Genomic DNA, 53858 nt, shown 5'->3' on the forward strand with positions numbered 1-53858 from the left:
GACTTCGAAGGAAAAGGGCAGCGTGCCGGCTGAGTTCGACGTGCCCTTCGCGCACACGCCGGCCTTCGTCGGCAGCCATGTGACCGGCTATGACAACGCGTTGCTGGGCATCCTGCAGCATTTCTGGGACGGCAAGTCCGGCGCGGCCGAGCCGCTCAAGCGCGAGCCGGGCGAGAGCATCAACTTCATCGGTGGCTTCGACGGCTTCGTCGTCGGCAACATGAAGGAGATCCGGCGCATCTTCGACCTCTTCGGCGTGGACGCGACCATCCTCTGCGACCCCTCCGAAGTCTGGAACACGCCGACCGACGGCGAGTTCCGCATGTTCGAAGGCGGCACGACCAAGGCCGACATCGAGAAGGCGCTCAACGCCAAGGCGACCATCGTCTTCCAGCAGTACAGCTGCGAGAAGACGGCCAAGTACATCGCCGAGAAGGGCCAGGAAGTCGTGGTGCTGAACAGCCCCATCGGCGTGAGCGGCACCGACGAGTTCGTCATGGCCATCTCGCGCCTGACCGGCAAGCCGGTGCCCGCCCAGCTGGAAAAGGAGCGAGGCCAGCTGGTGGACGCCATGGCCGACAGCCAGGCCCACCTGCACGGCAAGAAGTACGCGCTCTACGGCGACCCCGACATGATGCTGGGCCTGACCCAGTTCCTGCTGGAGCTGGGCGCCGAACCCACCCACATCCTCGCAACCAACGGCACCGAGGACTGGGCCACCAAGGTCCGTGCCGTGCTGGAGGCCTCGCCCTACGGCAAGGACGGCAAGGTCTACCCCAAGCGCGACCTCTGGCATATGCGCAGCCTTCTCTACACGGAGCCGGTGGACTTCCTGATCGGCAACACCTACGGCAAATACCTGGAGCGCGACACCGGCACACCGCTGATCCGCATGGTGTTCCCGATCTTCGACCGCCACCACTACCACCGCTACCCCATCTGGGGCTATGAGGGCGCCATGCGCACGCTCGTGATGCTGCTGGACGAGTTCTTCGAGACGCTGGACGCCAACACCATCGTGCCGGCCAAGACCGACTACTCCTACGACATCATCAGGTGATGGGCGACGGCTGCCGTCAGCACGACGGCAGCAGCGCCACCGCAGGCGCTGGGGTCTGGCCCCAGCGCCTCAGTCCATCGCGGACGCCGTCCACGCGGCGTGCGCCATGGGTTGAACGGAGACTCGCATGACGGAAGCCGTGTTCGTGAAGTGCACCCTTGATGACCGCCGCGTGGAGGTCATCGACGGCTGGGTCTGCCTGGCGGGGCGGCCCGAGGCCAGCGAGTTGACGCCGCTGGACGAGCACCCCAACCGGCAGGCCATCCTGAAGGCCGTGCCGGGCGCCACCCACATGGCCGGGCGCCTGCCGCTGACGCTGCCCGAAGCCTCGGTGGCGCAGGCGGCGCTGCGCCGCGCGAACGACAGCTTCGACGGCTCGCCCCGCGCCGTGCAGGAGCGCCTGCAGCGTGCGGTCTGGCAGAAGGCCATGGCCGAAGGCACGGACTGATGATCTACGTCATCCATCAACCTGCAGCCGGCGAGGCGAGCGCCTGGTTCGCCTTCGATGCGGACGACTTGCTGCGCAAGGTGGCCGCCGGCGACGCGCTGCCCGCCCATGCCATCTGGGACCGTGCCAGCGCGCGCGAGTTGCTCGCACTGTTCGACGAGAGCCCGGCCGCGGGCGGCGTGCGCGAGCGCTTCCCCGGCATCTGCGCACTGGGCGACGCGGACGGCTGGGACACCCTGCTGCACCGCGCCGACTATCTGCACGAAGCCGGCCTCTACGCCCCGCAGCCCACGCGCTGCGAGGAGGCCTGCTTCGCGGCGCTGCGCGCGCGCGGCGGACAGTGGAAGTTCTACGAGAACGAGCCGCATGCGTTGGCGGCAGTGGACCTACCCGACCCGCTGTACGACGCGCCGGGCGGCTGGCGCGCGCGCTGGGCGTTGCGCCAGCAGCTGATCGCCGTCGAGGCTCTGGCCGATGACCTCTGAGCCGACCGCCTCGCTGGCCGACGACGACTTCAGCCTGTTCGGCCTGCCACGCCGCCAAGCCCTGGATCGCACCGAGGTCGACGCCCGCTGGCGCGCGCTGCAGGCCCAGGTCCACCCCGACCGCTTCGCCAGTCAGGGCGGCGCCACGCAGCAGTTGGCCCTGCAATGGGCCATGCGGGTGAACGAGGCCTACCAGCGACTGAAGGAGCCCGTCGGCCGCGCGGCCTACCTCTGCGGACTGAACGGCATCGACGTGAGCGCCGGACGCAACCTGCTGCCCCGTAGCTTCCTGATGCAGCAGATGGAGTGGCGCGAGGCGCTGGAGGCCGCGGGCGCCCGGGACGCCGTGCAAGCCCTGGCCGACGTCGTGCGGACGAACCGCGAGACCCTGCTGCGTGAGCTCGCCGAGCACATCGACGGCCGGCAGGACTGGCCGGCCGCGGCTGGCTCCGTGCAGGCGCTGATGTTCATCGCCCGCTTCGCGACGGACCTGGACGCGCGGCTCGACGGCTGAGGCGGCCTGCGGTGCCTTGTCGTAAACCCGCCAATCGCCACCGCGCAGGCTGGCACCGAAGCTGCTTTGAACAGGCCATGTCCTGCAACGGAGGGTCGCCATGTCCGCCAGCCTGAATGCCAAGATCGCCGATGTCTTCGACGAGCCCGGGTGCGACAAAAATCAGGCCAAGAGCGCCAAGGAGCGTAAGAAGGGCTGCACCAAGCAGCTGACGCCGGGCGCTGCGGCTGGGGGCTGTGCCTTCGACGGCGCCAAGATCGCGCTGCAGCCCATCGTCGACGTGGCCCACCTCGTGCACGGCCCCATCGCCTGCGAAGGCAACAGCTGGGACAACCGCCACAGTGCCTCGTCCAGCGTCATGACCTACCGCACCGGCTTCACGACCGACATCAACGAGCTCGACGTCATCTACGGTGCTGAGAAGCGCCTCTTCAAGAGCATTCGCGAGATATGCGAACGGCACGACCCGCCGGCCATCTTCGTCTACCAGACCTGCGTGACCGGCCTGATCGGCGACGACATCGAAGCCGTCTGCAAGCGGGCCAGCGAGAAGTTCGGCAAGCCCGTCATCCCCGTCAACGCGCCGGGCTTTGCTGGCCCCAAGAACCTGGGCAACAAGCTCGGCGCGGAGGCCCTGCTGGACTACGTCGTCGGGACCCTGGAACCCGAGCGCACCACACCCTACGACATCAACATCATCGGTGAGTACAACCTCTCGGGCGAGCTCTGGCAGGTCAAGCCGCTGCTGGACGCTCTAGGCGTGCGCGTGCTGTCGTGCATCTCGGGCGACGGCCGCTACGCCGAGGTGGCCAGCGCCCACCGGGCACGCGCCAACATGATGGTCTGCAGCAAGTCGATGATCAACATCGCGACCAAGATGCAGCAACGCTGGGGTATCCCGTACTTCGAAGGCAGCTTCTACGGCATCAGCGACATGAGCACCACGTTGCGCGAGATCGCGCGGCTGCTGGTGGAGCGCGGCGCCCACCCTGAGCTCAACGACCGAACCGAAGCCCTCATCGAGATCGAGGAGGCGCGCGCCTGGGAGCGCATCCGCGGCTACCGCGACCGCCTCGCGGGCAAGAAAGTGCTGCTGATCACGGGCGGCGTGAAGAGCTGGTCGGTCGTCTCGGCGCTGCAGGAAGCCGGCCTGGAGGTCGTCGGCACCTCGATCAAGAAGAGCACTCGGGAGGACAAGGAGAAGATCAAGGAGATCATGGGTGATGACGCCCACATGATCGACGACATGACGCCGCGCCAGATGTACGCCATGCTGCGCGACGCCAAGGCCGACATCATGCTCAGCGGCGGCCGCAGCCAGTTCGTGGCCCTCAAGGCCCGCATGCCCTGGATGGACATCAACCAGGAGCGCCACCACGCCTTTGCCGGCTACGAGGGCATGGTCACCATGGTCGAGGAGATCGCCAAGGCGCTGTTCAACCCGGTGTGGACCCAGGTGCGCACGCCAGCGCCCTGGGACGCGGTCGACGCGCTGCTGCAAGCCCCCAGCGCCAAGCAACTGGCGGCCGAAGCGGCGCCGCCTTGACGTCGGCTTTGTCGCGTTCGCTGCAAGCGGTCCGTCGCCGGCCTCGATGAATCAAGCACTTGGCGCTGGCACCAAACCTGCAATAGGTCCGTCATCCCCTGGAGAGCAGTCCCATGGCCCTCGTCACCGAAAGCAGGAAAGCCTGCGCTGTCAACCCGCTGAAGATGAGCCAGCCGCTCGGCGCGAGCTTCGCCTTCATGGGGCTGGCGTCGTGCATGCCGGTGATGCACGGCAGCCAGGGTTGCACGTCCTTCGGCCTCGTGCTGCTGGTGCGCCATTTCAAGGAAGCCATCCCGCTGCAGACCACGGCAATGAACGAGGCCACCACCATCATGGGCGGCTACGACAACGTCGAGAAAGCCCTGCTCAACATCCGCGCCCGAGCCAAGCCGGCACTGATCGCGATGTGCTCGACCGGTCTGACCGAGACCAAGGGCGATGACGTCGAGGCCTATGTACGCCTGGCACGACAGAAGCACCCGGAGCTCGCCGACACGGCAGTCGTCTACGTCTCCACGCCTGACTACGTCGGCGCGCTGCAGGACGGCTGGGCCAAGGCCGTCGAGGCCCTCGTCGGGCAACTGCCAGAAGTGAACGATACGCCCAAGGACGCGCGCCGCATCAACGTGCTGGCCGGCTGCCACCTCAGCCCCGGCGACATCGAGGAGCTACGCGAGCTGGTCGAAGCCTTCGGCCTGGCACCGACCTTCGTGCCCGACCTGTCGGGCTCGCTGGACGGCCACATCCCCGACGACTGGCTGGGCACGACGCTGGGGGGCACCACGCTGGCGGAGCTGCGGGCGCTGGGCGGCGCCACCCACACGCTGGCCATCGGTGAGCAGATGCGCGCGGCCGCGCAGGCGCTGCAGGCGCGCTGCGGCGTGCCCTTCACCGTCGTCGACCGCGTCACCGGCCTGCTGGCGGTGGACCGCTTCGTGCAGACCTTGAGCGAGCTCTCCGGCCGGCCCGTGCCGCGGCGTCTGCGCCGCCAGCGCAGCCAACTCGTCGACGCCATGCTGGACGGCCACTTCCATTTCGGTGGCAAGAAGATCGCGCTGGGCGCCGAACCCGACTTGCTGTTCGCGGTCGGCAGCCTGCTACTGGAGATGGGCGCCGAGCTGCCCGTGTGCGTGACCACCACGCCATCGCCGCTGCTGGCGAAACTGCCCGTGGAGCGCGTGCTGATCGGTGACCTGGAGGACTTCGAGCAGGGCGCCCGCGAGGCCGGCTGCGACCTGCTGATGACGCACTCGCACGGCCGCCAGGCCGCCGAGCGCCTGAGCAGGCCACTGTTCCGCCTCGGTTTCCCAATCTTCGACCGCATCGGCAACGCGCACATCTGCCACGCTGGCTACCGCGGCACGCGGCGGCTGGTCTACGAGGTGGGCAACGTGTTCATCGATCAGATCCCTCACCACGGTCCCGCGGACTGGCCGCTGCCGCCGACGGCCATCGCCGCCGCCCAGGGTCTGCCCGAAGTAGCCCACCTCGGCACCGACATCCCGCGCCTGCCGCGCCGCGACGCGGCGGCGGCGCTGACCGCAACCTCATGATCGAAAGGCCCACCATGAAGATCGCCTTTGCCACCCAGGACCAGCAGCGCGTCGATGCGCACTTCGGCTGGGCCAAGTTCCTGGCCGTCTACGAGCTCGACGCCAGCGGCCACCGCCACCTGCAGACCTTCCCCTTCGGTGAGGATCTCGCCGAGGACGGCAACGAGGACAAGCTCGGGCCCAAGCTCGCCGCCATCGCCGACTGCGCCATCGTCTATGTGGCTGCCATCGGCGGCAGTGCCGCGGCGCGCGTGGTCGCGCAAAAGATCCACCCCATCAAGGTGGCGCAGCCGGAGTCCATCGCCGAGCTGCTCGACAGGATGAAGGAGGTGCTCAAAGGCACCCCGCCCCCGTGGCTGCGCAAGGCCCTGATGAAGGACCAGCAACGCGCCGCCGAATTCGAAGACGACGACGAAAAGGTGAAGGCATGACGGACACCGCCACCGTGGACGCCCCCGACAACGCGACGCTGCTGCAGGACGGCTTCATTCGCGAGCTGGTCAAGCAACTCCGAGCCCAGGACACGCACGGCACCTGGGAGGGCAAGAGCGACGCCCAGTTGCTCGCGCCCTTCGTGCTCACCGCCGAGCAGCGCAAGGCACTGCCCATGATGGGCGACCCCGACCCCGACACGCTGTGGCGGTTGGAGCTCTTCCACAACGCCATCGGCCTGTGCATCGAACGCGCGACGGGCTGCATGGTCAGCCCCATGACCAAGATGAGTCACGAAGGCTTTGGCCGCACCGTGCTCACCACTGGTCGGCTGATCGTCGTCAACCGCTATCTGCGCGATGTCCACCGTTTCGGCTACGCCAGCCTCACCAAGCTCGCCGAGGCCGGCAACAAGCTAGTGGCCGAAGGCGTGCAGATGGTGCAGAACCACCGGGAGGTCGCAACCTATGGCTGACCTCGACACGCTGAGGGCCGAGGCCAAGCGGCTCAACGCCAAGGCCACGCAGGCCAAGATGGACTTGCACGACCTCTCCGAGGAGCTGCCGACGAACTGGGAACGCATCCTCGACGTGGCGCAAGCGGCTCATGACGCGCACGCGGCACTGATGACCGCCCGCGAACGCTTGGCCGACGCCCAGGCTTCCTGAAGGAGCCCAACATGAGCAGCTTCACCGTCACCCTGCCCAGCGGCGCTGTCTGGGAACCCAAGTTCGTCCAGAACATCAACGAAGCCACCTGCATCGGCTGCGGCCGATGCTTCAAGGTCTGCCCGCGCGGCGTGTTGGCGATGGTCGGCCTGGACGAGGATGGCGAGCGCGTGCAGGTCTCGCTCGACGATGACGACGACGAGGAGTACGAGAAGAAGGTGATGACCATCGCCCACGGCGAGCTGTGCATCGGCTGCACCGCCTGCTCCAAGATCTGCCCGAAGAAGTGCTATACGCACGCCGCGCTGGCGGCGTGACAGGCGCGACCCGAGGGAGGTTTGCCGCATGGATGACCGCCCCACCGACCCATCCTTGCTGCAGGTCCGGCGCGAACTGCCGGCGCCTACGCCGCTGGCGCTGCAGCGCCGGGCGCGACGCGACGACGAGGTGGACGACGTGCGCGAGTTGCTGCTCGCACACGCCGAGCCCGATCCGCCCGGTATGCCCGCTGGCCTCGCCCGCGCCGTGGCGGAGGTGATCGCTCTCGCCTGCCTCGGCGACAACCACCTCTGGCAGGACCTGCAGCTGGCGTCCCGCGCCGAGCTCACGGCGCTCATCGAACGGCACTTCCCGCGCCTGGCGGCGCGCAACCAACAGAACATGAAATGGAAGAAGTTCCTCTACAAGCAGCTCTGCGAGCGCGAGGAAATCTCCATCTGCAAGTCACCGAGCTGCGCCGTGTGCACCGACCACGCGCAGTGCTTCGGTCCTGAACTGTCCTGAGGCCCCATGTCCGACACCGACGCCCCCGACCTCCCGCTCGTCTTCCAGATCCATGCCTTCGGCTGCATGCAGTCCCGGCCGCCCGGCCACCCCCGCGGCTCCTGCGCCGAGGGCGGCGCCAAGGCCCTGGTGGAGCGGCTGCAAATGCGGGTGGACCGTGAGCGCCTGGGCGGCATCGCCGTCACAATGACCGGCTGCATGGGCTTCTGTCAGGCGGGGCCGCTGATGGTGGTCTACCCGCAGGGCCTCTGGTATGCGCCTCGCAGTGAAGCCGACATCGACGAAATCGTCGATTGCCACTTCAAGGGTGGCACGCCCGTCGAGAGGCTCGTCGTCCTGCCCAGGGTCTGAGCGACCGAAGTCTGCCGGCTCATCATGCTCCAAGCTGCCATGCTCGAGGTCATCCAGGAGGCAAGCGAGGGCGTACTCGTGCTGATCGACAACGTCGAGGCTGCCGAGTTCCGGCGCTCCCGCCTGACTCGCCACGAAGTGCGCCGCCTGCTCTGCTTGGTGGCCGACACCCTGCTCGCCCTGCCCTGCTCCACCCGGCAAGCGATGCCGGAGATCGACTGGGGAAGCTGGCGTAGCGTGCAATACGGCTTTAGCTCGGCGGCCATCGACGGCGATGAACTCGGCTGGGACGCCGCACACGGCCCTGTGCCCGTAACGCTGTCTTGGCTGCGGGTGTACCGGCACAACGAGCCGGTGCTCTTCGACTTCAGGCCATGACAGCAGTGCAGCCCATTTCCTGGACCATCCCTGGAGCCCGCCATGCCTCTTTTTGACTTCCAATGCGACGCCTGCAAGGCCGGATTCGAGCGGTTGGTGCGCAATGGCGAGATGCCCACTTGCCCGCAATGCGGCAGCCCAACCCTCACCAGGTTGCTCGTTTCACGTTTGGCGCCTGCCGGCAAGATCGAGGCGATCCGCCAGTCCAACCGGCGCGCCGCTCATGCCCAGGGCCTATTCAACAACTACAGCACGACCGATCAGGCGCGGCTACTCAAGGGTAAGCCTGTCTGACTGAATCACCATCCGCAGCTTGACGACGCGACCTGCCGGCCAGATCGCTGGACCAGACGACGCCTGACTGCGAAGCGGCCGTCGGCCCGCGAGCACTTTTCCACAACGCCAGATATGCAGTAACTTTCGCAGCAGATGAGGACGGACTAGAAGCGCCATATGTTGCTTGGTGCGGCCTGCTGAGGCGTTTGCGATCCTCCTCTCCACCACCATTCAAGGCCGACTGTTCTCAGTCGGCCTTTTCATTTCCAGAGCCCCCTGCAACCAGCTCTGCTACCGCAGCGGGCGGCCTGGCCCCTGGGTGCCTTCGGCGCGTGCGGACAGATAGGCGTAGAGGTCGATGATGTGGGCCGTCACGGCGGGGTCACCCTGCCAGGCCGGCATCACCAGCGTCCCTTCCCTGCCTTGCACGATCTTCTCGACCATCGTGTCCTGCGCGGCACTGTCGGGGCTGGACTCGGCGGCGGCGAGTATCCAGTCGTAGCGCCTGAGCACCAGGCCCACGAACTGGTGTGCGCCCATTTCACGAATCCTCGGCAGCAGGTCGGGGCCATTGGCCGTGCCGGTGGCGGGAGCGCCGTGACAGCTGGCGCATTTCTGCTGGAACACGCGCCAGCCGGCCTGGACATCGCCGGCCGGCAAGGCGTTGCGCGCCAGATCCCGCGCCGGCCTGGTGTTCTGCACCTCCACCGCGCAGCCCGTGGCCAGAGCCGCCAGGGCCGCCAGGGCCAGCGCACAGGACGCAGCCCGCCGGCGATGCCGCCCCATGACTGCCGGGATGAAGCTCCCCGGCGCCCTCTGCTGTCCTGCGTTCATGAGCTGTTCTCCCAGCGTGTAGAAAAGTCCATGCCACCGCGCATCAACCCGACAGCCCGGCGTCGTCGCTCAATTCGTTGCCTGCATCACGGCAAGCCAGCAATGCCCCGCCGGACACCCTGCCTGGCAACAAGCGCATCTGGAGCCTCCATGGCAGTTCCGCCCCCTTGCCCGTCAACTGTAGGAGGCACAGCGCAGCACGGCTTGCGCTAGCTCAAGGCCGGAGCCCGCAGGCCCGCTAAGGTCCGCACACCGAGAGTGAGCGGGCCACGAGGCCCGGCCAGGCAACGCGGCAAGCGAGGGCAAGATGACGGGGACGACGAAGCTGACGGTCGACGGGCAGCCGCAACAGGCCCGCTCCGGCGACACCATCCTCAGCCTGCTGCAGGGCCTGGGGATCGCACCGCCGGCGCTGTGCTCCGACCCGCGCATACAACCCGGCGCGCATTGCCGCCTGTGTTGCGTCGAGCTGCAGGGGCAGGAGCACCCGGTGACCAGCTGCAACACCCGCGTCGCCGAGGGCATGCGCATCGTCACGAGCAGCCCGGCGCTGGAGCGCTACCGCCACCAGCTGCTCGAGTGGATGGCCCAGAGCTGCAGCAGCGCCGACCTGCAAGGCCATCCGGACAAGGCCCTGCATCGCGAGCTGCGGCGCCACGGGCTGGCGCCCGGCGACGCAGAGCCGGCGCCGCGGGGCGCGGTGGACGAATCCCATCCGCTGATCCGCTTCAACCCTTCGCGCTGCATCACCTGCTATCGCTGCGTGCGCATCTGCGAAGAGCTGCAGGGCCAGTCGGTCTGGCATGTCCTCGGCCATGGCGCCGGCATCCACATCGTGCCGGACTCCGGCGGCACGCTGGCCGCGAGTTCCTGCGTCGCCTGCGGCGCCTGTGTCGACACCTGCCCGACAACCGCCCTGCTCGACCGCCCCGGCCTCGGCCAGCCGCCGGCCGAGCGCTGGACGCACAGCGTCTGCGCCTACTGCGGGGTCGGCTGCGAGATCGAGGTGGGCACGGCCGCCGACGCCATCGTCTCGGTCCGGCCGGTGCTGGACGCGCCGGTCAACAAGGGGCATCTGTGCGCCAAGGGCCGCAACGGGCATGCCTACGAGCGCTCGCCCGAGCGCGTCCGTCAGCCCCTGCTCAGGCAGGAAGACGGCCAATGGCAGGCATCCGGCTGGTCCCAGGCCCTGGACGCCGTGGCGCAGCGCCTGCGCCGCGTCATCGACACCCACGGCCCGGACGCGGTCGGCGTGCTGGGCTCGGCGCGCGCCACCAACGAAGACAACTACCTGGTGCAGAAGTTCGCCCGGCTGGTCATCGGCACCCACAACGTCGACTGCTGCGCGCGGGTCTGCCATACCCCCAGCGCCGCGGCAATGAAGATGATGCTGGGCACCGGCGCCGCCACCAACAGCTTCGACGACATCGAGCTGGCGCGCTGCTTCCTGATCGTCGGCGCCAACCCGAGCGAAAGCCATCCGGTCGTCGGCGCGCGCATCAAGCAGCGCCTGCTGCGCGGCGCGGCCCAGGCCATCGTCATCGACCCGCGCCGCACCGAGCTGGCCCGGCAGGCGCGCCTGCATCTGGCGCTGCGCCCGGGCACCAACGTGCCCCTGCTCAACGCAATGGCGCATGTCATCGTCGAAGAGGGTCTGTTCGATGCGGGATTCGTCGCGGCGCGTGTCGAGGGCCTCGAGGCCCTGCGCAGCTTCCTGCAGGCCTGGACGCCGGAGCGCGCCGCGGCGATCTGCGGCGTGCCGGCCGCACAGATACGCGAGGCCGCGCGCCTGTATGCCGGCAGCGGCCCGGCCATGTGCCTGCATGGCCTGGGCGTGACCGAACACAGCCAGGGCACTGAGGGCGTGATGTGCCTGATCAACCTCGCCTTGCTCACCGGCAACCTCGGCAGGCGCGGCGCGGGCATCAATCCGCTGCGCGGCCAGAACAATGTGCAGGGCGCGGCGCTGATGGGCTGCGAACCCGGCACCCTGACCGGGTCGCAGTCGCTGGAGGCGAGCCGCGCCCGCTTCGAGGCCGCCTGGCAAGCGCCGTTGCCGCACAACCGCGGCCTGAATCTGCTGGAGATGATGGATGCGGCCGAGGCCGGGCGCTTGAAGGCGCTCTACGTCGTGGGCTTCGACATCGACCTCAGCCTCGCCCACCAGGCGGCGACGCGCAGCGCGCTGCGCAAGCTGGACCTGCTGGTCGTGCAGGACTTGTTCCTCAACGAAACCGCCCGCCAGGCCGACGTCTTCCTGCCGGCGGCCAGCAGCTTCGAGAAGGAAGGCAGCTTCATGAACGCCGAGCGGCGTGTGCAGCGCGTGCGCCGCTCGCTGCCTCCCTTGGGCGAGGCCAGGCCGGACTGGCAGATCCTGTGCGAGCTGGCGGCAGCCATGGGCCTGGGAGAGCATTTCAACTACGCCGATGCCGAGTCGATCTGGAACGAGGTGCGGGCGGTCTGGCCAGACGGCGCGGGGCTGAGCTATGCAAGGCTCGGTCGGGGCGGCCTGCTGTGGCCCTGCCGCGACGAGGCCGACCCCGGCCAGGCCGTGCTGCACACCGAAGGCTTCGCCAACGGGCCGACCGCCACGCTGCGCGTGGTGGACTATCGCCCCAGCGCCGAGCGCACGGATGCCGAGTTCCCCTTCCTGCTCAGCACGGGCCGCAACCTGTACCAGTTCAACGCCGGCACGATGAGCGGGCGCGGCCCCCTGTCCGACCTGCGCGCGACGGACACGCTGGACATGAACCCCGCCGACGCCGCCCGGCTGGCGTTCGCGGACGGCGAACTGCTGCAGCTGCGCAGCCGGCATGGCTGTGCCGAGCTGCCGCTGCGGATCAGCGGGCAGGTCCAGCCAGGCCAGTTGTTCGCCAGCTTCCATGATCCGGCCGTGGCACTGAACCGGGTCACCAGCCCCGAGCGCGACAGCATCGTCCAGGCTCCCGAGTACAAGTTGACGGCCGCTCAAGTGGCGCGCGCGGGCCAGGCGCCGCGCTGAGACGGAGCGTTCACAAGCCCTGCTCCCTCGCCGATGACGGAGCCTGGTGGCCTGCTGGTCGCGCTTGCCGTGCTGGTATGGATGGGCTGCACCGACCACCTGGGCGGCCCGGCGCCTGCTGGCGCGGGGCTACAGTGACGCATGCACAACCCTCGCCACTGGAGCCGGGCTGACCTGGCCCGCATCGCCTGCGACGCCATGCTGGAACGCGGTCTCGTGCCCGAGTTCCCGGCCGCCGTCGAACGCGAACTGGCCGCGCTGGGCAGCGCCGCGCCCATAGCCGGCCCGGAAGTGGCCGACCTCCGCTCACTGCCGTGGTGCTCGATCGACAACGACGACTCGCTTGATCTGGATCAGCTCAGCGCCTGCGAGCCACTGGCTGACGGGGCGGTGCGCATCTTCGTCGCCGTGGCGGACGTGGATGCGCTGGTGCCGCGCGGCTCGGCCATCGACGACCACGCACGCACCAACACCACATCGGTCTACACCTCGGCCAGGGTCTTTCCGATGCTGCCCGTGCGCCTGTCGACCGACCTCAGCTCGCTCAACCCGGGCCAGGACAGGCTCGCGCTGGTGACCGAGATGGTGGTCGATGCGCAAGGCGACATCTCGGCTCCCCGGGTTCGGCGCGCCTGGGTGCACAACCGGGCCAAGCTGGCCTATGACACCGTGTCCGCATGGCTGATCGGTCAGGGTGCGCTGCCGGCTGCCGCCGGCGCCGTGGCCGGCATGGATGCCCAGCTTCGCGTGCAGGATGAGACCGCCCAGCGCCTGCGGGCCCGCCGCCACGCGCAAGGGTCGCTGGAGTTCGAGACCTTCCAGCCGCGCGCCGTTTTCGACGGCGACAAGCTGGTGGATCTGCGCCAGCAGGAGCACAACCGCGCCCGCCAGCTGATCGAGGAGCTGATGATCGCCACCAACACCTGCACGGCACGCTTCCTCGCCGAGCACGGCGGCGCCTCGGTGCGCCGGGTGGTGCGCTCGCCCGAACGCTGGCTGAGGCTGGTCGAGCTGGCGCGCGAATACGGCGAATCGCTGCCCACGGCACCCGACGCCAAGGCCCTGCAGGGCTTCCTCGCGCGGCGCCACCGTGCCGATCCCCTGCGCTTTCCCGACTTGTCGCTGGTGGTCATCAAGCTGATGGGCGCGGGCGAGTACGTGGTCGAGCGCCCAGGCGCGGCGCCCATCGGGCATTTCGGCCTGGCGGAGCGCGACTACACCCATTCGACCGCGCCGAATCGGCGCTACCCCGACCTGATCACGCTGCGGATGATGAAGGCCTTGCTGTGCGGCACCGCCCCTCCCTACAGCCCGGCCGAGCTGGAGGCCCTGGCGCTGCATTGCACGCAGCAGGAAGACGCGGCACGCAAGGTGGAGCGCCGCATGCGCAAGTCCGAGGCCGCGCTCTTCCTGGCGCCGCTCATCGGCCGGACCTTCGACGCCGTCGTGACCGGCCATGGCGACGCCGGCTCGTGGGTTCGCATCTTCTCGCCCCCCGCCGAAGGCATGCTGGTGGGGCGCCTGCCCGCCTTGCGGGTGGGCCAGCGACTCAGGGTCAAGCTCAGTTCGACGGATGTCGAGCGGGGCTTCATCGATTTCAACGTCGCCTACGGCTGAGAAGCGCGGCCGGCGGCGGCGCGGGCCGGGCCCTCACCACTCGCAGACCCGGTTGCGCCCGGAACGCTTGGCCCGGTACATGGCCTCGTCGGCGTGGGCCGTCAGCACGTCCGCCGCCTTGCCGTCGCCGGGGAAGAAGGCCACGCCGATGCTTGCCGAGACGCAAGCCTGTTTGCCGCCCAGGTCGACCGGCTTGCCCAGCTCCGCGCCCATCCTGGCCAGGATAGGCCGGCACCCTTCCTTCGCACGCAGCGGCGACAGCACGACGACGAATTCGTCGCCGCCCAGGCGGGCCACCGTGTCGCTGCCGCGCACACAGAGCAGCAGGCGCCGCGCCACCTCCTTCAGCAGCAGGTCGCCGGCCTCGTGGCCCATCGCGTCGTTGATCGCCTTGAAGCCGTCCAGGTCGATGAAACAGACGGCCAGCATCGTCTGCAGGCGTTCACTCATCGCGATCAGCTGGCGCAGGCGGTCGCCCAGCAGAAGCCGGTTGGGCAGGTCCGTCAGCGGGTCGTGGAAGGCGATGCGCTCGACATGGGCCTGCTGCTGCTTGAGCGGCGTGATGTCCTGCACCAGCCAGACGGACTCGCCCCCGTCCAGCTGCGCGCCGCTCATGTCCACCCAGATCAGCGACCCGTCCTTGCGCACGAGCTGGATCTGGGTGCGGAAGGTGCGGCCGGCCAGGATCGCCGGATAGGCCTCACGCCCGAACTGCTGGAAGGACTCGTCGTCGGCATAGAGCTGCCGCGTCGGCGCACCCAGCAGTTCATCGGGGGAATAGCCCAGCATGCGCTCGAAGGCGTCGTTCTTCCAGATGAAGACGCGATCCCTGGTCCGCGTGATGCCGATCACCCCCGTGTTCAGCATGGCCTCCTGCTCGCGGCTGAGACGCTGCAGCTGAGCCTGGATGCGATGCTTCTCGGTGATGTCGAACATCACGGAGCGGCTCATCACCAGCGCGCCCGAGGCGTCGCGGACCGATGTCGCGGACAGGCTCACCCGGCGGATCGTGCCGTTGCGGGAGACCAGGTCGTACTCCACGCCCTCGATGGCGCCCGTTCTCAGGAACTCGGGGAAGGCCGTCTGGTATTTCAGCTTGCTCTCATCGGTCAGGAAGTCGACGGTGCCGAGCCTGCCGATGACCTCGTCGCGCGTGCATCCCAGCCAGGACAGCTCCACCGCGTTGATGTGGACGAACTTGCCCTCGGCATTCAACGAGTGGTAGCCGCAGGGCGCGTTGTCGTAGAGGTCCAGCACCTGAGCATTGATGGCCTCCAGTTGGAGCTTCAGTTCCTTGCGCTGGGTCACGTCGCGGCCGACGGTCTGGAACTCCCTGACCTTGCCGTGGGCGTCGTAGAAGACGTGGTTGACGAACTCCATCCAGCGAACGCCCTGCTCCGCATGCACGACCCGGTGCTCGGTCACCACGATGGGATTCGACGGGCTCAGCAGCTTGTGCTGGGCATGGACCTGCGGCAGGTCCTCGGGCACGACGACGGACCGCCAGGTGGCCGCAGCAAAGTGCTGGGCGGAGCCCCCGACGAGGCGGCGGCAGGCTTCATTGGCGAAGACGACCTCGCCCTTGCCATCGAAGCGGCAGACGACATCGGCCTGATCCTCGAGGACGGCCTTGTAGCGTTCCTCGCTCTGGCGCAGTGCCTCCTCGGCCCGCGCCTGTGCGCTGAAGTCGCTGCCCAGGGAGTAGAAGCCGGTCACGGCGCCAGCGGCGTTGCGTTGCGGAACCAGGCCGATGAGCAGCCAGCGGCCGTTCCTGGCGCGCGACTCGAAAGCCACGGTTTCGCCGCCGAGCACCGCCTGGATGTGCTGCTGCATTTCGGCGAAGGCCTTGCGCCCGATGACCTCCTGCAGGCTCTTGCCGATCAACGCGGCCGGTTCGGCATGGAACCAATCCTGGAACGCCTGGTTGGCGAAGCGGAAATGGCCCTGCCTGTCGTGCTCGGATATCAGCGCCGGCGCATGGTCGGCGATGTCGCGCAGGCGTTTCTCGCTGGCGGCGACGCGGGCCTCGGCTTCGCGACGCTCGGTGACATCGCGCAGCATGATCTGGGCCTGCAGCAGGCCGCGCTCGTCCATGTGGTGGGCGATCTGCGCCTCGACCTCCAAGGCAGAACCATCGGGCCGGGACAGCCGCAGGTACTGATGCAGCCGCGAGGCACCGGGAACGACGTCGTCGGACATCCAGCGGGCCAGTGCGCCGCCGTTGCCAAATGGCAGATTGGCGAGGTAGCGCCCATGGAAGTCCCGGGCGGAACACCCCAGAAGTTCTTCGGCGGCCGGGTTGAGGTCGCCCACCAGGCCGGTTGGCCCGACCACCAGGATGGCCTCGCTCGCGCGGCGGAACAGCGCCGCCTGCTGACGCCGGGTCGCCAGCAACTGCGCGGCAAGACCGCAGATCAGCACGCTGGTGCAGGCCTGGGCCGTGATGTAGCTCCACAGCGCGAGCAGGCCGGCATGCGTGTCGTGCCCGGCGAAGGGGCCCACGCCATTGGCGGTTCCCCAGGCGGCGGTGGCCGACAGGATCAGCACGGCCGACGAGGCCGCGAGGATGCCGGCGCGCAGCGCCAGCACGGCGATCACGAACAGCGGCAGCGACAGCAGCGGGAAGAGCAGCGCCGCAGACGGCGCCGTCCACGCCGAGAAGCCGATCAGGCCGCAGACCAGCACGGTCGCCAGCAGCCCGGCGTTGAAAGCTCCGCGCAGGCCCGCAAACGATTCCCTGAAGGCCAGGGGCGTCAGCGCGATCAGGGGAATGCCGCACAGCAGGGCTCCGACCGCATCGCCGGTCCACCAGGTCATCCACGCCGCGGGCCAGTTCGACGCCGGCAGGAGGCCGGCCACCCAGAGCCAGGCGGTCCCGTTGGTCGCCGTGGCCAGCATCCCGGCCATATCCGCGAACAGGAAGGCGCCCAGGTCGCGCCTTCGGGTCAGCGCATCGTCGAACGACCATCTGCGCAGCAATGCCGCGCCGAGCCAGGGGCCTAGCGCATTGCCGACGGCGATGCCGAACGCCAGCCAGCCCGGGCCGCCGATCTGATAGTTCACGGCGAACGCGGCGGCCATGACGGCCGGCCACATCGCCGCGCCCCATCGCCAGTAGGCCGCCATCGCGATGCCGGTGGGCAGCCAGAACAGCGACACATGGGAGCCGACATAGGGGATCAGCAGGCCCAGGTAGCCAGCCAGGTAGTAGCCGGCGCCCAGGATCAGCGCCCTGAGCAGCAACTGCCGCGCGGGGCGCGAGGCAAGGGTCGCCATCGACATGGCGGTCGTCCGCACTTCAGCGGCTTCGTGGGTGTGCCTCATGGGCTGGGCCGAGGGTGCTTGGGCGGCGCCGGCAAGGTCAGCGCGGCGGGATTCTGGATTTCAGCCGGGCCAGCGCACCCAAGCTGTCCGGGCGAGCGGGGCGACGGCAACGCTGATGCGAGGGCACGCCGCCATCCACATCCTGCCGGTCGATCATGGCCATGAATGGGATGGATTCGACAGCGCCGTTGCTTGCCCGCAGGATAGCCGGCATGGCTGGCATGAAACCTTTTTCCGACGAATCGGTCAGCCAGCGGTCAGGTGGCGGCGCCCACCGCACGCAGCAACAGCAGGAGGGCCACGGCGGCGGCGATGGCGCCGAAGGCCTGCTGCAGGCGCGGCCCGGCCAGGCGCGCGCTTAGCCGCCGGCCGGCGAGCAGGGCCAGCACGGCACCGGCCGCGAAGGGCAGCGCCACCGGCCAGGCCAGCGTGCCCTGGGTGGCCGCGCCCAGCACGCCGCCGACCGAGACCAGCGCGATGACGGCCATGGAGGTCGCGACCACACCGCGCGGCGGCACATTGCTGATGCCCGCCAGCATGGGCACGATGACGAAGCCGCCGCCCACGCCGAGCAGCCCGCTGAGCAGGCCGGACAGGCTGCCCGTGAGCGCGAGCAGCGCCGTGCAGGGCGCCCGCCACGACAGGCGCCCGGTGGCCGGGTTCATCGCGCAGACCGGTGCCCTGGCGGCCGGCCTCTTCGCCTCGCGGGCCGCCCTGCTGCCCTGCCGCAGGCCGCGCCACGCGACCCAGCCCAGCAGCGCCGCAAAGGTGGCCATCACCGGCGCATTGGGCAGGCGCTGGGCCAGGCGCACGCCGAGCGGCGCGACGAGCATGCCGGTGAGGCCGATCAGCAGGGCCGCCCGGTAGCGCACGCTGCCGTCCCGCAGGCCCAGCAGGGCGCCCAGCGCCGCCGCCAGCCCGACGGCGAGCAGGCCGATGGGCGCGGCCTGCGCCATCTGCAGGTGCAGGCCGAAGACCAGCAGCGGCACGGCCAGGATGCCGCCGCCCGCGCCGGTCAGCGCCAGCACCAGGCCGACCGCGGCGCCCATCACGAGGCTGAGGCCGGTAGCGTCAAGAGGCATGTCGGTTATCCACGCCGCGCTCGCCCCAGCCGTGGCGCACGACCCCGGGGTATTGCGGGCCGAGCGCCGGGCCGCTCCCAAGCCGGCCCGCACTGGCGATGTGCTCGCGGCTCGATGCCGCGAGCATCGCCGTCCCCTCGGGGGACCGGCTGGGCTGGCCCGCGTTCAGCGGGGCAAGACCGGACGAGGGGCTCAAGGTCACCCCACCATCTCGGGCTGGGCCAGCCACTCGCGGCCCTTCAGCATGCCGTCCCAGTACAGCGGCGGCAGGATGCGCTCCTTCAGGTACCAGGCCAGCCGCGAGGGCCGCGTGCCGTCGATGAACCAGCGCGGGAAGCTGGGCGCCAGCTTCCCGCCGTAGCCGAACTCGGCCAGCACGATCTTGCCGCGCGCCACCGTCAGCGGGCAGGAGCCGTAGCCGTCGTAGCGAGCCTCGCCCTTGGCCGCACCGCGCGCGGCGAGCACGTTGTGGGCCACCACGGGCGCCTGCTTGCGCGCCGCGGCGGCCGTCTTGGCGTTGGCGGTGTTGGCCGCGTCGCCCAGCGCGAAGACGTTGGCATGGGCTTTGTGGCGCAGCGTGGCCGGGTCCACGTCCACCCAGCCGGCCGCATCGGCCAGCGGGCTGACGCGGATGAAGTCCGGCGCCTTTTGCGGCGGCACGACGTGGATCATGTCGAACTCGCGCACGACCTGGGTCTTGCTGCCGTCGGCATGGGTCTGGCTGAAGAAGGCCTGGCGCGCCGGGCCGTCTATGCCGGTCAGCGTCTGGCCGAAGTTCAGGTGGATGCCGTAGGCCTGGACGTATTCCATCAGCGCCGGCACATAGTCGGCCACGCCGAAGAGCACGGCGCCGGCATTGCTGAACTGGATGTCCACGCCCTCCAGAACGCCGGCGCGGCGCCACTGGTCGGCCGACAGATACATGGCCTTCTGCGGTGCACCGGCGCATTTGATGGGCATGGGCGGCTGCGTGAACACGGCGCGGCCGCCGCGCAGGCCGCGCACCAGTTGCCAGGTGTAGGGCGCCAGGTCGTAGCGGTAGTTGGACGTGACGCCGTTGCGGCCCAGCGTGTCCACCAGGCCCTCGATGCCGTGCCAGTCCAGCTTGAGGCCGGGGCAGACGACGAGCTGCCGGTACTTGACGACCCGGCAGCCGTCGAGGATGACGGCATCGCGCTCCGGCTCGAAGGCGGCGACGGCGGCCTTGAGCCAGTGCACGCCGCGCGGCAGCACGGCGGCCATCGTGCGGGCTGTGGTGGCGGCGTCGAACACGCCGCCGCCCACCAGGGTCCAGCCGGGCTGGTAGTAGTGGACGTCGGCGGGGTCGATGATGGCGATGTCCAGCCCCGGCTGGCGTGCCAGCAGGCTGGAGGCCACCGCGATGCCGGCCGCGCCGCCGCCGACGATGACGACCTCGTGGCTGGCGTCGGCCACCTCGACGGGCGTCCTGCCGCCATTGGCGAGGCGGCGCACCAGGCCCTTGAGGTCGTAGCCGGCGCGGGCGGCGCGCTCGATGATCTGCGGCAGCGGCAGCGTGCCGGCCTGGGACAGGGCCCACATCGTCGTCGAACGCATGCCGGTGCGGCAGAAGGCCAGCACGGGCTTGGGGCATTCGGCCATCAGCGCGCCGAACTGGCGGCCCTGTTCGTCGCTGACCTTGCCCGACTCGGCCGGCAGGTAATGCATCGTCAGGCCCAGGCCGCGGGCGCCGGCCTCGAGCTCGGCGAACACCGGCTGGTCGTTGCCCTCGCCGTCGGGGCGGTTGCAGATCAGCGAGCGAAAGCCCGCGCGGGCGATCTCGTGCAGATCGGCCGCATGCACCTGCGCGGCCACGGCCAGCTCGGGCACCAGGGTCTTGTAGTCCATGGGCTTGTCTCCTTGTGTTGGTGTATTGGCCAGCGAGTCATCCATCCATGCCGCGTTCGCGGCACCGCTGCGCACGCAACCGGGGTAGTACGGGCCGAGCGCCGGGCCGCCCCAAGCCGGCCCACGGGGCGATGTGTTCACGGCTCAATGCCGCGAACATCGCCGTCCCCGCGGGGGACCGGCCGGGCTTGCCCGCGTTCAGCGGGGCAAGACCGGACGAGGGGCTCACTTTCAAACCGCGTTGAGCGGAATCTTCAGATAGCGCACGCCGTTGTCCTCGGCCGCCGGCAGCTCGCCGCCGCGCATATTGACCTGCACCGAGGGCAGGATCAGCGTGGGCATGCCCAGCGTCGCGTCGCGCACGTTACGCATCGCGACGAAGGCGTCCTCGCTGATGCCGTCGCGCACATGCACGTTGTGCGCGCGCTCGTCGGCCACGGTGCTGACGAACTGCAACTCGCGGCCGCCGGGCTGGTAGTCGTGGCACATGTAGAGGCGCGTCTGCAGCGGCAGGCTCAGCACCTTGTTGATCGAGCGGTACAGCGTGCGCGCGTCGCCGCCGGGGAAGTCACAGCGCGCCGTGCCGTAGTCGGGCATGAAGAGGGTGTCGCCGACGAAGGCGGCCATGTCCGCATCGGCGCCCTCCCCGGCCGTGACGACATAGGTCATGCAGGCCGGCGTATGGCCCGGCGTGTGCAGCGTGCGGGCCTGCAGGCCGCCGATGGCGAAGGCCTCGTCATCCTGGAAGAGGTGGTCGAACTGGCGGCCGTCGCGGGCGAAGTCGGGGCCGGCATTGAACAGCGTGCCGAAGACCTTCTGCACCGTCGTGATGTGCTGGCCTATGCCCAATTTCCCGCCCAGGGCCTGGCGCAGATGCGGTGCGGCCGAGAGGTGGTCGGCATGGACATGGGTTTCGAGAATCCACTGCACCCGGGCACCGAGCTCGCGCACGCGGGCGATCAACCGGTCTGCGCCGGCCGTCGTCGTGCGGCCCGACTTGGGGTCGTAGTCCAGCACGCTGTCGATGATGGCGCACTGCAGCGTGCTGCGGTCCAGCACGAGATAGCTGACGGTCCAGGTCGCCGGGTCGAAGAAGCCCTCGACCTGCAGCCGCGATTGCCGCCCCATGACGGTCTCCCGGGCCACGCCGTTCAGCGCCGGCAGGTATTGATGCCGAGCACCGAGTACAGCGGGCACAGGCCCACGGCACCGGTCAGCAGCGGCACGACACCGATCCAGCCCCACACGCCCACGGTGCCGGTGGCGGCCAGCGCCACCAGGGTCAGGCCGACGACGACGCGCAGGCCGCGATCCAGGGTTCCTTCGTTCACTTTCATGGCGCTCTCCTGTTGGCACCGCAGCCCCTTGCCGGCGGCATGGCAGTTGCTGGTGCCTGCCAGCTTCCATGATCAAAAGCCATGCCAGCCCGCCCGGCCGTCGCCGGCCCGCGCCAAGTCCTTGATGTAAATGGAAATCCACAAAGACCTGGTGGGACTACGCTGCCACGAACCGCCCTTCCGTCAACTGCCATCTGGCAGAAAAACTGCCAACCAACTGCCACATGACAGAAGATGGCAGCCCAGCCGGAGCCCACCGCCACCATGCCGCCCGCCACCGCCGACAGCCCCCAGGTCCAGGCCCTCGTCTCCTACCTGGAGCACGAGGCCCAGCCGATGATCGTGCTGGACCCGGACTACAACATCCTGGCCGCCAACACCGCCTACCAGCGCCAGTTCGGCACCGCGGACCGGCCCTATCTGGGCCACAAGTGCTACCGCGTGTCCCACCACTACGACCTGCCCTGCGACCAGGCCGGCGAGCACTGCCCGATGAAGCGCGCCTTCGAGCTCAAGGGGCCGGACCGCGTGCTGCACATCCATCACACGCCGCGCGGGCCCGAGCATGTGGACGTCGAGCTGCGCCCCATCCTCGACGGCGAGCACCGCGTGGTGGCCTATGTGGAGCGGCTGACGACGGTCAGGCATGCGTCGGCACGCCCCCGCCAGGCGGGCCTGGTCGGCCGCTCGGCCGCGTTCAACGCCGCGCTGGAGGCCGTGCAGCGCGTGGCGCGCTCGCAGCTGCCGGTGCTGCTGCTGGGCGAATCCGGCACCGGCAAGGAGCTGTTCGCGCGCGCCGTGCACGAGGCCAGCGACCGGCACGACGGCCCCTTCGTCGTCGTCGACTGCTCGGGCCTGCCCGAGACCCTGTTCGAGAGCGAGCTCTTCGGCCACGAGCGGGGGGCCTTCACCGGCGCCCAGCACCGCAAGCAGGGCCTGGTGGAGACGGCCGCCGGCGGCACCCTCTTCCTCGACGAGATCGGCGACGTGCCGCTGGGCATGCAGGTCAAGCTGCTGCGGCTGATCGAGTCCGGCACCTTCCGGCGGGTCGGCGCCACCGAGACGCAGCAGGCCGACTTCCGCCTCGTCGCGGCCACGCACAAGCCGCTGCTGCAGATGGTGGCCGAGGGCAGCTTCCGCCAGGACCTCTACTACCGCATCGCCGCCTTCCCCATCCATCTGCCGCCGCTGCGCGACCGATCTGCGGACATCCCGATGCTGGTCGACTCCTTCCTGCAGCGCGGCGCCCGGACCGGCCAGCGCATCGCCGTGCAGGCCGCGGCCATGGCCCGGCTGCAGGCCTACGACTGGCCCGGCAATATCCGCGAGCTGCGCAATGTGCTGGACCGGGCCCGGTTGTTCGCCGACGACGGCGTCGTGCGCCCCGAGCACCTGCCGGACTGGCTGAACGCCGCGGCACGCCCCGACGCGGCCACACCGGCACCGGCCCCGGGCGACGCCGAACTGCGCCGCCTGCTGGCCGACGGGCGGCTGAGCCGCCGCGAGATGGCGGCCCGGCTCGGCCTGAGCGAGCGCACCCTGTACCGCCGGCTCAAGACTCTCGGCCTGGGTTGACCGGCCGCAGGCAAGGGTTCTCACCAGTCCTTCAAAAATCCGTCGTCGTTAATATAACGATCAACTGATGTTTTGACTTGGCATCGGGTGCGCGCCCCGGCGCGATCCCTCAACCCACGTGGAGCTGCCGTGAGCCAATCTCCCCCGCCGTCAGGCCGCCTGCGCAAGGCGCCGGAGAGCTTCCTGACGCAGGACGCCATCCGCACCGTGTTCTCCGAGGCCAGCCAGGGCCGCCGCGACTTCGTCCGCCAGGCCTTCGCCGCCGCGCTGACCGGCGGGGCGGCCGGTGCCGCCGTTGCGCAGACCGCTGCCGACGGCGACCCCAACATCCTGAATCTGCCCGAGCACAGCAAGGGCCTGGGCCAGCCGGTCGCCGCCGAGGGCTATGGCAAGCCGTCCAAGTTCGAGACCAATGTGCAGCGCCGCCCCAGCCCCGGCCTCACGCAGACGGCGCAGGCCTCGGTGTCCTTCGCGCCGCTGCAATCGCTGTTCGGCATCGTCACGCCCAGCGGCCTGCACTTCGAGCGCCACCACCAGGGCTGGTGGGACATCGACCCCTCCAAGCACCGGCTGATGGTGAACGGCAGCGACGCCGCGCTGCTGAAGCGGCCGCTGGTGTTCACGATGGACGAGCTGATGCGCCTGCCCAGCGTCAGCCGTTTCCACTTCATCGAGTGCGGCGCCAACACCGGCATGGAGTGGGGCAATGTGGCCGTGCCGACCTGCCAGTACACCCACGGCATGCTGAGCTGCAGCGAGTTCACCGGCGTGCCGCTGCGCGTGCTGTTCGACCTCTGCGGCGTGGACTACAAGCGCGCCCGCTATGTGCTGGCCGAGGGCGCCGACGGTTCCAGCATGACGCGCACCGTGCCGATGGAGCTGGTGGAGAGCGGCGAGGTCTTCGTCGCCTACGGCCAGAACGGCGAGATGCTGCGCCCCGAGCAGGGCTACCCGCTGCGCCTGGTGGTGCCGGGCGTGCAGGGCGTCAGCTGGGTCAAATACCTGCGCCGCCTGGAGGTGGGCGACCAGCCCTATGGCACCAAGGACGAAACCATCCACTACATCGACCTGATGCCCGGCGGCCTGCACCGCCAGTACACCAGCACGCAGGAGTGCAAGAGCGTCGTCACGACGCCCTCCGGCGGCCAGGTGCTGCTCGACAAGGGCTACTACCAGATCAGCGGCCTGGCCTGGTCCGGCCGCGGCAAGGTCAGGCGCGTGGACCTGACGACCGACGGCGGCCGCAACTGGCGCACGGCGCGGCTGCAGGACCCGGTGATGAGCAAATGCCTGACCCGCTTCACGCTGGACTGGCAGTGGGACGGCAAGCCCGCCATCATCCAGAGCCGCGCGACGGACGAGACCGGCTATGTGCAGCCCGGCACCCGCCAGCTGCGCGCCGTGCGCGGCACGCGCTCCATCTATCACAACAACGCCATCCAGTCCTGGCTGGTCGAGGAGAGCGGGGAGGTGCGCAATGTCCAGCTCGCCTAAGGCAGTTAAAGCCGCCGCCGCGCTCCTGGCGCTGGCCGCGCTCGGCATGGCCGCGGCCCAGCCCCCCTACCCCGGCATCGGCCGCACGGCCACGCCGGCCGAGCTGAAGGCCTGGGATATCGACGTGCGCCCCGACTTCAAGGGCCTGCCCAAGGGCGCCGGCCCGGTCAGCCAGGGCCAGGACGTCTGGGAGGCGCGCTGCGCGGCCTGCCACGGCACCTTCGGCGAGAGCAACGAGGTGTTCTCGCCGCTGGTGGGCGGCACCACGGCCGAGGACATCAAGACCGGCCGCGTCGCGCGGCTGAACGACAGGACCTTCCCCGGCCGCACGACGCTGATGAAGGTGTCCACCGTGTCCACGCTGTGGGACTACATCAACCGCGCCATGCCCTGGAACGCGCCCAAGTCGCTGAAGACCGACGAGGTCTACGCGGTGACGGCCTATCTGCTGAACCTGGGCGGCATCGTGCCGGACGACTTCACGCTGAGCGACGCCAACATCGCCGACGTACAAAAACGCCTGCCCAACCGCAATGGCGTGACCACGGCGCATGCGATGTGGCCGGGCAAGGGCATGGGCAAGGCCGGCGACTTCGACGTGAAGGCCAAGGCCTGCATGCACGATTGCGAGGCCGAGCCCAAGGTCGCCTCGCTGCTGCCCGACTTCGCCCGCAACAACAACGGCAACCTGGCCGCGCAGCAGCGCCTCGTCGGCCCGCAGCGCGGCGTCGACACGACGCGCCCGCCCGGCACGCCGGCGGCCGCGCCGGCCCAAGCCGCTGCAGCGCCCCCGCCGAGCGCCGCCGCGGCGACGCTGGCCCTCGTGAAGAAGCACTCGTGCACGGCCTGCCATGGCATGGAGCAGAAGCTGGTCGGCCCCGGCTTCGCCCAGGTCGCGGCCAAGTACGGCACGGGCGCCGATGCCGAGGCCTATCTCGCCGCCAAGATCAAGAGCGGCGGCCAGGGCCAGTGGGGCGCCATCCCCATGCCGGCCCAGGCCCTGCCCGAGGCCGACCTGAAGGCCATTGCGGCCTGGCTGGCCGCCGGTGCCGCGAGCCGCTGATGCCCCCAGGATTGCCCCCATGCGCCCCCAAGGCCATGCACCTAACGTCCCAGACCCAGAGGAGACCCTCATGCTGACCCGTCGAAACGCCCTGGCCCGCTCGGCCCAAGTCGCCCTGCTGCTGGCCGGCCTGGGCGCCCTGCCCCGTGCCGCGCTGGCCGCCTACTCCACGGCCGCCTTCGAGGCCAAGACCATCCCCGAGCTGATGAAGGCCCTGGGCGCCGGCACGCCCGTGGAGAGCAAGGACATCACCCTCACCGCGCCCGACATCGCCGAGAACGGCGCCGTCGTGCCGGTGGGCGTGTCCACCGCGCTGCCCGGCGTCAAGCGCCTGCTGCTGCTCGTCGAGAAGAACCCCAGCGTGCTGTCGGCCGCCTTCGACGTGAACGAGTTCGTCGAGCCCGCCTTCAAGACGCGCGTGAAGATGGGCCAGACGTCCAATGTGCTGGCCGTGGCGCTGATGGCCGATGGCCGCGTGCTCTACGCCCAGAAGGAAGTCAAGGTCACGCTGGGCGGCTGTGGAGGCTGAGATGGAGCCCGCGGCCCGGCGCTCGGCCCGGAATACCGGGTTCATACGACGCAACTGAAGTTCAACTGAACAGGAGAAACACATGCCAGATCCCATGCGCATCCGGGCCCAGTCGGCCGGCGACAAGACCACCGTCAAGGTGCTGATGAGCCACGAGATGGAGACGGGCCAGCGCAAGGACCCTGCCGGCAAGATCATCCCGGCCTGGTTCATCCAGCAGGTCACGGCCATGCTCAACGGCAAGCCCGTGTTCACGGCCGACTGGGGCCCGTCGGTGTCCAAGAACCCCTTCCTGGAGTTCGTCGTGAAGGGCGCCAAGGCCGGCGACAGGATCGCCATCACCTGGCGCGACAGCCGCGGCGAGACCCGCACCGACGAAGCCACGGTCTCCTGACCGCGGCCCATCCGTCCCCGCCACCGCAGGAGGGCCCATGCGCTCACGACTGATTGCCATCGCCGCCATCGCGGCTGCCGCCCCCGGCGTCGCGGCGGCGCAGACGCCACCGCCGAAATCGGCCGCCGACGGCATCGCCGAGTACCGCAAGATGCTCGAGGACGGCAACCCCGCCGAGCTCTTCGAGGCCAAGGGCGAGGAGCTGTGGAAGACGCCGCGCGGCCCGAAGAACGCGAGCCTGGAGGCCTGCGACCTGGGCCTGGGCCCGGGCGTCGTCAAGGGCGCCTGGGTGCAGCTGCCGCGCTGGTTCCGCGACACGAAGCGGGTGCAGGACCTGGAGTCGCGCCTGCTGAGCTGCATGCAGACGCTGCAGGGCTTCGACGCGGCCGAGATCGCCGCCACGCCCTTCGACAAGGGCGAGCAGGCCACGGTCACCGCGCTGTCGGCCTGGGTGGCGTCGCAGTCGCGCGGCATGAAGATGGCGCTGCCGCAGAAGCACCCGCTGGAGAAGCGCGCCTACGAGCTCGGCAAGCGCGCCTTCTTCTACCGCGGCGGGCCGATGGACTTCTCCTGCGCCAGCTGCCACGGCGAGGACGGCAAGCGCATCCGCCTGCAGGACCTGCCCAACTTGACGAAGAACCCCGGCGACGGCATCGGCTTCGCGGCCTGGCCGGCCTACCGCGTCTCCAGCGGCGAGCTGTGGACCATGCAGCGCCGGCTCAACGACTGCTTCCGCCAGCAGCGCTTCCCCTACCCCGGCTTCGCCTCCGATGTGACGGTGGCCCTGGGCGTCTACATGGGCGTGAACGCCCGCGGCGCCGAGTCCATCGCGCCGGCTCTGAAGCGTTGAGGAGAACGAGCATGAAGATCGCACACTTCGCTGCCCTCGCCCTGCTCGCCGCCGGCGCCGCACAGGCGCAAAGGCCCGCCGACCGGCAGGTCGACCTGCAGACCGCCGTGATGATGCGCGCGAGCTTCCGCGACCAGGGCATCGCCAAGGTCGAGCGCCTGAACCAGGACGCGGCCCAGCGGGCCTGCTCCCAGCCCGAGCCGCCGCCGGCGGCCGTCGCGAAGAAGATCCAGGCCCGCGAGGCGGCCGCGATCAAATGGCCCGCCGACGGCCAATTCATCGGCGACTGGAAGGAAGGCGAGAAGCTGGCCCAGAACGGCCGCGGCATGACCTGGAGCGACGCCAGCGCCGCCACCGCCAAGAACGGCGGCAGCTGCTACAACTGCCACCAGATCGACAGGAAGGAAATCTCCTTCGGCACCATAGGCCCCAGCCTCTGGAACTACGGCAAGCTGCGCGGCGTCGCCGACCCGGCCAGCCCGGCCGCGGCGGACATCGTCCGCTACACCTGGGGCAAGCTGTGGAACAGCAAGGCCTACGCCGCCTGCTCCAACATGCCGCGCTTCGGCCACGCCGAGCTGCTGGACGAGCGGCAGCTGCGCGACGTGATGGCCCTGCTGCTGGATCCCAAGTCACCGGTCAACCAGTAGGCGCGCCATGTCCCTGTCCAAGCGCGATTTCCTGCAGGTGCTGTCCTGCGCCGCCGTGGCCGGCCTGCCGCTGGCCCGCGAGGCCGAGGCGGCCACCGACAAGGCCGAAGCGGCGCTCTACGACTTGCCGCCCTTCGGCAACGTCTCGCTGCTGCACATGACCGACTGCCACGCGCAGCTGCAGCCCATCTACTTCCGTGAGCCCAGCGTCAACATCGGCGTCGCCGGCATGCAGGGCCAGTTGCCCCATCTCGTCGGCGAATCGCTGCTGAAGGCCGCCAGCCTGCGCCCCGGCACGGCCGTGGCCCACGCGCTGACGGCGCTGGACTTCGAGACTGCCACGCGCCGCTACGGCCGCGTCGGCGGTTTCGCCCACCTCACCACCCTGGTCAAGCGGCTGAAGGCCAGCCGCCCCGGCGCGCTGCTGCTGGACGGCGGCGACACCTGGCAGGGCTCGGCCACGTCGCTGTGGACGAATGGCCAGGACATGGTGGACGCCTGCAAGCTGCTAGGCGTGGACGTGATGACCGGCCACTGGGAGTTCACCTATGGCATGGAGCGCGTCAAGGAGATCGTCGAGAAGGACTTCGCCGGCCAGGTCGACTTCGTCGCGCAGAACGTGAAGACGGCCGACTTCGGCGACCCCGTCTTCAAGCCCTACACGCTGCGCAGGATCAACGGCGTGACCGTGGCCATCGTCGGCCAGGCCTTCCCCTACACGCCCATCGCCAACCCGCGCTATATGGTGGCGGACTGGGAGTTCGGCATCCAGGACGCCAATATGCAGAAGTTCGTGGACGAGGCCCGCGCGGCCGGCGCCCAGCTCGTCTGCCTGCTGTCGCACAACGGCATGGACGTGGACCTCAAATTGGCCACGCGCGTGCGCGGCATCGACGCCATCTTCGGCGGCCACACCCACGACGGCGTACCCCTGGCCGTGCCGGTGAAGAACGCCGGCGGCACGACGCTGGTGACCAATGCCGGCAGCAACGGCAAGTTCCTCGGCGTGATGGACTTCGACGTCAAGGGCGGCCGCATGGTGGACTTCCGCTACCGGCTGCTGCCGGTGTTCGCCAACCAGCTGCGCCCCGACCCCGACATGCAGGCGCTGATCGCCAGGGTACGCGCGCCGTTCGAGGCGAAGCTGGGCGAGAAGCTCGCCGTCACCGACGGCCTGCTCTACCGCCGCGGCAACTTCAACGGCAGCTGGGACCAGCTGATCTGCGACGCGCTGATGGACGTGCAAGGAGCTGAGATCGCGTTCTCGCCGGGCTTCCGCTGGGGCACCAGCCTGCTGCCCGGCGACACGATCACGCGCGAGCTGCTGATGGACCAGCTCGCCATCACCTACCCCCATGCCACGCTGACCGAGATGAGCGGCGCGACCATCAAGACCGTGCTGGAAGACGTGGCCGACAACCTCTTCAACCCCGACCCCTACTACCAGCAGGGCGGCGACATGGTGCGCGTGGGCGGCCTGAGCTACACGATGCGGCCGGACGAGGCCATGGGCAGCCGCATCACCGACATGCGCCTCAACGGCAAGCCGCTGGACGCCGACAGACGCTACAAGGTGGCCGGCTGGGCGCCGGTGGCCGAGGACGCAAAGAACGCGCCGGGCGTGAAGCCGGTGTGGGAGCATGTCGAGGCTTGGCTGCGCGCCCAGGGCGGCCGCGTGAAGCCACGCACGCTGAACACGCCCAAGCTGGTCGCCATGCAGGGCAACCCTGGTCTGCTGGGCGGCTGAACCGCAAGGAGTCCGCGATGAACCACCTGTTGACGCTTGCCGCACTGACCCTGGCCGCCTCGGCCCAGGCCGCCGACGCACCACCGCTGTTCGGCCTGCAGCAGATGACGCCGGAGACCGCCCTCGTCGCGGCCCAGGCCGCCCTCGCCCACTGCCGCAAGGCCGGCCATCAAGTGGCGGTCGCCGTCGTGGACCGCGGCGGCCTCGTGCAGGTGCTGCTACGCGACCGCTTCGCCGGCGCCCACACGCTCGACATCGCACCTCGCAAGGCCTGGACGGCGGCGAGCTTTCGCATGTCCACCACCGCGCTGGCGGCCGACACCCAGGCCGGCAAGCCCATGAGCGGCATCCGCCAGTCGCAGCAGGTGATGGCGATTGGCGGCGGCCAGGTCATCGAGGCCGCGGGCGCGGTCGTCGGCGCCATCGGCGTGTCGGGCGCGGCCGGCGGCGAGGCCGACGATGCCTGCGCGCTGGCCGGCGTCAAGGCCGCCACGGAACTTATCGAATTGCACGATTGAGGATCCCCCCATGCGCAAGCGCTTCCTGCTCGTCCTGTTCACGCTGCTGCTCGCCACGCCACTGGCCTGGGCCGGCGACCTCGTCGTCTACCACTTCGACAACGCGGCCGCGCAGGGGCTCAAGGGCCTGCGCAACATCCGCAACCACCTCGACGTGGACCCGTCCGCCCAGATCACCGTCGTCACGCACGCCGATGGCGTGGACATGCTGATGGAGGGCGCCAAGGCGCCCGGCGGCGTCGAGTTCGGGCCGCTGGTGTCGGCCCTGAAGGCCCGCGGCGTGCGCTTCGAGGTCTGCGAGATCACGCTGAAGAACCGCGGCCTGAAGAAGGAGCAGTTCATGCTGGAAGCCGACTACACGCCCTCGGGCGTCGTGCGCCTCGTGAAGCTGCAGAAAGAGGGCTACGCCTACATCAAGCCATAGCTCGGCCACCTGCCCAGGATGTCGTTTCTCGAACCCCTCATCGACCGCCTCGGCGAACCGGCTACGCTGGCCCTGGGCGCCGCGCTGATCGGCGTGCTGTTCGGCTTCTTCACGCAGCGCTCGCGCTTCTGCCTGCGCGCGGCCGTCATCGAGTTCGCCCGAGACCAGCGCACCGGCGGCCGGCTGACGGTCTGGCTGTTCGCCTTCGCCACGGCCGTCGGCGCGACCCAGACCCTGGCGATGCTGGGCTGGTTCGACGCCGGCAACGCGCGCCAGATCGCCGCGCGCGGCAGCCTCTCCGGCGCGGCGGTCGGCGGCGCGTTGTTCGGCATGGGCATGATCCTCGCGCGCGGCTGCTCCAGCCGCATGCTGGTGCTGGCGGCCCAGGGCAATCTGCGTGCGCTGCTGTCGGGGCTGGTGTTCGCGGTCGCGGCGCAGTCGGCGCTGACCGGCGCGCTTTCGCCGCTGCGGCTGGCCATCTCCGAGTGGTGGACCATCGACGGCGGCGGCGCCCGCGACCTGCTGGCCCGCACCGGCATGGGCCATGGCGGCGCACTGCTGTTCGCGGCCCTGTGGTTCGCCGCCGCGGTGTTCTGGGCGCGGCGCCAACGCGTGGGCGCCTGGGGCTGGGGCGGCGCCATCGGCGTGGGCCTCACGGTGGCGGCGGGCTGGTGGTTCACCTACGCCGTCTCCAGGCTGGCCTTCGACCCCCACCCCATCCAGTCGCTGAGCTTCACCGGCCCCTCGGCCGAGGTGCTGAGTCGTGTCCTCTTCGTCAGCGACAAGCCGCTCAGCTTCGACGTGGGCCTGATCCCGGGTGTCTTTCTCGGCGCCTTCCTCGCCGCGGCGCTGTCCGGCGAGCTCAGGCTGGAAGGCTTCCAGGGCGGCGCCAGCATGCGCCGCTACATCGTCGGCGCGGTCTGCATGGGCTTCGGCGGCATGCTGGCCGGCGGCTGCGCCGTCGGCGCCGGCCTGTCGGGCGCAGCGGTGTTCACGGCCACGTCCTGGGTCACGCTGGCCGGTATCTGGGCCGCCGCCGCGCTGACCGACCGGCTTGTCGACCAGGGCGACACGCCGCCGGCCACGAACGAGGCTGGTGGCCGGCCCTGAAGAGCGCATTCCGGGCCGAGCGCCGGCCCGCCCTGGCGATGTGCTTGCGGCTCGGTGCCGCAAGCATCGCCGCCCCCTCGGGGGGCGGCCCAGCGTACCCGCTGGGCCGGGGGCCTCATCCCAAGCGCCACTCCTGATAGCGCAGCGCCAGCCAGGCGCCGACCACCATCGCAGCCAGCGCGATGAAGCTGCCCAGCGACAGCGTCGACACACCCGTGACGCCCTGGCCGATGCTGCAGCCCATCGCGACGATGCCGCCCACGCCCATGCAGGCCGCGCCCACGAGGTGCAGGCCCAGGTCGCCCACATTGCCGAAGCCCTCCCAGCGGAAGCTGCCTTCGCGCCAGGCCATCAGCGCCGCGCCGACGACGATACCGGCCACGCTGGCGATGCCCAGCGTCAGCGTCTTGGACTGGTCGCTGAACAGCAGCAGCCAGTCCAGCGCATAGGCCACCGGAGCGATCGTGCTCAGCGACTCCATGTGGCGCGAGTTCGTCGCCAGATAGACCGGCTCCAGCGTGCGCGGGTCCTCGGGCAGGAAGCCCAGATGGCCCGACACCCACCACAGCGCGGTGACCAGCGCGCCCACGCCCAGCCCGGCGAGCGCGACCTCCAGCGAGCGCCCCGCGCGCGGCAGCAGCGCCCAGGCCAGCAGCGCCACGGCCACCAGCACGGCCAGGCCCAGGCCCCAGGCCGCCGCGCCGCCCGGCAGCACGGCGGCAACAAGCCCCGGCAGGGCCTGGCCCGCCGGCAGATCGACGAAGACCTTCTCCACCGTGGCCACGCGCAGCACGGCCGTCAGGCCGCGCAGCGTCGCGCCGGCCGCGATGGCCGCCACCGCCAGCACCACCAGCGACTTCAGGCTGCCGCCGCCCAGGCGCACGAGGTTGCGGCTGATGCAGCCCGAGCTCAGCACCATGCCGAAGCCGAACACCAGCCCGCCCAGCGCAGCCGACAGCCAAAGCAGGCGCGGCCCCGCATAGATGCTGGCGGCCGGGTCGAGCTGGCCCAGCGCCACCAGGCCGTTGAAGCCCAGCATCGCGACGGCCACCGCGACCACCCACATGCGCGCGCGCCGCCAGTCGCCCATCGTGTAGACGTCGGAGATCGCACCCATCGTGCAAAAGCGCGTGCGCTGGCACAGCGCGCCGAACAGCACGGCCAGGCCGAACGCGGCGCCGAGCACTTGGTGCGTGAGGGCGGGCAAGCTCGATTCGTCCATGGCGGTCAGCATTCAGCAAGAGTTCCGGGCCCCGCATTCTCCATTCCCTGAGGCACACATCGGCGCTTGCTGATACAGTGATTTTCCTGCTCCACCCCGCCCCGCCGCGATGACTGCCGCTCCCGAGGAAGACCGCGTCTTCGAGTCCGCCGCCGAGCTCTTCAGCGTGCTGGCCACGCCGATCCGGCTCAAGATCATCAGCGCCGTCTGCAACGGCGAGCGCAATGTCTCCGAGCTGCTGGAGCAGATCCAGACCACCCAGCCCAATATGTCCCAGCACCTGTCCACGCTCTACCGCGCCGGTGTGCTGGGCAAGCGCCGCGAGGGCACGCAGATCTACTACCGGCTGCAGAGCGAGAAGGTCGCGATGCTGTGCCGCGCGGTCTGCACCCAGCTCGCCGTGGAGCTCGACGGTGGCGAACCCGTGCCTGCCGAGGAGCGCCTGCTCGTCGGCGGCCAGCGCTGAAGGCCCCATGGCCGGGCTCACGCGCCGCCACTGGTGCCAGGGCATCGGCGGCGCGCTGGCGACGGGCCTGGGCGGCGCAGGCGCGGCCGAGGCACTGAGAAACGTGCCGGCCGTCGGCGCCCCGCTGCTCCTGCCCGATGTGCCGCTGCTCGAAGGCGGCGAGTTCAAGGCGGCCTCGGCCCGGGGCCGCGTCGTCGTCGTGTACTGGTGGGCGAGCTGGTGCCCCTTCTGCGCCCAAGTCACGCCGGCCATCCAGAAGCTCTGGCAGACGCAGCGCGAGCGCGGCCTGCTGGTGCTGGGTCTGTCCATCGACCAGGACCTCGCCGCGGCCAAGGCCTATCGCGCCCGGCGCAGCTATGACTTCCCTTGTGGCTGGGTGACGCCCGCCATCGAGGCCGTGCTGCCCAAGCCCCAGGGCCTGCCGGTCACGGTCGTGCGCGGGCGCGACGGCCGCGTCGCGGCGGCCGAGGTAGGCCAGCTCTTTCCCGAAGACGTCGAAGCACTGGCTCGCTTTCTCTGAGCCCGCGGCTCAGCGCAGCGCGCCGTCCACCCAGGCACTGAGTTGGGCCGCGGACATCGCGCCGCTCTGCCGCGCCACCTCGCGCCCACCGACGAAGAGCAGCGTCGTCGGGATGCTGCGGATTTGCAGCGCGGCGCTGGAACGCGGCGCCGCGTCGCTGTCCACCTTGACGAAGCGCAGCTCCGGCCGCGCGGCGGCGAGTTGCTCGAACTGCGGCGCATAGGAGCGGCAGGGCCCGCACCAGGCGGCCCAGAAGTCCACCAGCACCGGCGCCTCCGTGCCCTGCAGATAGGGCATGAGGTCGGCATCGCCGAGGGCCACGGGCTTGCGCGGCACCACCGGCTGGCCGCAACGGCCGCAATTCGGGTCGTCTGCAAGGCGAGCGTCGGGTACGCGGTTGCGGGTGCCGCAGTGGGGGCAGACGAGCAGCATCAGGGGCTCCAGGATTGGTCTGGCCCTGCATATCGGGCGGCCGCAGCGAACTTAAAGGGCCGGCCATGCGCCCCGCCAGCAGTTCGACCCAGGTCAGTGCTGGCCGCGGGCACGCCGCTCGTCCTCGCGCATATGGCGCAGGAAGTAGCGGACGTAGAAGCCGCCCATGCCGAACATGAAAAGCAGCACCGCCAGGCTCATCAGGCCGACATCGCTGGTAAGCAAACCCTTGAATGCAGACATTTCGTACTCCTCGTTCTGAAACACCATGGCTCGATTCGAGGACGATGCCTCCCACCCGGCATTGACCTGACGCAAGACCCGCCCGGCCGCCGTGGCTAAGCTCCCACGGCCATCAGGTCCTGCGCCCCATGCCCGCTCCATCAACCTCCGCCGGACCGGCGCACGACGCGCTGGACCGCATCGCCGACCTGCTCAAGGTGCTGGGCAACCGGGACCGGCTGCACCTGCTGCTGGCGCTGGCCGGCGAAGAGCTCTGCGTGGGTGAGCTGGAGGCACGGCTGCGGATCCAGCAGCCGACGCTTTCCCAGCAGTTGACCGTGCTGCGCCGCAACGGCCTGGTCGCCACGCGGCGGGCCGGCAGGCGCATCTACTACCGCGCCGGCGAGGGCATGGTGCGCCAGCTGCTGGCCCTGCTGCCGCCGCTCGCGCAAGCCGCGTGAACGAGCCCGTTCAACGGGCGCGGCGCGCCACCCGGGTCCCCTTCAGGAAGCTGCTGCGTTGCGCCGCATCGCGCTCCATCTGTCGGCCGATGTTGCCGCAGACCAGATCGCACAGCGCATAGACCGAGTCGTCGGCAATGCTGTAGTAGACGGCCGAGCCGCGCGCCTCGCGCGCGACCAGGCCCTGCTGCATCAGCACCGACAGATGGCGCGAGATGTTGGCCGACGTGAAGCCACAGGCCTGGGCGATCTCGCCCACGTTGTGCTCGCCGCGCCGCAGCAGGTTGAGGATCTGCAGCCGCGTGGGCTCGGAGAGGGCCTGGAAATAGGCGGCCACCTGTTGGAGGGCTTCGTCGGGCAGGTCCTGCATTGCGGAGGCACATGGGCTGGTGGCGGGGTCCCCATCATGCCCGATCCGCGCTGGATTCACTTGATTGCTCATGTCGCCACTTGACTATTTAGCTACTTAGTTAAATACTAGAACAACTCGCATCGGAAGTCACGCACAGGAGCGCCCATGTTTCGCTGGTCCCACGGTCTGCCCAGGATCGCCCTGGCCCTCATGCTGGGCGCTCCGCCCGGCCTCGGCCATTCGGCGGGTACAGCGGATTCGGCGGGCGGGCTGGCCACCTGGACGGTGGCGCCCGCCACGGCGCAAGCCCTGGCCAGCCACGACGGCACGATCGAGGCGGTGCGCCAGACGCTCGTCTCGGCCCAGGTGGCCGGCGCCGTCGTGGCCCTGCCGGTCAAGGCCGGCGACCGGGTCAAGGCCGGCCAGCTGCTGGCGCGCCTGGACGCGCGCGCGGCCGAGCAGCAGGCCGGCGCCGCCGCCGCCCAGGTGGAGGCCGCACGCGCGGCCCAGCAGGTGGCGACGCTGGAGATGCAGCGCCAGCGCCAGCTCTTCGCCAGCCGCTTCATCAGCCAGGCCGCGCTGGACCGGGCCGAGGCCCAGTTCAAGACGGCCACGGCCCAGGCCCAGGCCCAGCTGGCGGCAGCCCAGGCTGCGCGCACCGAGAGCGGCTACTTCATCGTCCGCGCGCCCTATGACGCGGTCGTCTCCGAGCTCAGCGTGATGCCCGGCGACATGGCCATGCCGGGCCACGCCCTGCTCACGCTTTTCGACCCGGCGGCGTTGCGCGTGGCCGTGGCCGTGCCGGAGTCGGCGGCCGCCGCGCTGAGGCGCCAGCTCGCGTCGCCGGTGGCGGTCGAGATCGCCGGCCAGCGCATCACGGCGCCGCGCTGGGAGGTGCTGCCCGCGGCCGACCCGGTGACCCACACGGTCACGGTGCGCATCGATCTGCCGGCAGGCAGCGCCGCCGCCCCGGGCGGCTTCGCGCGGGCCTGGCTGCCGCTGGCCGCGCAGGCCGGCGCGGCCGGGCGGGTGTTCGTCCCGAGCCGTGCCCTGGTGCAGCGCGCCGAGCTGAAGGGCGTCTACGTCATCGCGCCCGACGGGCGGGCGCTGCTGCGCCAGGTGCGCACCGGCCCGGCCGGCGCCGACCAGACCGAGGTGCTGGCGGGCCTGGCGGCCGGCGAGCGCATTGCGCTGGACCCGCAGGCCGCCGCGCGGAGGCCGTGATGGAGCTCGGCCTGTCGGGGCGCATCGCCCGCTTCTTCCAGTCGGCCCGGATCACGCCGCTGCTGGCCCTCGTGGCCCTGCTGCTGGGCCTCTTCGCGGTGGCGGTCACGCCGCGCGAGGAGGAGCCGCAGATCAACGTGACGATGGCCAATGTGCTGATCCCCTTCCCCGGCGCCGCCGTGCGGGACGTCGAGCAGATGGTGGCGACACCGGCCGAGCAGGTGCTGTCGCAAATGGCCGGCGTCGAACATGTGATGAGCGTGTCGCGCCCGGGCCTGGCCGTGATGACGGTGCAGTTCAAGGTGGGCGTGCCGCGCACCGAAGCCCTGGTGCGGCTCTACGACACGGTGCAGTCGCATGCCGACTGGCTGCCCGCCGGCCTGGGCACAGCGGCGCCGCTGGTCAAGCCCAAGGGCATCGACGACGTGCCCATCGTCACGCTGACGCTGTATGCCAAAGACGCGCAGACCGGCGCCTTCGACCTGGAGCGCATCGCCCACAGCCTGGAGGCCGACCTCAAGCGCGTGCCCGGCACCCGCGAGGTGGCGACGCTGGGCGGCCCGGGCCGCGCGATCCGCGTCGAACTCGACCCGGCCCGCCTGGCGGCGGCCAGCCTCTCCGTGGCCGAGCTGCGCCAGGCCCTGCAGTCGGCCAACACGGGCGCCGCCGCCGGCCAGCTGCTGGCGGGCGACCGCGCGGTGGATGTCGAGGCCGGCCCCTTCCTGCGCGATGCGCGCGAGCTGGGCCAGCTGGTGGTGGGGGCGCGCAACGGCCGGCCGGTCTACCTGGGCGACGTGGCCCAGGTGGTCGACGGCCCGCTGCCGCCGCAGCGCTATGTCTGGCACGGTGCGGGCGGCGCCGAATTCCCGGCGGTGACCCTGTCCATCACGAAGAAGCCCGGCGAGAACGCGATCCAGGTCGCCGACGCCGTCATGCAGCGCGTGGCCGAGCTGCGCAACACCGTGATCCCGCAGGGCGTGGAAGTGGCCGAGACGCGCAACTACGGCGCCTCCGCCAACGACAAGGCGATGAAGCTGATCCAGAAGCTGATGTTCGCCACCGCCTCGGTCGTCGCGCTGGTCTTCATCGCACTGGGCCGGCGTGAGGCCGCCATCGTCGGCAGTGCGGTCGTGCTGACGCTGACCGTCACGCTGTTCGCCTCCTGGGCCTGGGGCTTCACGCTGAATCGCGTGTCGCTGTTCGCGCTGATCTTCTCCATCGGCATCCTGGTGGACGACGCCATCGTCGTCGTCGAGAACATCCACCGCCACATGGCCCTGCACCCGGACCGCACGCTGGCCCAGCTCATCCCCGGCGCGGTGGACGAGGTGGGCGGCCCCACCATCCTGGCCACACTGACCGTCATCGCGGCCCTGCTGCCCATGGCCTTCGTGTCCGGCCTGATGGGGCCCTATATGAGCCCCATCCCCATCAACGCCAGCATGGGCATGTTGCTGTCGCTGGCCATCGCCTTCATCGTGACGCCGTGGCTGGCAAGGCTGTGGCTGAAGCGCACGGGCGATAGCGGCCACGCCGGCCATGGCCTCGCGGCCCGGCTGGGCCCGCTGTTCGAGCGCCTGTTCCGCCCGCTGCTGGACGATGCCCGCGGTGCGCGCAACCGCCGCTGGCTGGGCGCCGGCGTGGCCGGGCTGATCGCGCTCTCGCTGGCGCTGCCGGTGCTCGGCCTCGTCGTGCTGAAGATGCTGCCCTTCGACAACAAGTCGGAGTTCCAGGTCATCGTCGACATGCCGGCCGGCACGCCGCTGGAGCGCACCGCCGCCGTGCTGCACGAGCTGGGCAGCTATGTCGGCAGCCAGCCCGAGGTGACCGACTACCAGGCCTATGCGGGCGCGGCGGCGCCGATCAATTTCAACGGCCTGGTGCGCCAGTACTACCTGCGCAGCGGCGGCGAGGTCGGCGACCTGCAGGTCAACCTGGTCGACAAGCACCACCGCAGCGCGCAGAGCCATGCCATCGCGACCCGCATGCGCCCGGCACTGCAGGCCATCGCCCGTCGTCACGGCGCCAACGTCAAGGTCGTCGAGGTGCCGCCCGGCCCGCCGGTGCTGTCGCCCATCGTCGCCGAGGTCTACGGCCCCGACGCCGACGGCCGCCGCCAGGTGGCCGGCCAGGTGCGCCAGGTCTTCGAGCAGACGCCGGGCGTCGTCGACGTGGACGACTCCGGCATCGCGGCCGCGCCCAAAACGCTGCTGCTCGTGGACCGCCGCAAGGCGGCCCTGCTCGGCGTGCCGCAGTCTGCCGTCGTCGCCACGCTGGCGGCCGGCCTGGCCGGCGAGGCCGCCACCTGGCTGCACGACGGCAGCAAATACCCCGCCAGCGCCTGGCTGCAGCTGCCGGCCTCCGCCCAAGGCGACCTGGACACGCTGCTGCAGCTCGGCGTGCGCAGCGCCGCCGGCGCCCTGGTGCCGCTGCGCGAGCTGGTCACCGTCAGCGACAGCCTGCGCGAGCAGCCCCTCTTCCACAAGGACGGCCTGCCGGTGCACTACGTCGTCGGCGACATGGCCGGCGCGCTGGACAGCCCGCTCTACGGCATGTTCAGCATGCGCGGCGAGCTCACAAGCATCGCCACGCCGGGCGGCGGCCGGCTGCAGGAAGCCTTCATCAAGCCGCCCAGCGACGCCTGGCGCGACTACACGCTGAAGTGGGACGGCGAATGGCAGGTCACCTACGAGACCTTCCGCGACATGGGCGCCGCTTATGCGGTGGGCCTGGTGCTGATCTACCTGCTGGTGGTGGCGCAGTTCGGCTCGTATCTGACGCCGCTGATCATCATGGCGCCCATCCCGCTGACCCTGGTCGGCGTGATGCCGGGCCACGCGCTGCTGGGCGCGCAGTTCACGGCCACCAGCATGATCGGCATGATCGCGCTGGCCGGCATCATCGTGCGCAATTCCATCCTGCTGGTGGACTTCATCCGGCTCGAGGTGGCCCAGGGCCGGCCGCTGAAAGAGGCCGTCGTGCACTCCGCCGCGACGCGCGCCCAGCCCATCGTGCTGACCGGCCTGGCCGCGATGCTGGGCGCCTTCTTCATCCTCGACGACCCCATCTTCAACGGCCTGGCGATCGCGCTGATCTTCGGCATCCTCGTCAGCACGCTGCTGACCCTGGTCGTCATCCCCCTCCTCTATTTCGTGGCCTACCGCCACGAGGCCCCGTCCGAAACCTCAAGGAGTGCTTCATGAGTTCCTGGCAAATCGTGCGCCTGTTCGCAGGCAGCTTCATCCTGATCTCGCTGGCCCTGGGCGTGCCTGGCAGCCCGTTCTTCGTCAGCCCCTGGTGGCTGGCCTTCACGGCCTTCGTCGGCGCCAACCTGCTGCAGAGCTCGATCACGCACTGGTGCCCGCTGGAGATCATCCTGCGCAAGCTGGGCGTCAATGCCGGCTGCTAAACTGCCGCCCGTCATTGGGGAGTAGCCGCACCGAAGGTCTTTCGGTGGCTCGCGTCAACATACTTGGCCTCACGGCCATGGCGCGCGCGGTGTACGACTTGGCAAGACCTTTGACCATGCATCCGCGGTTCGGCCGGGCGGGCGCGTGGTCAACCGTCTTCGTCCGGCCGAGGAATCCGCAGCAGCATGGAAGCACTCCTGATGTCCACCGGCGTGGTGGCCCTGGCCGAGATCGGCGACAAGACCCAACTCCTGGCCTTCGTCCTGGCCGCCCGTTTCAAGCGGCCCGTCCCCATCATCCTGGGCATCCTGGCCGCGACCATCGTCAACCACGGTGCCGCGGGCGCGCTGGGCGCCTGGATCACGTCGGTGCTGAGCCCCGAGCTGCTGCGCTGGGTGGTCGGCCTGTCCTTCCTCGGCATGGCGGCCTGGACGCTGATCCCCGACAAGATCGACGACGAGGACACCCGCGTCAGCGGCCACCTCGGCGTGTTCGGCACGACGCTGGTCACCTTCTTCCTGGCCGAGATGGGCGACAAGACGCAGATCGCCACCATCGCGATGGCGGCGCACTACCCGCAGCCGCTGCTGGTCGTGGCCGGCACGACGCTGGGCATGCTGATCGCGGACGTGCCCGCCGTCTTCGTCGGCGACCGCTTCGCGAAGAAGATCCCGATGAAGCTGGTCCACGGCGTCGCCGCGGCGATGTTCGCGGTGATGGGCCTGGCGACGCTGCTCAGGGTCGACCGCTGGCTCTGAGAGCTTGAGAGTCTTTCACCCATGCCCGCCTTGCACGCCAAAACACCCTCGCTCGTCGTTGCAAATGCTCGCCATAGCCCGAGCTATGGCTGCGCTTTGCGCCTAGATCGAGGGCGTTTTGACGCGCCTTTCGGGCACGGCCGAAAAACTCTCAAACTCTGAGCCCAGCAAAAAGGCCGGCGGATGCCGGCCTTTGCCTGGTGCGCGAGGTGCCTCAGGCGAAGTTGGCTTCGGCGAACTGCCAGTTCACGAGGTTGCTGAAGAAGGTCTCGACGAACTTCTGGCGCAGGTTGCGGTAGTCGATGTAGTAGGCGTGCTCCCACACGTCGACGGTCAGCAGGGCCTTGTCGGCGGTGGTCAGCGGCGTGCCGGCGGCACCGGTGTTGACGATGTCGACCGAGCCGTCGGCCTTCTTCACGAGCCAGGTCCAGCCGGAACCGAAGTTGCCGACGGCGCTCTTCACGAAGGCTTCCTTGAAGGCGGCGTAGCTACCCCACTTGGCGTTGATGGCCGCGGCCAGCGCGCCGCTGGGCTCGCCGCCGCCGGCCGGCTTCATGCAGTTCCAGAAGAAGCTGTGGTTCCAGATCTGCGCGGCATTGTTGTAGACGCCGCCCGAGCTCTTCTTGACGATCTCTTCCAGCGTCAGCGCTTCGAACTCGGTGCCCTTTTGCAGGTTGTTGAGGTTGACCACATAGGCGTTGTGATGTTTGCCATGGTGGAACTCCAGCGTTTCCTTGCTGTAGTGCGGGGCCAGGGCGTCGATGGCATAGGGCAGCGGGGGCAGCGTGTGTTCCATGGTGGGTCCTCGAATGTTGGGGGGAAGGGAAACGCGGCGGATTGTAGGGAGCGGGGATCACCCCTGCGGGGATGCCCGTACTCTGAGAATTTGCAAGTCGGCGCTGCCATCGGCCAGCACGGCGCGCACCGCCCCGCCAGGCCGCAGCGCCTGCACGGACGTGACCGCGCCGCCCTGGCCGTCGTCCAGCCAGGCATAGCCGCGCGCCAGCACATGCTGGGGGTCCAGCGCCTGCAGCCGGGCCTGTAGCGCGTCCAGCCGCGCGCTGTGGCGCGTCAGCAGCTCGGCCTGCGCGCGCGCATGGCGCTGCGCGAGATGCTCCAGGCGCTGGCGCTGCAGCTCGACACGCCGCCCCGGCGCCGCGGCCGCCCGCTGGGCCAGCAGCTCCAGCAGCCGGCGCTGGCGGGCCAGCGCGTCGCTGGGCCGGGCCAGGCGCAGCGCCAGGCGGTCCAGGCGCTGGCCCAGGCTCTGCAGCCTATGGTCCAGGCGCAGCGTCAGGCCACGCTCCAGGCCGGCCAGTTCGGTCAGTAGCGTCTCACGGGAAGGCGCGGCCAGCTCCGCGGCGGCCGTCGGCGTCGGCGCGCGCAGGTCGGCAGCTAGGTCGCACAGCGTCACATCGGTCTCGTGGCCGACGCCGCAGACGACCGGCAGGGCGGACGACGCGACCGCACGCACGACGCGCTCGTCATTGAAGGCCCACAGATCCTCCAGCGAGCCACCGCCGCGCACCAGCAGCAGCAGGTCGACCTCGGCCCGCGCATTGGCCGTGCTCAGCGCATTGACGAGGGCCGGCGGCGCCTCGGCGCCCTGCACGAGGCTGGGGTAGACGACGACCTCGACCTGGGGGGCGCGCCGCGCCAGCGCGGTCAGCACATCATGCAGGGCAGCACCGGCCGTCGACGTGATGACGCCAATGCGGCGCGGGTGGAGCGGCAAGGCCCGCTTGGCCTCGGGGTCGAACAGGCCCTCGGCCGCGAGCCGCGCGCGCAGCTTCAGGAACTGCTCGTACAGCGTGCCTGCGCCGGCCCGGCGCATGGCCTCGACGACGAACTGCAGCTCGCCGCGCGGCTCGTAGACGGCCACGCGGCCGCGCAGCTCGACGAGAGCGCCGTCGGCGGGCGTGAAGTCCAGCATCGCGGCCGCGCGGCGGAACATCGCGCAGCGCAGGCTCGCGGCCAGGCCGTCGGCGTCCTTCAGCGTGAAGTAGCAATGGCCGCTGGCTGCGCGCGTGAAACCGCCGATCTCGCCGCCGACGGTGACGACTGAGAAGCGCTCGGCCAGGCTCTGCGAGATCGCCTCGACAAGGCCGGCCACGCCCCAGACACGACGGCCGGATGCGGGTTCGCGCGCCTCAATCACGCGCAAACCCAATGCCGGCGCGGGCCGGGAAGTCCACAGCCGCGCCAATACTGGGCTGGCGGGCGATTTCGGCTCATGGCGGCCGTCATGGCGTCGTCATGAGCACATAAGGCCTTGTTTTTCAATTCGAATTCCGCTGCTCAAACTTGAGGCAAATTGTCCAAGGCCTTGATTTGACGGCCCCTGGCGCCCACCACCCCGGGCTTGCCCACAAAGTTATCCACAGCGGCGGTGGATTGTGAGGGCGCTTTCAGGGGATAGCGGAACTGGCGGCCGGGACCAGGGCTGGGGTCATAATCCCGCGCACTCATCCGGCCTCCGCGGCCGTTTTTTTCGACGAGGACGACCTTGTTTTCGATCATACAAGCGGCCGGCTGGCCGATCTGGCCCTTGCTCCTGTGTTCCGTGGTGGCCCTGGCCCTGATCATCGAGCGCCTGTCCAGCCTGCGCGCCAGCCGCATTCTGCCGCCGCGGCTGCTGGACGACGTGATGAACGTCAGCGCCCAGCAACTGCCCGCGCCCGACATGGTCGACCGCCTGGCCGAGAACTCTCTGCTCGGCGAAGTGCTGGCCGCGGGCCTGCGCGCCGTCACGGCCGAGCCGCAGATGCCCGAAGGCAAGCTGCGCATGGTGTTCGAGTTCGCCGGCCGCCGCGCCGTGCATCAGCTCGAGCGCTACATGAACACGCTGGGCACCATCGCGACGGCCGCGCCGCTGCTGGGCCTGATGGGCACGGTGGTGGGCATGATCGAGATCTTCGGCAGCCAGACGCCCGGCGGCGGCAACCCCGCCCAGCTCGCGCACGGCATCTCCATCGCCCTCTACAACACGGCCTTCGGCCTGATGATCGCCATCCCCTCGCTGATGTTCTACCGCTACTTCCGCGGCAAGATCGAGGAATACGTGCTGGAGCTGGAAGCCGCCGCCGACCGGCTGCTGGGCCAACTGCGCCGCTACACCGCCTGAGCCCGAGCGAGGAACACGCCATGCGCTTTCGCTCCCCGCATCGCGAGCCGCCGGAGATCAATCTGATCCCCTTCATCGACGTGCTGCTGGTGATCCTGATCTTCCTGATGCTGTCGACGACCTATTCCAAGTTCACCGAGCTGCAGATCACGCTGCCCTCGGCGGACGCGGAGAAGCTCAAGGACAGGCCGCAGGAGGTCATCGTCGGCATCGCCGCCGATGGCCGCTTCGTCATCAACCGCCAGCCGGTGGAAGGCCGCTCGGTCGACATCCTGATCGGCGCGCTGCGCCAGGCCTCGGGCGGCAACGCGGAGGCGTCGCTGATCATCTCGGCCGACGCGGCCACGCCCCACCAGGCCGTCATCAACGTGATGGACGCCGCGCGCCGCGTCGGCCTGACGCGTGTCACCTTCGCCGCGCAGACCGACGCTCGCTGATCGGCTGCAGCGCGAGTGGTTGAGCGGTGGACCTCTGTCCGCCGCGCTGCTACCGCTGAGCTGGCTCTACCACGGGCTGCTGGCCCTGCGCGGCCTCGCCTACCGTGCCGGGCTGAAACGCAGCGGGAGCCTGCCGGTGCCGGTCATCGTCGTCGGCAACTGGATCGTCGGCGGCGCCGGCAAGACGCCGACGACGCTGGCCCTGCTCGAACTGCTGCGCGCGCGCGGCCTGCGCGCCGGCGTCGTGTCGCGCGGCTATGGGCGGGCCGACACGGACGTTCGAATCGCCGGGCCGGGCGGACGGGCGCAGGAACTCGGCGACGAACCCCTGCTCATCCACCGCCGCGCCGGCGTGCCGGTGGCCGTCGGCGCCGACCGCGTCGCCGCGGCGCGGGCGCTGCTCGCCGCCCATCCCGAGCTGGACCTGCTCGTCAGCGATGACGGCCTGCAGCACTGGCGGCTGCCGCGCGAGCTGAGCCTGCTGGTCTTCGACGACCGCGGCCTCGGCAATGGCCGGCTGCTGCCGGCCGGCCCGCTGCGCCAGCCCCCCGCACCGCTGGCCGCCGACGAACTCGTCATCTACAACGCAGCCCGGCCCAGCACCGCCCTGCCCGGCTTCGTCGCGGAGCGCCGGCTGGCGGGCGCCGTGCCGCTGGCCGGCTGGTGGGCCGGCGAGCGCGCCGACATGGCCACGCTGCTCGCGCTGAGCGGCCGCGCCGGCCTGCTGGCCTGCGCCGGCCTCGCGCGTCCGCAACGCTTTTTCGACATGCTGGCCGGCCTGGGCCTGGCCTTCGAGCCCCTGCCCCTTGCCGACCACGCGGACTTCGGCACGCTCCCCTGGCCCGCGGACGCGGCCGGCGTGCTGCTGACCGAAAAGGACGCGGTCAAGCTGCCGCCCGAGCGCGCCGGCGGCGCGCCGGTCTGGGTCGTGACGCTAGACTTTGCCCTCGGCGCCGGCTTCGAGGCCGCGCTGGACACCCACCTCCAACGCCTGTTTCCCCAATGGATCAACGACTGATCGAGATGCTGGTCTGCCCGCTGTGCAAGGGGCCGCTGACGCTGCTGCGCGGCGATGAGCCTGCCCTGGCCTGCCGCGCCGACCGCCTGGCTTTCCCGGTCCGTGACGGCATCCCGCTGATGCTGGAGAACGAGGCCAGGCCCTGGGATCCGGAGGCCGCCAGCGCGCCCGTGCCGCTGGCACCTGCCGAGTGATGGGCGGCTTCACCGTCATCATCCCGGCCCGCCTCGCATCGACCCGGCTGCCGAACAAGCCGCTGGCCGATATCGCCGGCCTGCCGATGATCGTGCGTGTGGCCCAACGTGCGGCCGAATCCGGCGCAAGCCAGGTCGTCGTCGCGACCGACGCTCCCGACGTCGCGGCCGCCTGCGCCGCCCACGGCGTGCGTGCGCTGATGACGCGGGCCGACCATCCCTCCGGCAGCGACCGTCTTGCCGAAGCCGTCGAGCAACTCGGCCTGGCTGACGACGCGACGGTCGTCAACGTGCAGGGCGACGAGCCGCTGATCGCGCCAGCCATGATCGACGCCTGTGCCGCAACGCTGGCCGCGCAGGCCGACTGCGTGATGGCCACCGTGGCGCACGCGCTGACCGAGCCTTCCGAGTTCGCGAATCCCAATGTCGTCAAGCTCGTCACCGACAAGGCCGGCCGGGCCCTTTATTTCTCGCGCGCGCCCATCGCCTGGTGGCGCGACGGCGCAGGCCTGCCCAACCAGGCGCTGCGCCATGTCGGCCTCTACGCCTACCGCGCCGGCTTCCTGCGCCGCTTCCCGACGCTGGCGGTCAGCCCGCTGGAGCAGATCGAGTCGCTGGAGCAGCTCCGGGTGCTGTGGCATGGCGAGCGCATCGCGGTGCATGTGAGCGCTGAACGGCCCGGTCCGGGCGTCGACACGCCCGAGGATCTGGAGCGCGTGCGTCGCTTGATTCACGCGTAAGCACCAACTTGGCGCGTCAGGCCCCCGAAAGGCCACATGCGATACTCGACCGCTGAGCTGAGGCGGGACTTTCTACACGGTCCCGACACAAAGAGGAGACCCATGCGACTGATTCTTCTGGGCGCCCCCGGCGCCGGCAAAGGCACCCAAGCTGCCTTCATCTGCAAGCAATTCGGCATTCCGCAGATCTCCACCGGCGACATGCTGCGCGCCGCCGTCAAGGCCGGCACGGCACTGGGCCAGCAGGCCGACGCCGTGATGAAGGCCGGCGGCCTCGTCAGCGACGACCTGATCATTGCGCTGGTCAAGGAGCGCATCGCCCAGCCCGACTGCGCCGCCGGTTTCCTGTTCGACGGCTTCCCGCGCACCATCCCCCAGGCCGACGCGATGAAGGCCGCCGGCGTGAAGCTGGACTATGTGCTCGAGATCGACGTGCCCTTCGAGGCCATCATCGAGCGCATGAGCGGCCGTCGCTCGCACCCGGCCTCGGGCCGCACCTACCATGTCATGTTCAACCCGCCCAAGGTCGAAGGCAAGGACGACGAGACCGGCGAACCGCTGGTGCAGCGCGACGACGACAAGGAAGAGACCGTCAAGAAGCGCCTGGACGTCTACTCCGCCCAGACGCGCCCGCTGGTCGACTACTACTCGCAGTGGGCCGCCACCGGTGACACCCATGCGCCCAAATACCGCCGCATCGAAGGCATGGGCTCGGTGGACGACATCACTCAACGTGCGCTGGCTGCCCTGAACAGCTGAAATCACTGCCGCTTCCACAAAAGCCGCAGCGCCTGTGCCCTGCGGCTTTTTTGTCGGCCACAATTGACGTTTACGTCAACCAATCAACCCAGGAGATCCTCATCATGGAAATCGCAGGCAAGGTGTTCATCGTCACCGGCGGCGCCTCGGGCCTCGGCGAAGGCACGGCCCGCATGCTGGCCGCCCACGGCGCCAAGGTCGTCATCGCCGACCTGCAGGTCGAGCGCGGCCAGGCCATCGCGGCCGAACTCGGCGGCGTCTTCGTCAAGTGCGACGTCAGCCAGGAGGCCGACGGCCAGGCCGCCGTTGCCGCAGCGACCGGCCTTGGCAAGCTGATGGGCCTCGTGAACTGCGCCGGCATCGCACCGGCCATCAAGACGGTCGGCAAGGACGGCGCCCACCCGCTTGCCGCCTTCACGAAGACGATCACGGTCAACCTGATCGGCAGCTTCAACATGATCCGCCTCGCGGCCGAGGCCATGGCCAAGAACGATCCCGAGCCCACCGGCGAGCGCGGCGTGCTGATCTCGACGGCCTCGGTCGCCGCCTATGACGGCCAGATCGGCCAGGCGGCCTATTCGGCGTCCAAGGGCGGCGTCGTCGGCATGACCCTGCCCATCGCCCGCGACCTGGCCCGCAACGGCATCCGCAACATGACCATCGCGCCGGGCATCTTCGGCACGCCCATGCTGTTCGGCATGCCCCAGGAGGTGCAGGACGCACTGGCTGCCAGCGTGCCCTTCCCGAGCCGCCTGGGCAGGCCCGAGGACTATGCCAAGCTGGTGCACCAGATCGTCACGAACGACATGCTCAACGGCGAGGTCATCCGCCTGGACGGCGCGATCCGCCTGGCGCCGAAGTGACCGCTGCGGCGGCATGAAAAAAGGGCCTTGTGCGAACCAGGCCCTTTTTGTTTGGCTTTGCGGCCGGATCAGCGCTTGGCCGAACGCGACTGGATGATCCACAGGCGGGCGAGTTCGGCGGAACCGTCCGTGCCCCTGACCGTCTTCCAGGCGCCCTGGGCCCTGGCGCTGTCGCCACCCAGGTAGTAGGCCAGGCCCAGGTAGAGCTTGGCGTCCTCGGGGCGCTTCAGATTGCCCTTGGCGATGCCCTGCTCGATCTGCGACACGCCCTTCTTGGCGTCGCCGCCGAAGGCATTGGCCAGGCCCAGCGTCACGAAGGCATTGCCATCCTTGGTTTCTTCGGCGGCCTTCTCGTTGGCAGCAGCGCCGGCCTTGGCCTCGCCGATCTTCTTGACCATCAGGTCGGCCAGACGTTTGTGGCGCGCGCCCTCGGTGCCCTGGCCCAGCAGGCCGGCGGCCAAGCCCTTGTCGACAACCTGCTTGCCTTCCTCGGGATAGCCGGCCTGGGCGGCGAGCTGCGCCATCTCCATGTAGTCGTTGGCCTCGCGCATATTCCCGGTGGCCAGACGCAGGCGGTACAGGTCGAGCTGGTAGCGGTCCGAAGCGAAGCTCTTCTTCTGCGGCAGGCTGCCCAGGATCTGGGCCCAGAGCTTGGGATCGGGGTAGTAGTTCAGCAGCTTCTCGGTCGCGACGCCTTCGGCATTCGCATCGCCCTTCTTCTGGGCCGCGAACAGCAGCAGGTTGAGCTTGTCGCGCGACGGCGCACGGCCAGCCTTCTCGTCGGCGGCGATCTCGTCCAGCGTGTCCCTGATCGTGGCGCTCATGTCGCCCGACAGGAACTGGGCGTTCTGCTGCACCTGCTTCATCGCGGGGCTGTTGCCGCCTTCCTTGAAGTAGCGCTGCGCCCAGGCCAGCGCCTTGGCGTTGTCCTTGTTGCGCAGATAGGTGCCGGCGATGGACTCCATCATCTGCAGTTGTTGGGCCTGGCCGAGGCGGCCCGCGGCCTTCAGGGCCTCGAAACCCTTGACCATCGAGTCGGCATCACCTGCGCCCGAAGCCGCGGCGACCCGCATGCCTTCGATGGCGTTGTTCTCGGCCTGGGTGCGGCCACCAACGGCCTCGGCGTCGCGCACCTTGCCCAGGGCTTCCTTGTACTTGCCGGCCTTGATCAGCTTGCTGGCTTCGGTCAGGTGGGTGCCGATCTCCTTGCGCACGCTCTCCTGAGCCGACGCCTGGCTGACGCCGAATTCAGCGCCGGGCGCGCCGCTCAAGGACAGGGCCAGGGCGCCAACGGCGACCGCCACCAGGGTTTTCAAAGTCTTCATTTGCTCTCCTGCAAAGCAAAAACGCGCCGCCCTCTCGGGCAGCGCGCATTCAAAGTATCAGCGTCAGTCCCGAGTTCACGTCACTTGACGTACTGCTCGTTGCCGACCATGCCCATCTTCTTGACGCTGTTGCGCTGGGCCGAGGCCATGACGGCAGCGACGGCACCGTAATCCACCAGCTTGTTCGGCTTGATGTGGACTTCGGGCTGGTCGGCCACCGGCATCTGGCCGATCTCGACCATCTTGGCGTCGACCGCTGCCTGATTGGGCAGCGGGTCGTTGTCCCAGTACAGCGAGCCGTCGAAGTCGATCACGACCGTGTGCACGACCGGGTCCTTGTCGGGCGGCGTGGTGCTCGGCGGCGGCATGTCCAGGTTGATCGAGTGCAGCTGGATGGGGATGGTGATGATCAGCATCACCAGCAGCACCAGCATCACGTCGATCAGGGGCGTCGTGTTGACGTCCAGCATGACCTCGGGCTCACCGCTCCCCGAGGAACTTCCAACATTCATTCCCATGCTTGACTCCTGGCTTCAACCACCGCGCTCGGGCGGCTCGGTGACGAAGCTGATCTTCATGATGCCAGCGCGCTGGCAGGCGAAGACCACGCGGCCGACCGACTCGTAACGAGACTTGTCGTCACCGCGGATATGCACCTCGGGCTGCGGGTTCTTGACCGATTCCTTGCCGAGGCGCTGCACCAGCTCCTCCATGTCGGGAACGACCTTGGTACCCCAGTAGACTTCGCCGTCCTTGGCGACCGAGATTTCGATGTTTTCCGGCTTGGTGACGCGGATGACGTTGGTCTCCTTGGGGAGATTCAGCGCGATCGACTGCGTCACCACCGGGACGGTGATGAGGAAGATGATCAGCAGCACCAGCATCACGTCCACGAGGGGCGTGGTGTTGATGGCCGAGACCACCTCGTCTTCACCGCCGGATGAGGATCCGACGTTCATGCCCATAGCTTTGGCTCCTGTGCGAGCAGGCTGGGCTTAGCGCTTGGCGACGGAACGGTTGCCCATCAGCACGCCATGCAGGTCGGCGGCGAAGGCGCGGACTTGGCCCATCACGCTCTTGTTGCGGTTGACCAGCCAGTTGTAGCCCAGCACGGCCGGAACGGCGACGCCCAGACCGATGGCGGTCATGATCAGCGCTTCACCGACGGGGCCGGCAACCTTGTCGATCGAAGCCTGGCCGGCGACGCCGATGGCGGTCAGGGCTTGCAGAATGCCCCACACGGTACCGAACAGGCCGATGAAGGGAGCGGTCGAACCGACGGTAGCCAGGAAGCCCAGACCGGCGCCAACCTTGTTGTTGACATCGGTGACGGCGCGGTCGATGTTGACCGTGACCCAGCTGCTCAGGTCGATGTTCTCGGTCAGGGCACCTTCATGGTGCTCGGAAGCCTCGACGCCGGCGGCGGCGATGTAGCGGAAGGCGCTTTCTTCCTTCAGGCTGCGGACGCCATCAGCCAGGCTGGTCTTCTTGAAGAACGTGGAGCGCACGTCCTTGGCCTCGGAACCCAGCTTGCTGGTGTCCCACAGGCGAACGATCAGGATGTACCAGCTGCCCATCGACATGATCAGCAGCAGGGTCAGCACAGACTTGGAAACCATGTCGCCGTGCTGCAGCATCGCACCCAGGCCATAGGGGTTGTCCGATGCCTTGGCGGGCGCGGGGGTGGCAGCGGGTGCGGGAGCGGCGTCAACAACGGCCGAAGCGGCGTCGGCCGGCTTCTGGTCTTGGGCGTGAACGGGCGAAACGGCCAGGGTCGCGGCGACGGCGATGGCGGCGAAGAGGCCGGTGATGCGAGAAATCATGGAGTCAACTCCTACGGAAAATTCTGGTTTGGTGTTGGTTAACGCGCCGAGCGGGCGCCGAATTCGAAGCGGAACTTGTTACTCGATCTTGAACTGGAACTCCTGCTCGAACACATGATCGCCCGGGCACTCGTAGGTGTCGCGCAGCGTGGCCTCGATGGCCTGGACCAGCGCACGTTGCGCCTTGCGGTCCACGCCGCCACGCAACGAGGTGATTTCGACGGCGGTGACGCGGCCAGACTTGACGGTCGCGACGGCCTTGTACAGCGCTTCACCGCTCCAGTTGACCGACGGCATCTCGGGCTTGCCCATCTTGGTGCAAACCATGCCAGCCGTGATCTTCGTGGGCTTGGCGGCCGGCGGAGCGGCCGGTGCGGGCGGCGGTGCCGGACGCACTTCGGCGACGGCGGGCGGCGCGACCTGAGTGGACTGGATGGCCGGTGCCGGTGGCGCCGGTGCGGTCACCTGGAACTCGGGCGGCGGCACGAAAGGCGGCGGCGGGGCCTTGAGATCCGGCGGAGGCGGCACCACCTTCTCAGGCGGTGGCGGCGGTTTGACCTTTTCCTCGATCACCTTGACATCGAGCGGCCCGACGACCTTCTCTGCCACCTTGCGTGCCAAGCCGCTGGCAAGCGCCCAAATGATGATCACGTGGATCAGGATCACCGCCCCGATGCCCGTGAACCGGGACGCGCCCTGCTTCTCCTGCGCAAAATTCATGCGCGCTCCTTCTTGCAACTACAAATCACAGTCAACGACTTCATTCAGGATTGGGTAGGTAGAGGTTGCACTCCAGCCTTCGTCAGGCTCCCGAAGGGCGTGGATTCTAGATCGTGAAAGGCTTGATCCCGCCCCGTCAAAAAACATGAAGTTCAGCAGTTTTGTAAAGTCCCTTTGCGCTGGTTCGAGCAAAAAAAACGCCCGGTGGCATGATGCCGTCGGGCATGCGTTTCATCGCCACGATCCAAGCGCAGCAAGGCTGCACACAGGCCAGAAATGGCCATGAGGCATCTTAGCCGCCGGTCTTCGGCCCATTTCCTGGGGCTAACCCCAGCTGGAGCGACAGAGTGATTACATGTTCGTTCGCGAGCACGACCCGAGACTGTGCGCTGATCCAGCAGGCCGATCGACATGTGCTGGACTACACCCAGCTACCAGACTAGGCTGCGAGCCAAGGGTGCCCCGGCAATCGAGGCGACAAGGGTTCTCTCAGCCTGGCCCACGCACGCTACGGCTACGACCGCCTCCGCACGCTTCTGCCCAGCCTCAGCATCAAGCACAGTCAAAAAAACCCGCGCCGGAGCGCGGGTTTCGAATTGACGCTAAAGCAATTTACGCGGGATCAGAACTTCACGTTCGCACCCAGGTAGAACTGGCGGCCAATCGGGTCGGTGTAGCGACCATCGAAGCCACGCGCGTTGCCAGCATTCAACTGATCGACAACGCTGAAAGGCGGCTTCCGATCAAACAGATTCTTGATGCCACCAGTGATGGACACCGACTTGTTCAGCGCGTACTTCGTCTGCCAGTCGACCAGCATATAGCTGCCGACATGACGGCCAATCTGGTACTTGCCATCGGCCGTCATCAAGCAGGTGTTGCCGGTTGGGTCCGCTGGGTCCGCACGGCAATAGTCGGTCGTGTCATCCATGTAGCCCGGCTTGAAGTTCAGCGTGGCGGTGTTCGAGAACGCGCCAGTATCCAGGGTTGCACTCAGACGGAGCTGATAACGGAACGTCACCTGACCATCAGGCCCCACCTGGCTCATGCTGGTCTGATAACCCGGAACACCAGGCGACTGATAGTCAGCCTTGAGCATGTAGGTGCCGGCGAAGTGCGTCGTCAGACGACCGACGGGCGTGTTCATCCGACCGGTCGCGTCAAAGTCGATACCTTGATAGTTTGCCTTGCCGGTGTTGATGGGAAGGCTCAGGAAATTTAGGACAGGTGCATGGCTGACGGGATCCGGCGCAACCGTGAACAACTGCGGATATGCCGTGATGCCGTTGGCGGGGAAGGCCGTGTTGTCAGTCACCGTGTTGATCTGGTCCTTCAGGCGCACGAGCCAGAAGTCAGCACCGACGGAAATCGAATCGGTCGGCTCGAAGCGGAAACCCAGCGTGGCCTGCTGAGATTTTTCAGGCTTGAGCGCAGCGGCACCCGTCTGCGGATTGCCGCCCGCCAGGATGTTGTACTCCATCGTGCCTTGGCAATAGGCCTCCACCGCCGCGGGCAGATTGGTCGGGCAGGCATGCATGCCCGTCACCCCGCCGGATTGCAGAGGCGACGTCACATTGGCCATGGACGGGGCCTTGAAGCCCGTGCCCACCGAGGCGCGGAACAGCAGGTCCTTGGTAGGCTGGAAACGCAGGCTCAGCTTGTAGGTGGCCGAGGAATTCGTCTTGCCCTGGGTCGCAGCAGCGACCGGGTTGCCATTGGTATCGAAGTTGTCGTTGTTCTTGATCGCGGTATAGGAGTCATAGCGAGCAGAACCCGTGAACTCCAACGACTTCGTCACCGGCAGAACCAGTTCGGTGAACAGGCCAAACGCATTGCGCGACGAATCGAACGGCAGAGCCCCGCCGCCGCCGCCCACGATGGC

At 69.3% G+C, this 53858-nt stretch carries 61 protein-coding genes and 1 riboswitch (2 of these 62 only partly in view); of the genes, 41 read left to right on the forward strand and 20 right to left on the reverse strand.

Annotation, left to right across the window (positions count from 1 at the left end; all coding sequences use genetic code 11):
• From nifK to EV671_RS03905, 14 genes are all read left to right on the forward strand, one after another.
• Positions 1–1060 carry the 3' portion of a nitrogenase molybdenum-iron protein subunit beta gene (nifK, locus tag EV671_RS03840; RefSeq protein ID WP_132569969.1) on the forward strand. Its footprint begins 500 nt before the window's first position, so 1060 of the gene's 1560 nt are visible here — the last part of the coding sequence; its start codon lies off the left edge, out of view; it ends in the stop codon at positions 1058–1060.
• Between the two features lie 127 nt (positions 1061–1187).
• Entirely contained in the window at positions 1188–1508 is a 321-nt protein-coding gene (locus EV671_RS03845; protein WP_132569970.1) for a hypothetical protein, read from the forward strand.
• Positions 1508–1993, forward strand: coding sequence for a hypothetical protein (locus EV671_RS03850; RefSeq protein WP_132569971.1), 486 nt, complete (start codon positions 1508–1510; stop codon positions 1991–1993). Before EV671_RS03845 ends, EV671_RS03850 begins: the two co-directional genes overlap by 1 nt.
• Positions 1983–2507, forward strand: coding sequence for a Fe-S protein assembly co-chaperone HscB (gene hscB, locus EV671_RS03855; protein WP_132569972.1), 525 nt, complete (start codon positions 1983–1985; stop codon positions 2505–2507). The genes EV671_RS03850 and hscB overlap by 11 nt, the downstream gene beginning before the upstream one ends.
• 100 nt (positions 2508–2607) lie before the next feature.
• Positions 2608–4053, forward strand: a complete 1446-nt coding sequence (gene nifE, locus EV671_RS03860) for a nitrogenase iron-molybdenum cofactor biosynthesis protein NifE (protein WP_132569973.1) — start codon at positions 2608–2610, stop codon at positions 4051–4053.
• A 113-nt stretch (positions 4054–4166) separates the two neighbouring features.
• Complete coding sequence (gene nifN / locus EV671_RS03865; RefSeq protein WP_132569974.1) at positions 4167–5606, forward strand: nitrogenase iron-molybdenum cofactor biosynthesis protein NifN; 1440 nt, start codon at positions 4167–4169, stop codon at positions 5604–5606.
• 14 nt (positions 5607–5620) lie between these two features.
• Complete coding sequence (gene nifX, locus EV671_RS03870; RefSeq protein WP_132569975.1) at positions 5621–6037, forward strand: nitrogen fixation protein NifX; 417 nt, start codon at positions 5621–5623, stop codon at positions 6035–6037.
• Entirely contained in the window at positions 6034–6513 is a 480-nt protein-coding gene (locus EV671_RS03875; RefSeq protein WP_132569976.1) for a NifX-associated nitrogen fixation protein, read from the forward strand. The genes nifX and EV671_RS03875 overlap by 4 nt, the downstream gene beginning before the upstream one ends.
• Positions 6506–6706 (forward strand): CCE_0567 family metalloprotein, encoded by a 201-nt coding sequence (locus tag EV671_RS03880; RefSeq protein ID WP_132569977.1) that lies wholly within the window; start codon positions 6506–6508, stop codon positions 6704–6706. The genes EV671_RS03875 and EV671_RS03880 overlap by 8 nt, the downstream gene beginning before the upstream one ends.
• 11 nt (positions 6707–6717) lie before the next feature.
• A complete protein-coding gene (fdxB, locus tag EV671_RS03885; RefSeq protein WP_132569978.1) occupies positions 6718–7023 on the forward strand; it encodes a ferredoxin III, nif-specific in 306 nt (101 codons plus the stop codon).
• Between the two features lie 28 nt (positions 7024–7051).
• The gene (locus tag EV671_RS03890; RefSeq protein ID WP_132569979.1) at positions 7052–7489 is read left to right on the forward strand and encodes a nitrogen fixation protein NifQ; all 438 of its coding nucleotides are present in this window, start codon (positions 7052–7054) and stop codon (positions 7487–7489) included.
• A 6-nt stretch (positions 7490–7495) separates the two neighbouring features.
• Entirely contained in the window at positions 7496–7840 is a 345-nt protein-coding gene (locus tag EV671_RS03895) for a (2Fe-2S) ferredoxin domain-containing protein (RefSeq protein ID WP_132569980.1), read from the forward strand.
• Positions 7841–7879: 39 nt separating this feature from the next.
• Positions 7880–8218: a hypothetical protein gene (locus tag EV671_RS03900; protein WP_243655565.1), complete on the forward strand. Its 339-nt coding sequence runs from the start codon at positions 7880–7882 to the stop codon at positions 8216–8218.
• Positions 8219–8260: 42 nt separating this feature from the next.
• Complete coding sequence (locus EV671_RS03905) at positions 8261–8512, forward strand: FmdB family zinc ribbon protein (RefSeq protein WP_132569982.1); 252 nt, start codon at positions 8261–8263, stop codon at positions 8510–8512.
• Between the two features lie 273 nt (positions 8513–8785).
• Here the strand turns inward: EV671_RS03905 and EV671_RS03910 are convergent, their stop codons facing one another.
• Complete coding sequence (locus tag EV671_RS03910; protein WP_132569983.1) at positions 8786–9328, reverse strand: c-type cytochrome; 543 nt, start codon at positions 9326–9328, stop codon at positions 8786–8788.
• Between the two features lie 307 nt (positions 9329–9635).
• Between EV671_RS03910 and fdhF the strand changes: the two genes are divergently transcribed.
• Positions 9636–12329, forward strand: coding sequence for a formate dehydrogenase subunit alpha (fdhF, locus tag EV671_RS03915; RefSeq protein WP_132569984.1), 2694 nt, complete (start codon positions 9636–9638; stop codon positions 12327–12329).
• A gap of 141 nt (positions 12330–12470) precedes the next feature.
• Complete coding sequence (locus EV671_RS03920) at positions 12471–13946, forward strand: RNB domain-containing ribonuclease (protein WP_132569985.1); 1476 nt, start codon at positions 12471–12473, stop codon at positions 13944–13946.
• Positions 13947–13979: 33 nt separating this feature from the next.
• Here EV671_RS03920 and EV671_RS03925 read toward each other — a convergent pair whose 3' ends face one another.
• From EV671_RS03925 to EV671_RS03945, 6 genes are all read right to left on the reverse strand, one after another.
• Positions 13980–17228 (reverse strand): sensor domain-containing diguanylate cyclase, encoded by a 3249-nt coding sequence (locus EV671_RS03925; protein ID WP_165917461.1) that lies wholly within the window; start codon positions 17226–17228, stop codon positions 13980–13982.
• 79 nt (positions 17229–17307) lie between these two features.
• Positions 17308–17433, reverse strand: a complete 126-nt coding sequence (locus tag EV671_RS27685) for a hypothetical protein (RefSeq protein WP_277592371.1) — start codon at positions 17431–17433, stop codon at positions 17308–17310.
• A gap of 94 nt (positions 17434–17527) precedes the next feature.
• Entirely contained in the window at positions 17528–18352 is an 825-nt protein-coding gene (locus EV671_RS03930; RefSeq protein ID WP_207911082.1) for a sulfite exporter TauE/SafE family protein, read from the reverse strand.
• A 198-nt stretch (positions 18353–18550) separates the two neighbouring features.
• Positions 18551–20218, reverse strand: a complete 1668-nt coding sequence (locus tag EV671_RS03935) for a bifunctional protein tyrosine phosphatase family protein/NAD(P)/FAD-dependent oxidoreductase (RefSeq protein ID WP_132569987.1) — start codon at positions 20216–20218, stop codon at positions 18551–18553.
• 231 nt (positions 20219–20449) lie between these two features.
• The gene (locus EV671_RS03940) at positions 20450–21346 is read right to left on the reverse strand and encodes an MBL fold metallo-hydrolase (protein ID WP_132569988.1); all 897 of its coding nucleotides are present in this window, start codon (positions 21344–21346) and stop codon (positions 20450–20452) included.
• A gap of 23 nt (positions 21347–21369) precedes the next feature.
• Positions 21370–21555 (reverse strand): YgaP family membrane protein, encoded by a 186-nt coding sequence (locus EV671_RS03945; RefSeq protein ID WP_132569989.1) that lies wholly within the window; start codon positions 21553–21555, stop codon positions 21370–21372.
• A 264-nt stretch (positions 21556–21819) separates the two neighbouring features.
• Between EV671_RS03945 and EV671_RS03950 the strand changes: the two genes are divergently transcribed.
• From EV671_RS03950 to EV671_RS04000, 11 genes are all read left to right on the forward strand, one after another.
• Complete coding sequence (locus EV671_RS03950) at positions 21820–23130, forward strand: sigma-54 interaction domain-containing protein (RefSeq protein WP_132570101.1); 1311 nt, start codon at positions 21820–21822, stop codon at positions 23128–23130.
• A 129-nt stretch (positions 23131–23259) separates the two neighbouring features.
• The gene (soxC, locus tag EV671_RS03955; protein ID WP_132569990.1) at positions 23260–24624 is read left to right on the forward strand and encodes a sulfite dehydrogenase; all 1365 of its coding nucleotides are present in this window, start codon (positions 23260–23262) and stop codon (positions 24622–24624) included.
• Positions 24608–25687, forward strand: a complete 1080-nt coding sequence (locus EV671_RS03960) for a c-type cytochrome (protein ID WP_132569991.1) — start codon at positions 24608–24610, stop codon at positions 25685–25687. Before soxC ends, EV671_RS03960 begins: the two co-directional genes overlap by 17 nt.
• 70 nt (positions 25688–25757) lie before the next feature.
• Complete coding sequence (gene soxY / locus EV671_RS03965; protein WP_165917462.1) at positions 25758–26216, forward strand: thiosulfate oxidation carrier protein SoxY; 459 nt, start codon at positions 25758–25760, stop codon at positions 26214–26216.
• An 82-nt stretch (positions 26217–26298) separates the two neighbouring features.
• A complete protein-coding gene (gene soxZ / locus EV671_RS03970) occupies positions 26299–26610 on the forward strand; it encodes a thiosulfate oxidation carrier complex protein SoxZ (protein WP_207911083.1) in 312 nt (103 codons plus the stop codon).
• A gap of 37 nt (positions 26611–26647) precedes the next feature.
• Positions 26648–27460: a sulfur oxidation c-type cytochrome SoxA gene (gene soxA, locus EV671_RS03975; RefSeq protein ID WP_132569992.1), complete on the forward strand. Its 813-nt coding sequence runs from the start codon at positions 26648–26650 to the stop codon at positions 27458–27460.
• Between the two features lie 11 nt (positions 27461–27471).
• Positions 27472–28110, forward strand: coding sequence for a sulfur oxidation c-type cytochrome SoxX (soxX, locus tag EV671_RS03980; protein WP_132569993.1), 639 nt, complete (start codon positions 27472–27474; stop codon positions 28108–28110).
• 7 nt (positions 28111–28117) lie between these two features.
• On the forward strand, positions 28118–29857 hold the full coding sequence (gene soxB, locus EV671_RS03985; RefSeq protein ID WP_132569994.1) for a thiosulfohydrolase SoxB: 1740 nt from the start codon (positions 28118–28120) through the stop codon (positions 29855–29857).
• Positions 29858–29874: 17 nt separating this feature from the next.
• A complete protein-coding gene (locus EV671_RS03990; RefSeq protein WP_132569995.1) occupies positions 29875–30375 on the forward strand; it encodes a GlcG/HbpS family heme-binding protein in 501 nt (166 codons plus the stop codon).
• Between the two features lie 10 nt (positions 30376–30385).
• Entirely contained in the window at positions 30386–30799 is a 414-nt protein-coding gene (locus EV671_RS03995) for a DsrE family protein (protein ID WP_132569996.1), read from the forward strand.
• A gap of 18 nt (positions 30800–30817) precedes the next feature.
• Positions 30818–31909, forward strand: coding sequence for a YeeE/YedE family protein (locus EV671_RS04000; protein WP_132569997.1), 1092 nt, complete (start codon positions 30818–30820; stop codon positions 31907–31909).
• Between the two features lie 115 nt (positions 31910–32024).
• Here the strand turns inward: EV671_RS04000 and EV671_RS04005 are convergent, their stop codons facing one another.
• Positions 32025–33131: a YeeE/YedE family protein gene (locus EV671_RS04005; RefSeq protein WP_132569998.1), complete on the reverse strand. Its 1107-nt coding sequence runs from the start codon at positions 33129–33131 to the stop codon at positions 32025–32027.
• A 109-nt stretch (positions 33132–33240) separates the two neighbouring features.
• On the opposite strand from EV671_RS04005, the gene EV671_RS04010 reads away from it, so the two are divergent.
• Both EV671_RS04010 and EV671_RS04015 read left to right on the forward strand, forming a co-directional pair.
• On the forward strand, positions 33241–33597 hold the full coding sequence (locus tag EV671_RS04010; RefSeq protein WP_132569999.1) for an ArsR/SmtB family transcription factor: 357 nt from the start codon (positions 33241–33243) through the stop codon (positions 33595–33597).
• Positions 33598–33604: 7 nt separating this feature from the next.
• Positions 33605–34117, forward strand: coding sequence for a TlpA family protein disulfide reductase (locus tag EV671_RS04015; protein ID WP_132570000.1), 513 nt, complete (start codon positions 33605–33607; stop codon positions 34115–34117).
• A 9-nt stretch (positions 34118–34126) separates the two neighbouring features.
• On the opposite strand, the gene trxC is transcribed toward EV671_RS04015, so the two are convergent.
• On the reverse strand, positions 34127–34549 hold the full coding sequence (gene trxC / locus EV671_RS04020; protein ID WP_132570001.1) for a thioredoxin TrxC: 423 nt from the start codon (positions 34547–34549) through the stop codon (positions 34127–34129).
• 93 nt (positions 34550–34642) lie between these two features.
• Complete coding sequence (locus EV671_RS04025; RefSeq protein WP_132570002.1) at positions 34643–34792, reverse strand: DUF3149 domain-containing protein; 150 nt, start codon at positions 34790–34792, stop codon at positions 34643–34645.
• A gap of 128 nt (positions 34793–34920) precedes the next feature.
• On the opposite strand from EV671_RS04025, the gene EV671_RS04030 reads away from it, so the two are divergent.
• Positions 34921–35232, forward strand: coding sequence for an ArsR/SmtB family transcription factor (locus EV671_RS04030; protein WP_132570003.1), 312 nt, complete (start codon positions 34921–34923; stop codon positions 35230–35232).
• 10 nt (positions 35233–35242) lie between these two features.
• Here the strand turns inward: EV671_RS04030 and EV671_RS04035 are convergent, their stop codons facing one another.
• The gene (locus EV671_RS04035; RefSeq protein WP_132570004.1) at positions 35243–35602 is read right to left on the reverse strand and encodes an ArsR/SmtB family transcription factor; all 360 of its coding nucleotides are present in this window, start codon (positions 35600–35602) and stop codon (positions 35243–35245) included.
• Between the two features lie 147 nt (positions 35603–35749).
• Between EV671_RS04035 and EV671_RS04040 the strand changes: the two genes are divergently transcribed.
• The 4 genes from EV671_RS04040 to EV671_RS04055 all read left to right on the forward strand — a co-directional run bounded on the left by EV671_RS04040 (position 35750) and on the right by EV671_RS04055 (position 40976).
• Positions 35750–36808 carry an efflux RND transporter periplasmic adaptor subunit gene (locus tag EV671_RS04040; RefSeq protein ID WP_132570005.1) on the forward strand — a complete coding sequence of 353 codons (1059 nt, stop codon included), beginning with the start codon at positions 35750–35752 and terminating at the stop codon, positions 36806–36808.
• Positions 36808–40011, forward strand: a complete 3204-nt coding sequence (locus tag EV671_RS04045) for an efflux RND transporter permease subunit (protein ID WP_132570006.1) — start codon at positions 36808–36810, stop codon at positions 40009–40011. Before EV671_RS04040 ends, EV671_RS04045 begins: the two co-directional genes overlap by 1 nt.
• Complete coding sequence (locus EV671_RS04050) at positions 40008–40217, forward strand: YgaP family membrane protein (RefSeq protein ID WP_132570007.1); 210 nt, start codon at positions 40008–40010, stop codon at positions 40215–40217. Before EV671_RS04045 ends, EV671_RS04050 begins: the two co-directional genes overlap by 4 nt.
• Before the next feature lie 4 nt (positions 40218–40221).
• Positions 40222–40395: riboswitch (yybP-ykoY riboswitch) on the forward strand.
• A gap of 8 nt (positions 40396–40403) precedes the next feature.
• Positions 40404–40976: a TMEM165/GDT1 family protein gene (locus EV671_RS04055; protein ID WP_132570008.1), complete on the forward strand. Its 573-nt coding sequence runs from the start codon at positions 40404–40406 to the stop codon at positions 40974–40976.
• A gap of 214 nt (positions 40977–41190) precedes the next feature.
• Here EV671_RS04055 and EV671_RS27190 read toward each other — a convergent pair whose 3' ends face one another.
• The 3 genes from EV671_RS27190 to EV671_RS04065 form a co-directional block, all read right to left on the reverse strand.
• Positions 41191–41772, reverse strand: coding sequence for a superoxide dismutase (locus tag EV671_RS27190; protein WP_243655566.1), 582 nt, complete (start codon positions 41770–41772; stop codon positions 41191–41193).
• Positions 41773–41829: 57 nt separating this feature from the next.
• Entirely contained in the window at positions 41830–43128 is a 1299-nt protein-coding gene (xseA, locus tag EV671_RS04060; protein WP_415840370.1) for an exodeoxyribonuclease VII large subunit, read from the reverse strand.
• Between the two features lie 143 nt (positions 43129–43271).
• Complete coding sequence (locus EV671_RS04065; RefSeq protein ID WP_132570009.1) at positions 43272–43493, reverse strand: hypothetical protein; 222 nt, start codon at positions 43491–43493, stop codon at positions 43272–43274.
• Here EV671_RS04065 and EV671_RS04070 point away from each other — a divergent pair.
• The 7 genes from EV671_RS04070 to EV671_RS04100 all read left to right on the forward strand — a co-directional run bounded on the left by EV671_RS04070 (position 43480) and on the right by EV671_RS04100 (position 48108).
• Entirely contained in the window at positions 43480–44097 is a 618-nt protein-coding gene (locus EV671_RS04070; RefSeq protein ID WP_132570010.1) for a MotA/TolQ/ExbB proton channel family protein, read from the forward strand. The genes EV671_RS04065 and EV671_RS04070 overlap by 14 nt on opposite strands.
• 20 nt (positions 44098–44117) lie before the next feature.
• A complete protein-coding gene (locus EV671_RS04075; RefSeq protein WP_132570011.1) occupies positions 44118–44534 on the forward strand; it encodes an ExbD/TolR family protein in 417 nt (138 codons plus the stop codon).
• A 19-nt stretch (positions 44535–44553) separates the two neighbouring features.
• Entirely contained in the window at positions 44554–45552 is a 999-nt protein-coding gene (gene lpxK, locus EV671_RS04080; RefSeq protein WP_243655568.1) for a tetraacyldisaccharide 4'-kinase, read from the forward strand.
• Positions 45537–45746: a Trm112 family protein gene (locus EV671_RS04085; RefSeq protein WP_132570012.1), complete on the forward strand. Its 210-nt coding sequence runs from the start codon at positions 45537–45539 to the stop codon at positions 45744–45746. Before lpxK ends, EV671_RS04085 begins: the two co-directional genes overlap by 16 nt.
• The gene (gene kdsB, locus EV671_RS04090) at positions 45746–46486 is read left to right on the forward strand and encodes a 3-deoxy-manno-octulosonate cytidylyltransferase (RefSeq protein ID WP_132570013.1); all 741 of its coding nucleotides are present in this window, start codon (positions 45746–45748) and stop codon (positions 46484–46486) included. Before EV671_RS04085 ends, kdsB begins: the two co-directional genes overlap by 1 nt.
• 102 nt (positions 46487–46588) lie before the next feature.
• Positions 46589–47245 carry an adenylate kinase gene (gene adk / locus EV671_RS04095; protein WP_132570014.1) on the forward strand — a complete coding sequence of 219 codons (657 nt, stop codon included), beginning with the start codon at positions 46589–46591 and terminating at the stop codon, positions 47243–47245.
• A 104-nt stretch (positions 47246–47349) separates the two neighbouring features.
• Positions 47350–48108, forward strand: a complete 759-nt coding sequence (locus EV671_RS04100; RefSeq protein ID WP_132570015.1) for a 3-hydroxyacyl-CoA dehydrogenase — start codon at positions 47350–47352, stop codon at positions 48106–48108.
• A gap of 68 nt (positions 48109–48176) precedes the next feature.
• On the opposite strand, the gene EV671_RS04105 is transcribed toward EV671_RS04100, so the two are convergent.
• From EV671_RS04105 to EV671_RS04130, 6 genes are all read right to left on the reverse strand, one after another.
• On the reverse strand, positions 48177–49433 hold the full coding sequence (locus tag EV671_RS04105) for a hypothetical protein (RefSeq protein ID WP_132570016.1): 1257 nt from the start codon (positions 49431–49433) through the stop codon (positions 48177–48179).
• A gap of 80 nt (positions 49434–49513) precedes the next feature.
• Positions 49514–49951, reverse strand: a complete 438-nt coding sequence (locus EV671_RS04110) for an ExbD/TolR family protein (RefSeq protein WP_207911084.1) — start codon at positions 49949–49951, stop codon at positions 49514–49516.
• 15 nt (positions 49952–49966) lie between these two features.
• Positions 49967–50398, reverse strand: coding sequence for an ExbD/TolR family protein (locus EV671_RS04115; protein WP_132570017.1), 432 nt, complete (start codon positions 50396–50398; stop codon positions 49967–49969).
• A gap of 30 nt (positions 50399–50428) precedes the next feature.
• Positions 50429–51256: a MotA/TolQ/ExbB proton channel family protein gene (locus EV671_RS04120; RefSeq protein ID WP_132570018.1), complete on the reverse strand. Its 828-nt coding sequence runs from the start codon at positions 51254–51256 to the stop codon at positions 50429–50431.
• A 78-nt stretch (positions 51257–51334) separates the two neighbouring features.
• Positions 51335–51976, reverse strand: a complete 642-nt coding sequence (locus tag EV671_RS27690; RefSeq protein ID WP_132570019.1) for an energy transducer TonB — start codon at positions 51974–51976, stop codon at positions 51335–51337.
• Positions 51977–52598: 622 nt separating this feature from the next.
• Positions 52599–53858, reverse strand: partial view of a TonB-dependent receptor plug domain-containing protein gene (locus tag EV671_RS04130; protein ID WP_132570020.1) — the 3' end only. 1581 nt of this gene lie beyond the right edge of the window; only the last 1260 of its 2841 coding nucleotides appear in the window; its start codon lies beyond the right edge, outside the window; it ends in the stop codon at positions 52599–52601.

It is taken from the genome of Roseateles saccharophilus, from assembly GCF_004342485.1.
GTDB classification, from domain to species: domain Bacteria; phylum Pseudomonadota; class Gammaproteobacteria; order Burkholderiales; family Burkholderiaceae_C; genus Pelomonas; species Pelomonas saccharophila.

What these genes read in the sequence shown, in the direction of transcription:
- EV671_RS03845 (WP_132569970.1), top strand. Translation starts at nt 1,188, where the DNA reads ATGACGGAAGCCGTGTTCGTGAAGTGCACCCTTGATGACCGCCGCGTG.
- EV671_RS03850 (WP_132569971.1), top strand. Translation starts at nt 1,508, where the DNA reads ATGATCTACGTCATCCATCAACCTGCAGCCGGCGAGGCGAGCGCCTGG.
- hscB (WP_132569972.1), top strand. Translation starts at nt 1,983, where the DNA reads ATGACCTCTGAGCCGACCGCCTCGCTGGCCGACGACGACTTCAGCCTG.
- nifE (WP_132569973.1), top strand. Translation starts at nt 2,608, where the DNA reads ATGTCCGCCAGCCTGAATGCCAAGATCGCCGATGTCTTCGACGAGCCC.
- nifN (WP_132569974.1), top strand. Translation starts at nt 4,167, where the DNA reads ATGGCCCTCGTCACCGAAAGCAGGAAAGCCTGCGCTGTCAACCCGCTG.
- nifX (WP_132569975.1), top strand. Translation starts at nt 5,621, where the DNA reads ATGAAGATCGCCTTTGCCACCCAGGACCAGCAGCGCGTCGATGCGCAC.
- EV671_RS03875 (WP_132569976.1), top strand. Translation starts at nt 6,034, where the DNA reads ATGACGGACACCGCCACCGTGGACGCCCCCGACAACGCGACGCTGCTG.
- EV671_RS03880 (WP_132569977.1), top strand. Translation starts at nt 6,506, where the DNA reads ATGGCTGACCTCGACACGCTGAGGGCCGAGGCCAAGCGGCTCAACGCC.
- fdxB (WP_132569978.1), top strand. Translation starts at nt 6,718, where the DNA reads ATGAGCAGCTTCACCGTCACCCTGCCCAGCGGCGCTGTCTGGGAACCC.
- EV671_RS03890 (WP_132569979.1), top strand. Translation starts at nt 7,052, where the DNA reads ATGGATGACCGCCCCACCGACCCATCCTTGCTGCAGGTCCGGCGCGAA.
- EV671_RS03895 (WP_132569980.1), top strand. Translation starts at nt 7,496, where the DNA reads ATGTCCGACACCGACGCCCCCGACCTCCCGCTCGTCTTCCAGATCCAT.
- EV671_RS03900 (WP_243655565.1), top strand. Translation starts at nt 7,880, where the DNA reads ATGCTCGAGGTCATCCAGGAGGCAAGCGAGGGCGTACTCGTGCTGATC.
- EV671_RS03905 (WP_132569982.1), top strand. Translation starts at nt 8,261, where the DNA reads ATGCCTCTTTTTGACTTCCAATGCGACGCCTGCAAGGCCGGATTCGAG.
- EV671_RS03910 (WP_132569983.1), bottom strand. Translation starts at nt 9,328, where the DNA reads ATGAACGCAGGACAGCAGAGGGCGCCGGGGAGCTTCATCCCGGCAGTC.
- fdhF (WP_132569984.1), top strand. Translation starts at nt 9,636, where the DNA reads ATGACGGGGACGACGAAGCTGACGGTCGACGGGCAGCCGCAACAGGCC.
- EV671_RS03920 (WP_132569985.1), top strand. Translation starts at nt 12,471, where the DNA reads ATGCACAACCCTCGCCACTGGAGCCGGGCTGACCTGGCCCGCATCGCC.
- EV671_RS03925 (WP_165917461.1), bottom strand. Translation starts at nt 17,228, where the DNA reads ATGTCGATGGCGACCCTTGCCTCGCGCCCCGCGCGGCAGTTGCTGCTC.
- EV671_RS27685 (WP_277592371.1), bottom strand. Translation starts at nt 17,433, where the DNA reads ATGGCCATGATCGACCGGCAGGATGTGGATGGCGGCGTGCCCTCGCAT.
- EV671_RS03930 (WP_207911082.1), bottom strand. Translation starts at nt 18,352, where the DNA reads ATGCCTCTTGACGCTACCGGCCTCAGCCTCGTGATGGGCGCCGCGGTC.
- EV671_RS03935 (WP_132569987.1), bottom strand. Translation starts at nt 20,218, where the DNA reads ATGGACTACAAGACCCTGGTGCCCGAGCTGGCCGTGGCCGCGCAGGTG.
- EV671_RS03940 (WP_132569988.1), bottom strand. Translation starts at nt 21,346, where the DNA reads ATGGGGCGGCAATCGCGGCTGCAGGTCGAGGGCTTCTTCGACCCGGCG.
- EV671_RS03945 (WP_132569989.1), bottom strand. Translation starts at nt 21,555, where the DNA reads ATGAAAGTGAACGAAGGAACCCTGGATCGCGGCCTGCGCGTCGTCGTC.
- EV671_RS03950 (WP_132570101.1), top strand. Translation starts at nt 21,820, where the DNA reads ATGCCGCCCGCCACCGCCGACAGCCCCCAGGTCCAGGCCCTCGTCTCC.
- EV671_RS03960 (WP_132569991.1), top strand. Translation starts at nt 24,608, where the DNA reads ATGTCCAGCTCGCCTAAGGCAGTTAAAGCCGCCGCCGCGCTCCTGGCG.
- soxY (WP_165917462.1), top strand. Translation starts at nt 25,758, where the DNA reads ATGCTGACCCGTCGAAACGCCCTGGCCCGCTCGGCCCAAGTCGCCCTG.
- soxZ (WP_207911083.1), top strand. Translation starts at nt 26,299, where the DNA reads ATGCCAGATCCCATGCGCATCCGGGCCCAGTCGGCCGGCGACAAGACC.
- soxA (WP_132569992.1), top strand. Translation starts at nt 26,648, where the DNA reads ATGCGCTCACGACTGATTGCCATCGCCGCCATCGCGGCTGCCGCCCCC.
- soxX (WP_132569993.1), top strand. Translation starts at nt 27,472, where the DNA reads ATGAAGATCGCACACTTCGCTGCCCTCGCCCTGCTCGCCGCCGGCGCC.
- soxB (WP_132569994.1), top strand. Translation starts at nt 28,118, where the DNA reads ATGTCCCTGTCCAAGCGCGATTTCCTGCAGGTGCTGTCCTGCGCCGCC.
- EV671_RS03990 (WP_132569995.1), top strand. Translation starts at nt 29,875, where the DNA reads ATGAACCACCTGTTGACGCTTGCCGCACTGACCCTGGCCGCCTCGGCC.
- EV671_RS03995 (WP_132569996.1), top strand. Translation starts at nt 30,386, where the DNA reads ATGCGCAAGCGCTTCCTGCTCGTCCTGTTCACGCTGCTGCTCGCCACG.
- EV671_RS04000 (WP_132569997.1), top strand. Translation starts at nt 30,818, where the DNA reads ATGTCGTTTCTCGAACCCCTCATCGACCGCCTCGGCGAACCGGCTACG.
- EV671_RS04005 (WP_132569998.1), bottom strand. Translation starts at nt 33,131, where the DNA reads ATGGACGAATCGAGCTTGCCCGCCCTCACGCACCAAGTGCTCGGCGCC.
- EV671_RS04010 (WP_132569999.1), top strand. Translation starts at nt 33,241, where the DNA reads ATGACTGCCGCTCCCGAGGAAGACCGCGTCTTCGAGTCCGCCGCCGAG.
- EV671_RS04015 (WP_132570000.1), top strand. Translation starts at nt 33,605, where the DNA reads ATGGCCGGGCTCACGCGCCGCCACTGGTGCCAGGGCATCGGCGGCGCG.
- trxC (WP_132570001.1), bottom strand. Translation starts at nt 34,549, where the DNA reads ATGCTGCTCGTCTGCCCCCACTGCGGCACCCGCAACCGCGTACCCGAC.
- EV671_RS04025 (WP_132570002.1), bottom strand. Translation starts at nt 34,792, where the DNA reads ATGTCTGCATTCAAGGGTTTGCTTACCAGCGATGTCGGCCTGATGAGC.
- EV671_RS04030 (WP_132570003.1), top strand. Translation starts at nt 34,921, where the DNA reads ATGCCCGCTCCATCAACCTCCGCCGGACCGGCGCACGACGCGCTGGAC.
- EV671_RS04035 (WP_132570004.1), bottom strand. Translation starts at nt 35,602, where the DNA reads ATGCAGGACCTGCCCGACGAAGCCCTCCAACAGGTGGCCGCCTATTTC.
- EV671_RS04040 (WP_132570005.1), top strand. Translation starts at nt 35,750, where the DNA reads ATGTTTCGCTGGTCCCACGGTCTGCCCAGGATCGCCCTGGCCCTCATG.
- EV671_RS04045 (WP_132570006.1), top strand. Translation starts at nt 36,808, where the DNA reads ATGGAGCTCGGCCTGTCGGGGCGCATCGCCCGCTTCTTCCAGTCGGCC.
- EV671_RS04050 (WP_132570007.1), top strand. Translation starts at nt 40,008, where the DNA reads ATGAGTTCCTGGCAAATCGTGCGCCTGTTCGCAGGCAGCTTCATCCTG.
- EV671_RS04055 (WP_132570008.1), top strand. Translation starts at nt 40,404, where the DNA reads ATGGAAGCACTCCTGATGTCCACCGGCGTGGTGGCCCTGGCCGAGATC.
- EV671_RS27190 (WP_243655566.1), bottom strand. Translation starts at nt 41,772, where the DNA reads ATGGAACACACGCTGCCCCCGCTGCCCTATGCCATCGACGCCCTGGCC.
- EV671_RS04065 (WP_132570009.1), bottom strand. Translation starts at nt 43,493, where the DNA reads ATGATCGAAAACAAGGTCGTCCTCGTCGAAAAAAACGGCCGCGGAGGC.
- EV671_RS04075 (WP_132570011.1), top strand. Translation starts at nt 44,118, where the DNA reads ATGCGCTTTCGCTCCCCGCATCGCGAGCCGCCGGAGATCAATCTGATC.
- EV671_RS04085 (WP_132570012.1), top strand. Translation starts at nt 45,537, where the DNA reads ATGGATCAACGACTGATCGAGATGCTGGTCTGCCCGCTGTGCAAGGGG.
- kdsB (WP_132570013.1), top strand. Translation starts at nt 45,746, where the DNA reads ATGGGCGGCTTCACCGTCATCATCCCGGCCCGCCTCGCATCGACCCGG.
- adk (WP_132570014.1), top strand. Translation starts at nt 46,589, where the DNA reads ATGCGACTGATTCTTCTGGGCGCCCCCGGCGCCGGCAAAGGCACCCAA.
- EV671_RS04100 (WP_132570015.1), top strand. Translation starts at nt 47,350, where the DNA reads ATGGAAATCGCAGGCAAGGTGTTCATCGTCACCGGCGGCGCCTCGGGC.
- EV671_RS04105 (WP_132570016.1), bottom strand. Translation starts at nt 49,433, where the DNA reads ATGAAGACTTTGAAAACCCTGGTGGCGGTCGCCGTTGGCGCCCTGGCC.
- EV671_RS04110 (WP_207911084.1), bottom strand. Translation starts at nt 49,951, where the DNA reads ATGGGAATGAATGTTGGAAGTTCCTCGGGGAGCGGTGAGCCCGAGGTC.
- EV671_RS04115 (WP_132570017.1), bottom strand. Translation starts at nt 50,398, where the DNA reads ATGGGCATGAACGTCGGATCCTCATCCGGCGGTGAAGACGAGGTGGTC.
- EV671_RS04120 (WP_132570018.1), bottom strand. Translation starts at nt 51,256, where the DNA reads ATGATTTCTCGCATCACCGGCCTCTTCGCCGCCATCGCCGTCGCCGCG.
- EV671_RS27690 (WP_132570019.1), bottom strand. Translation starts at nt 51,976, where the DNA reads ATGAATTTTGCGCAGGAGAAGCAGGGCGCGTCCCGGTTCACGGGCATC.